This is a genomic window from Sphingomonas bacterium, assembly GCF_028289855.1.
Lineage (GTDB): Bacteria > Pseudomonadota > Alphaproteobacteria > Sphingomonadales > Sphingomonadaceae > Sphingomonas.
This window is the reverse complement of the sequence record NZ_JAQGKZ010000101.1, coordinates 1-50,521: the sequence shown is the minus strand read 5'-3', so window position 1 is coordinate 50,521 and position 50,521 is coordinate 1. Positions and strand designations below refer to the sequence as shown.

Here is a 50,521-nt window from a genome sequence, read left to right as displayed (position 1 = left end):
GTCGGGTGGGGGTGCGGGCCGGTGCCGCAGCGATTGGGCGGAGGCCCAATCGCCTCAATCAAAGGCGTGATTCGCCGCTGGGCGGTGACGAGATAGGTCAGCAAACCAGACCATTCAGGGCACTCATCGGCGACGAAACACCGTTCGTCGTGAAAGGTTCCATTCACCGCGCGGTGAGGGTTTTCATGTCGGATTTGTCCACCTAACCCACCATCAACAGTTCACGACGACCTTCGGGGGGTCCATGAAATTCGGTAATCTTGCAGCGCGTTTTGCGCTGGTGGCGGTGTGCGCCCTGATGACGGTGGCACCCGCGCAAGCGCGCTTCTGGCAGTGCGCGCCTTATGCCCGCGAAGTGTCGGGCATCCAGATTTTCGGCAACGCCAACACGTGGTGGAGCCAGGCCGCCGGCAAGTATGAGCGCGGCAACACGCCCAAGGTCGGCGCGGTTCTCTCGTTTCGCTCGACCGGCCATATGCGGCTCGGCCATGTCGCCACCGTCGCAGCGATCGTCAGCGACCGCGAATTGCTGCTCAATCATGCCAATTGGTCGCGCCGCGGCGGGATCGAATATACCGCACGCGTCGTCGATGTGTCGGCGGCGGGCGATTGGAGCCAGGTCAAGGTCTGGTACGGCCCGCAGGGCGGTTTGGGCACCTCCACCTATCCGACCAATGGGTTCATTTACGGCAATGGCGCGCCGAAGGGCGACGATCAGTTCGACGAGCCAAAATTGCCGCAACTTCAGATGGCCAGTGCCACCGCCGGCGGCGGGCGCATGATCGGCGTGCGCGACTAAACGAGCTTTTTTACGAACGCAGTTTCCAAAAGCCCGTCGCGGATCGCCGCGGCGGGCTTTTGCTTGCGCAGTTACGCCTTGCCCGGCGTGAAGGTCATCGCCAGCCCGTTCATGCAATAGCGTTTGCCGGTCGGCTTCGGCCCGTCGTCGAACACATGCCCCAGATGCCCGCCGCAGCGGCGGCAATGCACTTCGGTGCGCGACATGCCGAGCGACCCATCATTGCGCGTGCGGATGGCGTTGGGCAGCGGCTGCCAGAAGCTCGGCCAGCCGGTGCCGCTGTCGAACTTGGTCGTCGACGAATAGAGCGGCAACGCGCAACCCTTGCACGCGAAGATGCCCGCGCGGTGCTCGTTGTTGAGCGGGCTGGTGAACGGCGTCTCGGTGTTTTCGTGGCGCAGCACTTCGTAGGATGCCGGGCCGAGCTTCTTGCGCCACGCGGCGTCACTCATCACGATTTCGAACTTCTCGGGCGGTTGCGCGGGCGAGGCGCGGCAGCCGAACAGGATGATGCTCGCGGCGCTCGCGCCGGTCAGGGTCAGGAACTGGCGTCGGTCGGTCATGTCTGGTCTCCGTCGGCAACTACGAACGACGGCCGCATTCGGATGCGGATCAGTATTTGCTGATTTCGACCGGCAGCTTGCGATAGCCGTGGACGAAGCAGGCTGAGACGCGCTCCGGCTCGCCAACCACGTTCACGCGCATCCGCCGCTTGGCCATTTCCTCGAGCAGCACGCTGATCTGCATTTCCGCCAGCCGTGCGCCGACACAGCGGTGGATGCCGTGCCCGAACGCCAAGTGACGCCGCGCATTGGGGCGATCGACCTGGATATCGTCGGCATTGTCGCCGAACACGGTCTCATCCCGGTTGGCCGAGAGATACCAGAGCGCGAGCTTGTCGCCTTCCTTGATCTTCTGCCCGCCGAGTTCGTGATCCTGCGTCGCGGTGCGGCGCATGTGCGCGAGCGGGGTCTGCCAGCGGATGATTTCCTGCACCGTGTTGCCGATCAAGCCGGGGTCGCCCTCCACCTTGGCGCGCTGGTCGGGGAACAGGTCGAGGCCATAGGCGACGGCGCTCATCGAATTGCGTGTCGTATCGTTGCCGCCGACGATCAGCAGGATCAAATTCCCCAGGAACTCGAACTGGTCCATTTCCGCCATCGCTTCGGAATGGATCATCATCGAAATGAGGTCGGGCGTCGGCTCCTTGCCGAGCTTGTCGTTCCACAGCTTCCCGAAATACGCGCCGCATTCGTACATGTGCGTCAGCCGCTCGGCGCGCAGTTCGGGGGTCTTGACCAGTTCGATATCGCCCGCCCAATCGGACCAGAAGGTCAGCTTGCGGCGGTCCTCCCACGGGAAATCGAACAGGATCGCCAGCATTTGGGTGGTCAGCTCGATCGCGACGGTATCTACCCAGTCGAAGGTCTTGCCGTATTCGAGCGTGTCGAGCACTTCGGCGGTGCGGCGGACGATGTCCTCCTTCATCCGCACCATCTCGCTCGGCGTGAAGGCGGGGGCGACGGTGCGGCGCTGGCCGGTATGCTTGGGCCGGTCCATCGCGATGAACATCGGCATCTTCACGTCGCTGTCGGGCAGGAAGTCGGCGAGCGTGATCCCGCCGGCTTCGGACGAGAAGATTTCGGGGAGCGATTCGGCCTCGACGATCGGCTTGTAGGTCGACACCGACCAATAGGGGCCGAAGTCCGATCCCTCCACCTTGTGAACGGGCGCGTTGGCGCGCAGTTCCTTGAACGGCGCTTGCCACGTGTCGTCGCGATAGAGCTCGGCGCGGCTGACGTCGAGCGGGTCGACAGGACCATCGTATTTGTAGGTCGGACCGTTCTTGACCATATCCATGATGGACTCTTGTGTCGTTTGAGTCGCCATGCCCACTCTCCCTTAATCGCTCCAAACAACCCGATACTTACACGAATGTCAATAGTGGGGCGCTCAAGCGGTCTTCTTGCGCTTGGGCCCGCTGCCCGATTTGAGCACGCCGCGCCGGAACCAGCGCGCGCCCAGCGTGATGACGACCGATACCCAGAACAATTGCCACGCGATCGCGACGACATGCGGCCACAGTGCCGGGGAGTTGGCCGCCGCCGCCGCCATCGCCATTGGCGAACTGAACGGAAAGACCTCGGCGATCAGCGCGACCGTGCCGCCGGGACTGGCCGCCGCGGTGCCCGCGAGCCCGACCATCCCCATCTGGACGAAGGTCATCGGCAGCGACATCATCTGCAATTCGCGCTGAGTAGATGCCTGCGCGCCGAGGATCAAATACGCCGCGCCGATCAACAGATACGACATCACGAAATAGATCAGGAACAGGAGTGCGAACATCGGCTTGCCGACCGCCGGCGCGACCTGCGTCAGCCCCGTAACCGCCCATGCCGGCAACACGCTGGTGATCTGTGACGCCACCGTTCCCCAGAACCCGACGAACAGGATCGCCACACCGAACATGCCGATCAGCTTGCCGACGAACACCGATTCGAGCGGGACCGCGGCGGCGAGCACCTCGATCACCTTGTTGTTGCGCTCCTCCGCCATCGTGCCGATCGTGAGGCCGGCGAGGAACAAGGTCAGCAGGAAGATCGCCATCACCGCGAAGAGCGCGGCCTGGCTGTGGCCGCTGGCGGTGACCTGGGTCTGCACAATCGCTACCTTGACCGGCTTGCTGAGGGACGCGGTCGATCCGATCCGGTCGCTGCGCAACACCTGGTCGGCCAGCGCGGCGAGATAGTTCGCTTCGCTGGCGGCATTGTTGCCGTAGAGGATATGCGGTGCGGCGAGCGGGCCATAGAGAACTGCGTCTATGTCGCCCTCGCGGCTGCCGATCATCGTGCGTGCCTGGCGTTCGGGATCGGCGTCGGGCGCGCGATAGTCCAGCGGGGGCGGCACGTCGCTGCGGTGGAACACCTGACGCAATTGCGCGTCGGCCTCGCGAATCGCCGAAATGTGATCGGGCGCGATCAGCACGACCAGTCTGCTGCGGTCGATCACGCTCTGCGTCATTTTGGACGCGCCGACCCCGCCCGCCGCGCCGAACGCGATCGTCAACAGCGGCGACAGCAGGAAGATCAGGAACGTGGGGGTGAACACCGTCGCAATGAAATCGCGCCGCGCCACGGTCATTGCCTGGCGGATCGAGCGGCGGAGCGAGCCGGGGGCCATTACGCGGCCTCCGCTTCGGCTTGCGCCAGCGCATCGGCGCCGACGATCTTGACGAAGGCATCGTGCAACCCCGGCCGCTCGATCGATAGCCCGGTCACGCCATATCCGGACTGGGTCAGCCGGGTCAGCATCGCCTCGATCCCGCCATCGGGCACCGAAAATATCCATTCACGGCCGTTGTTTCGCGCGTCGGCGGGTAGCATCGCGGCGATTGCCGGGTCGTCGCGTTCGGGCGTGTAATGCGCCTGCATCGGCAATTTGCCGCGCGCCTCGCTCACCGTCCCCTCGAACCGACGCTTGCCGCCCGCGATGATCGCGAGCCGGTCGCACAGCCGCTCGGCATGCGCCATGACGTGCGTCGAAAACAGGACCGTTGCGCCGCGCGCCTGCTCGCCGCGGATAAGTTTCTCCAGATTTTCCTGATTGACCGGGTCGAGTCCCGAAAACGGCTCGTCGAGCACCAGCAGATCGGGCTGGTGCACCACCGACCCGAGCAGCTGAACGAGCTGCGCCATGCCCTTGGACAGCTTGCGGATCTTTGTATCGACGGCATAACCGAGCCCGGCATTTTCCATCAGTTCGACCGCGCGCTTGCGCCCGGTGCTCCATGGTAGGCCGCGCAGCGCGCCCATGAACGCGATCGCCTCGCGGGCCTTCATCGCCGGATACAGCCCGCGCTCATCGGGCAGATAGCCGAGCTGGTCGCTCGCCTCGCGCGGGCGGTCGTGGCCGAGCAGGCTGCGGTGGCCCTCGTCCGGCTCGATGATCCCGAGCAGCATGCGCAGCGTCGTCGTCTTGCCCGCGCCGTTGGGGCCGAGCACGCCGTAGATCGTCCCCGCCGGCACCGCGAGATCGACGCCATCGACGACGCGCCGCCCGCCGAATTTCTTGACGAGCCCGGTGGCGCTGACCGCCAGAGTTTGTGACACGCAACCTATCCCTTTGTTCTGGCCAATCGTGGTAGCGGGGCGGGGTGGATCACGAAAGACCATTCGAGGAGCGGTTGCGGGCGGAGGCGTTAACGCTGGGTTTCGCCGCCGTCGGCGTGGCGCGCGCCGATGCCGCGCCGCTGGCCGGCGAGCGGTTGCGCCAATGGCTGGGCGAGGGCGCGCATGGTGAGATGATCTGGATGGAGGAGCGTGCGGGCGAGCGCGCCACGCCCGCCGGACTATGGCCCGACGTGAGGAGCGTGATTGCGTTGGGGATGAGCTACGCGCCGGGCCGCGATCCGCTCGCGCCCGCCGGGGACGGGGATCGCGGGCGGATTTCGGTTTATGCACAAGGCGGCGACTATCACGACGTGGTCAAGCGCACGCTCAAGGCACTGGCACGGTGGATCGTCGCCGAAGCCCCAGGCAGCGACCTCAAAGTGTTCGTCGATACCGCGCCGGTGATGGAAAAACCGCTGGCCGAGGCGGCTGGGCTGGGCTGGCAGGGCAAGCACACCAATCTGGTCAGCCGCGACCATGGCAGCTGGCTGTTCCTCGGCGCTATCTACACTACGCTCGATCTGGCGCCGTCGGTCGCGGGGAGCGATGCCTGCGGATCGTGCGACGCATGCCAACGTGCCTGCCCGACCGATGCGTTTCCCGAACCCTATCGGCTCGATGCGCGGCGCTGCATTTCGTACCTGACGATCGAACATAAGGGGCCGGTGCCCGAAGAATTCCGCGCGGCGCTCGGTAATCGAATCTATGGTTGTGACGATTGCCTCGCGGTGTGCCCGTGGAACAAGTTCGCTGAAGCCGCCGCCGCCAATCGCGCCTTCCTGCCGCGCGCCGAACTGACCGCACCGCGGCTGGCGGACCTGCTCGCGCTCGACGATGCTGCATTTCGCCAAGTGTTCGCGGGATCGCCGATCAAACGGATCGGCCGCGACCGGATGGTCAGGAACGCGGCCTACGCGGCGGGGAACAGTGGGGACGAGGGACTGGCGCCGCTGCTCGACGCGTTGCGTAACGATCCGTCGCAAGTCGTACGCGATGCCGCCGGCTGGGCGCTCGCCCGCCTATTTCCCGCCACCGCGCCGCGCTAGCGCCGCGACGCAGCTCGCGCGGTCGATCGGGCTGCCGTCGGGCTGGCGCGTATCGACATAGGTTACGGTCGGCTCGCCGCCGCCCTTGCCGGGGTAGAGATAGGTGTCGAGCACGCAGATCGGCCCCTTGAACTGGAGCTTGCGCGCGCTGCCCTCGCGGACATCGGCGTCGGGGTTGCCGAATGTGCGGGTCAGCTCGGCCGCATTCTGCCCCGTAACGCGGTCGAGCCCCGTGGTCGAGATCGGGCGGGCGGGGGCGGCGCTCGGTGTCGCCGGGCGCGCCATCGTTTCGCCGCAGCCGGCAAGCAGCAATCCCACGCCGAGAACTATCGCCTGTTTCATCGCCGTCTCCCATGAAACTGATGCGTCGCCATCGCCGCGCCGAGCACCGGTGCGATCAAATTGACGACCGGCACACTCATCAACGCGGCGACCACCACGCCCAGATCCCAGCGCGTCCATCGCGTGTCGCGCGCCCAGGCCTTCATCTCGCCGCTCGTCATATGCCGCGCCGCGACCATCTCGCCAAGATCGGCACCGAGCAGCCAGCCGTTGGCGGCGTAGAATAACAGCGGCGTGCCAAACCCCGTCACCAGCAAGACGACGTAGAGGGGCATCAGCAGCACATTGACCAGCAACGCCCGGCCCGCCGACCGCAACCCGAGCGCCATCGACCGCGTCACCGGCACATGATGCGCGCTCGCCAGCGCGTCGGGATAATGCCGCCGCTCGACCGCCACCACGATCTCGTCGCCGAATAGCCAGATCGCCGCGACGGCAATGGCGCGAAACAGCACCCAGCCAAACAGCAGCATCGCGAGAAATCCGCTGATCGCGGCGAGATTGCCGGCGGCCTCGTCCCAGCCAAGCCGATCGATCACCAACCAGCGCGTGGAGAACCACAGGCCCGCGCCGAGCAACAGGAATATTGCCAGCGTCAGCGCGATCGACTTGGCGAACACGCGCAGGATCGCGGGGTCGGTGAGGTCGCCCAGCGACAGGAAGAATGCGCGGAACATCGTTGCGTGCGTGTAGCCGCGCGGTTAGGGCGCGGCCAACCTTTTTCCCGGAGACCCACCTTGACCAGCCCGACCTACGACGTCGTCGCGATCGGCAATGCGATCGTCGACATCCTTTCCCAGGCGACCGACGAATTCATCGTCGCCGAGGGGATGACCAAGGGCTCGATGCAACTGATTTTCGATTCGGCGGCCGCGGACGCGCTCTATTCGCGCATGGGGCCGGGGCGCGAAGTGTCGGGCGGGTCGGCGGCGAACACGATCGCCGGGCTCGCCGCTCTGGGCCACGCAACGGGGTTCATCGGCCAAGTTGCCGACGATCAGCTAGGCAAGGTGTTCGCGCACGACGTTCAGGCGCTTGGCGTGCATTTCGCGACTCCGGCGGCGACCGGCGGCGACCCCACCGGGCGCTGCCTCGTGCTGATCACGCCCGACGGTCAGCGAACGATGAACACCTTTCTCGGCGCGGCGCAGTTCCTGCCCGAAGCCGCCGTCGATGCCGCGACGATCGAGGCGGGGGCGATGCTCTACCTCGAAGGCTATCTGTGGAACGCCGAGCAGTCGCGCGACGCGATGAAGCGCGCGATCGCGATGGCGCGCGGGGCGGGGCGCAAGGTCGCGCTGACCTTGTCCGATGTGTTCGTTGTCGAGGGCCATCGCGATGAATTCTTCGCATTGATCGATGCAGGCCAGATCGACCTGCTGTTCGCCAACGACAACGAAGTCCGCGCGATGATGCAGGACGAGGATATCGCCGCGGCGGTCGCGGCGCTGTCGGTGCGCGTGCCGCTGTTGGTCTGCACGCACGGCGCCGCGGGGGCGGAGGCGCACAAAGGCGGCGAACATGCCCGCATCCCCGCCGAGCCGGTCGACGACGTGATCGACACGACCGGCGCGGGTGACCTGTTCGCCGCCGGGTTCCTGGCCGGACAGGCGCAGGGCCGCGATCTCGAAACGAGCCTTCGCATGGGCGCGATCTGCGCCGCCGAATGCATCTCGCACATCGGCCCGCGGCCGGTCGCCGACCTGACGGCGCTGGTTGCCGCAACGCTCGGCTAAACAATCTTACCAAAAGAAAGGGCCGGGGATCGCTCCCCGGCCCTTCTTGTTTTTGCGCTACCCGCTCAGTCGAGCGGCTTCGCAGTCTCCGGCAACATCGACGGATCGTCGACTACATCGACAATGCCTCGGCCGACATGACTGCGGCTGCGGCTGTAGAGGAAATAGATCAGCAGCCCGATCGCGCCCCAGCCCGGCAGGACCAGGATCGCGGTCAATGGCAGCGAAACATACAGGCCGACGCAGCCGACGATCGCAAGCGGTGCCACGATCCACACGCCCGGCGTGCGGAACGGCCGGGTCCGGCCCGGATCGGTCTTGCGCAAAACCATCACCGACACCGCCACCATGAAGAACGCGAACAGCGTGCCGGCGTTGGAATAGTCGGCCAGTTTGCCGACCGGCAGCATCGCCGCCGCGAACGCCGCCGCGATGCCGGTCACGATCGTGACGACGTGCGGGGTGCGGAACTTCGGATGGATCGAGGCGAGCTTCTCGGGAAGCAAACCGTCGCGTGCCATCGTGAAGAACACGCGGGTCTGGCCGAACATCATCATCAGCACGACCGACGGCAGTGCGATCACTGCGGCAAGCCCGACCAGGCGGCCGATGACCGGCCAGTTGATCACCGTCAGGACGTGGACCAAGGCTTCCTTCGAGCAGACGATGGGCTCCATGGCACCGCTCGCGATGATGCTGGCGCAACGTCCGGCGAGCTCGGGCGAACCCGGATTTAACGGGAGGCCGTTAAGCCCCATCACCGGTTGTGCGCCGATCGCGCCAATCGCGCCCGAAGCAACGAGAAGGTAGAAAATCGTGCAGATGGCGAGCGACCCGATCAGACCGATCGGCACGTTGCGCTGCGGGTTCTTGGTCTCTTCCGCTGCGGTAGAAACCGCATCGAAGCCGACATAGGCGAAGAAGATCGAGGCGGCGGCGCCCAGCACGCCAGTCGTGCCGGTGGGCAGGAACGGCTCGTTCGGCCCGCCGAAATGCGCGCCGTTGAGGACGGGGATCGTGAGTGCGACGAACACCGTCAGGGCAAGGATTTTAACCGCCACCAGCACGGCGTTCACCCGCGCGCTTTCGGTCGTGCCGATCACCAGCAACCAGGTGACGAACCCCACCACGACAATAGCGGGAACGTTAATATATCCGCCCGTGTTCATCGCGGTCTGAAGGTCGGCGCTCGGCGTAGCGCCGAACGCGAGATACATGTGCGCCATCAACGCGTCGGCGTTTCTGAACGCGGCGGGTATGTGAAATCCGATGCCGTCCAACAGCCCGACCAGATGGTTCGACCAGCCCACCGCGACCGCGCTCGCGCCGACCGCATATTCGAGGATCAGCGCCCATCCGACCATCCAGGCGAGCAATTCGCCCGTCACCGCATAGGTGTAGGTATAGGCCGAGCCCGACACCGGGACCATCGAGGCGAGTTCGGAATAGCAGAGCGCGGCGACCGCGCAGACGAAGCCCGCTACGACGAAGCTGAGCAACATGCCCGGCCCGGCTTTTTGGGCGGCCTCGGACGTGAGCACGAAGATACCCGTACCGATCACCGCGCCGATGCCCAGCATGGTCAGCTGGAACGCGCCGAGCGATCGGTGCAGCCCCTTCTTCTCGGCGGTCGCCAAGATCGCGTCGAGCGATTTAATGCGGTCGAAAATCATCAAACAGGACCCCTCGAATTTTGATTGGAGCGGAGCCTAACCACAATCGACGGAGGTGCAATCCCCTTAACGCGCGAGCATCGGGCCAAGCGGTTTGCCGCCGAACAGGTGGACGTGGAGGTGCGGCACTTCCTGCCCGCTCTCGATTCCGACATTGGCGAGCAGGCGGTATCCCGGCGCGACCAGACCGAGATCGCGTGCGACGACGCCGACGGCGCGGACAAAGCCGGTGATTTCCTCCGATGAGCCCCGCGAGCTGAAATCGTCCCACGATACGTATGGGCCGGTCGGGATCACCAGGATATGGATCGGCGCGGCGGGCGCGATGTCGTGGAACGCGACTGCCCACTCGTCCTCGTACACGCGCTTCGAGGGGATTTCACCGCGCAGAATCTTCGCGAAGATGTTCTGGTCGTCATAGGGCCGGGTCGCGTCGATCGGCATCAATCTCTCCGATTGGCTTTTTCGGCGAGCCCCGACTGACTGGTGCGCCGCGACAGTTCGGCGCGGACCGCATCGAGGCTGAGGTCGGCGTCGGCGAGCAGGACGAGCAAGTGATAGACCAGGTCGGCCGCCTCGCCCGTCAGCGCCTTCTTGTCCTTGCGCATCGCCGCGATGACGGTTTCGACGGCTTCCTCGCCGACCTTTTGGGCGATCTTGGCGCGGCCATCCGCGAACAGCTTGGCGGTATAGGAACTCGCCGCAGATTGCCCTTTGCGGGAATGGATCAGCGCGTCGAGCGCGTCGAGCGGGTCGTTGGCCATGGGTCAAGCGCTGCCCCTGGCGAGCGCTCGCGTCAATCCTCGGCGTTGGTCCCGGGCTGTTTGAAGCGCTTGCGTAACGCGCGGCGCACGAGCCAGACGCCGGCAACCGCCATCACGAACAAGGCGATATCGGACAATTCGGGCGTGCTGCGCGTGTGGATGACGCCGCTATGCGGCGGCACGCTGGCAAAGGCCGGGGTCGCGATCAGCAGCAGGAGCAGGGCGAAGCGCATGGCCACTCTATAACCCGCCGCTCTTAACAGTCAGGAAATAGGGTGCCGCACCGGGATGCCCGCATCGGCCAACGCGCGATGCGCATCGGCCATGCTCGCTTCGCCGAAATGGAAAATACTGGCGGCGAGCACCGCGCTGGCATGGCCTTCGCGGATACCGGCGACGAGATCGTCGAGCCCGCCGACCCCGCCCGACGCGACCACCGGGATGCTGACGCGATCGGCGATGGTCCGGATCAGCTCGAGATCGTAGCCGTCGCGCGTACCGTCGCGGGCCATGCTGGTGATCAGCAACTCGCCCGCGCCGAGTTCGGCGAGCCTGAGCGCATGCGCCACCGCGTCGATCCCGGTGGCTTCGCGCCCGCCATGCGTGAACACTTCCCAGCCGGCGCCGCGACGCCGCGCGTCTACCGAGGCGACGACGCACTGGCTGCCGAAGCGTTCGGCCATCTCGCCGACCAGTTCGGGCCGCGCTACCGCCGCCGAATTGACCGCAACCTTGTCCGCGCCGGCGAGCAGCAACGCGCGTGCATCCTCGACCGACCGCACCCCGCCGCCGACGGTCAGCGGCATGAAACACACCTCGGCGGTCCGCCGCACGACGTCCAGGATCGTCCCGCGCGCCTCGTGGCTGGCGGTGATGTCGAGGAAACACAGTTCGTCCGCCCCCGCCGCGTCATACGCCTGCGCCTGCTCGACCGGATCGCCGGCGTCGCGCAGATCGACGAAATTGACGCCCTTCACGACGCGTCCGTTGGCGACGTCGAGGCAGGGAATGATGCGGGCGCGTACGGTCATGCCGCTAGATGCCCGCCGCGACCGTCAACGCCGTCGCCAGGTCGAGGCGTCCGTCATAGAGCGCGCGTCCGGTAATGACGCCCTCTATCCCGTCCTTGGCATGCAACGCCAGCACGTGGATGTCGGCGATCCCGCTCACCCCGCCGCTGGCGATCACCGGGATGTTGACCGAGCGTGCGAGGTGGACCGTCGCCTGAACGTTGCAGCCCTTGAGCAGCCCGTCGCGCCCCACATCGGTAAACAAAAGCGCGGCGACCCCGGCATCCTCGAACCGCCGCGCCATGTCCCCGACTTCGACGTCCGATACGTCGGCCCAGCCGCGCGTCGCGACCAGACCGTCCTTGGCATCGACCGCGACGACGATCCCGCCGGGGAAGTCGCGCGCGGCGTCGCGGACCAGATCGGGGTTTTCGAGCGCTGCTGTGCCAATCACCAGCCGTGCGACACCCGCATCGAACCAGCCCTCGATCGCCGCGCGATCGCGCACGCCGCCGCCGAGTTGAACGTGGCCGGGGAATGCCGAGACCACCGCGCGGACGACGTCACCATTGACCGATTGCCCGGCGAACGCGCCGTCGAGGTCGACCATGTGAAGGTATTGTGCGCCCGCTTCGGCGAACGCCAAGGCCTGCGCGACCGGATCGTTGCCGTAGATCGTCGCTGAATCCATATCGCCTTCGGACAGGCGGACGACATTGCCACCCTTCAGGTCGATCGCGGGGAAGACGATGAGCGTCATGGTCGCCACTCGAGGAAGCGCGCGAGCAGGTCGAGCCCGTAACGCTGGCTCTTTTCCGGGTGGAACTGCACCCCCGCCAGATTATCGCGGGCGATCGCCGCGACGATAGGGCCGGCATGATCGGTGGTCGCGACAACGTCGTCGCCTTCGAATGCGTAGGAGTGGAGAAAATAGGCCTCGCCCGGCTCGATCAGCGAGTGCGGGGAGGAGGGGCGGACGTCGTTCCAGCCCATGTGCGGCACCTTGGCGGTCGGATCGCTCGGCGTCAGGTGGCGCACGCGGCCCTTGATCCAGCCGAGCCCGGGATGTTCGCCCATCTCCTCGCCGATATCGGCCATCAACTGCATCCCGACACAGATGCCGAGGAAGGGTGCGCCCTCGCGCCGCACGCGCTGGTCGAGCGCTTCGACCATCCCGTCCACACCGCGCAGCGCCGTCGCGCACGCGCCGAATGCCCCAACGCCGGGCAGGACGATACGGTCGGCCTTCGCCACTATCTTGGGATCGGCGGTCACCGCGACGTCGCTAGCGCCAGCCGCCTTCAGCGCGTTGGCTACCGAATGAAGATTGCCCGCGCCGTAATCGATCAGCGCGACGGTCAAAGCGTGCCTTTGGTCGACGGAATCGCATCGGCCTTGCGCGGATCGACCTCGACCGCCTCGCGTAGCGCGCGCGCCAGCCCCTTGAACGCCGCTTCGGCAATGTGGTGGTTGTTCGAGCCGTACAAAGTCTCGATGTGCAGCGTGATCCCCGCGGTCTGCGCGAACGAGTGGAAGAAATGCTCGAACATCTCGGTATCCATCTCACCGAGCCGCTTTTGGGAGAATTCGGTCTTCCACACGAGGAACGGCCGCCCGGAGATGTCGAGCGCCACCCGAGTCAACGTTTCGTCCATCGGGCTCAGCGCATCGGCGTAGCGCCGGATGCCGCGCTTTTCGCCCAGCGCCTCAAGCACCGCCGCGCCGATCGCGAGGCCGGTATCCTCGACGGTGTGGTGCTGGTCGATATGCAGGTCGCCGACCGTCTTGACGCTCAGGTCGATCAGCGAATGGCGGCTGAGTTGCTCAAGCATGTGATCGAAAAAGCCGATCCCGGTCGACACCTCATACGCGCCGGTGCCGTCGAGATTGACGGTGACGTCGATGCTGGTCTCGCTCGTCTTGCGGCTGATCGTCGCGGTACGCATGCTGCCCCCAATAGCGGCATGCGGCACGCATGCAATCTTGACCCCGCCCAAGCATCGGCTACCCAAGGCGCATGAGCGATAGCCTGCCCGATAGCCTGATTCCCTATGACGAGATCGTCCAGGAGGCGTTGCGTGCCGTGGTCGGCCGCGTGCTCGGCTCGGTCGCGGCCGGCGGCGGGTTGCCCGGCGAGCATCATTTCTACATCACGTTCAAGACCCAGGCGCCCGGCGTGGATATCCCGCAACGGCTGATTGAGCGGTTTCCCGACGAGATGACGATCGTCCTCCAGAACCGCTATTGGGACTTGACGGTGGACGACGAGCGTTTCTCGGTGGGGCTGAGCTTCAATCAGGTGCCGTCGAAGCTCGACATTCCCTATTCGGCGATCACCGGCTTCCACGATCCCGCGGTCAATTTCGAGCTCCGCTTTCAGGCGCAGGAAGGCCCGGATGGACCGGAGCCGCATGAAGAGGCCGAGAATGACGGAGTCGAGCGCGTCGATGACGGATCGAACGTGGTGAGCGTGGACTTCAAGAGAAAGAAATAGCTCGTGCCGTCATCCTGAACTTGTTTCAGGATCCACTCTTCCACTCGCAATGTCCGTCGCGGCGGCGCAGTGGATGCTGAAACGAGTTCAGCATGACGGAGTAGGCTGATGGCGAACACCCGCATCGAAACCGACTCGCTCGGTCCTATTGACGTCCCGGTCGCGGCCTATTGGGGCGCGCAGACGCAGCGTTCGATCGAGAATTTCCCGTTCCCCGCGAGCGAGCGCATGCCGATCGCGATCGTCCACGCGCTCGCGCTGGTGAAGCAGGCGGCGGCACGGGTGAACCGGCGGCATGGCCTTTCTACCGAACTGGCTGCCGCAATCGAAGCGGCGGCGGAGGAGGTCGCGGAGGGCAAGCTCGACGACCAATTCCCGCTCGTCATCTGGCAGACCGGCAGCGGCACCCAGACCAACATGAACGTCAACGAGGTGATCGCCGGCCGCGCCAACGAGATGCTGTCGGGTACGCGTGGTGGCAAGGTGCCGGTGCATCCCAACGATCACGTCAACATGAGCCAGTCGTCGAACGACAGCTTCCCGACCGCGCTGCATATCGCGGCGTCGCTGGCGGTGACCAAGAGCCTGTTCCCGGCGCTGGGCCGACTAAAGGACGCGCTCCAGGCCAAAGCCAACGCATGGGATGGCATCGTGAAGATCGGCCGCACGCATTTGCAGGATGCGACCCCGCTGACGCTGGGCCAGGAGTTTTCGGGCTACGCCAACCAGGTCTATCGCGCGGGGCGGCGGATCGAGCCGGGGATCGTCAACGGCACCAATCGGTTGGCACAGGGCGGGACTGCAGTAGGGACGGGGCTTAATGCGCCGAAAGGGTTTGCAGACGAATTCTGCGCCGCGCTGGCCGAGATTGCCGGCCATCCGTTCATGCCAGCCGAAAACGCGTTCGAGGCGCTCGCGTCGAACGATCCGCTGGTGCACCTGTCGGGCACGCTGAGTACGCTCGCGGTCGCCCTGACCAAGATCGCCAACGACATCCGCTTGCTCGGCTCTGGCCCGCGCTCGGGGATCGGCGAGCTGATGCTGCCGGCGAACGAACCGGGTAGCTCGATCATGCCGGGCAAGGTCAACCCGACCCAGTGCGAAATGCTGACGATGGTCGCCGCGCAAGTGATCGGCAACCATCAAGCGGTGACCGTCGGCGGGATGCAGGGGCATCTCGAGCTCAACGTGTTCAAGCCGATGATCGGCGCGGCGGTGCTGCGTTCGATCGACTTGCTGAGCGTCGGCATGGAAAGCTTCGCGGAACGCTGCGTCGAGGGGCTCGAGCCCGACCGCCGTCGAATCGCCGAGCTGGTCGACCGATCGCTGATGCTCGTCACCGCACTCGCGCCAGAGATCGGCTACGACAACGCCGCAAAGATCGCCAAGCACGCTCATGAAATGGGCATGACGCTCAAGGAGGCGGGGCTCGACCTCGGGCTGGTCGACGAGGCGACCTTCGATCGCCTCGTGCGTCCGGAGGATATGGTGGGCCGCTGACGTTTGCGGAACCTTCGCGCGTGCGCCTTGTTGAGCGCGGCGAAACGAAGGAACGACATGAAATTCAGCACGATGTTGGGCGCGGCGATCGGCAGCGCGATCGACGGCCGCGACGGCGACGATTCGACCGTGGACGGCGCGATCGCGGGCGCGGGGGCGGCGACCGTCGTCCGCGCCGTGGTGCCGCTCGCCATCACCTTCGCGACCGGCTGGCTGGTGCTGCGCGGGGTCGGCAAGCTCAAGGATCGCATGTTCGCGACCAAAGCCTCGGCCGAATAGCGGCGTTCGACTCGCCTTGACGCGGGGCGGTCCCCCACGCCAAAGGCGCGCATGGCCGATCACCGCTCGTCGCAACCCAAGAGCTTCAAGCGCCGCGGCTTGATGTTCGTGCTGTCGTCGCCTTCGGGCGCGGGCAAATCGACGATCGCCAACCGGCTGCTCAAGGAAGAGCGCAACAAACTCAAGATGTCGGTGTCGTACACGACGCGCCCGATCCGCGCGGGCGAAGTCGACGGCAAGGACTATCATTTCGTCACCAAGGACGTGTTCCGCCAGATGGTCGAGGACGACCAGTTCCTCGAATGGGCACGCGTATTCGAGGAACGCTATGGCACCCCGCGCGAGACGGTGTTCAAGGATCTCGAAAACGGCCGGGACATATTGTTCGACATCGATTGGCAGGGCGCGCAGCAATTGTTCCAGCTCGCCGGTGGCGACGTCGTCCGCGTTTTCATTCTTCCGCCGGGGCTCAAGACATTGCGCGCGCGGCTCGACAAGCGTGCCACCGACAGCCAGGAAATCATCGACCGCCGCATGGACCGGGCCTTGTCGGAGGTCAGCCACTGGGACGGCTACGACTATGTGCTGGTCAACGACGATCTCGACGATTGCTACGAGTGCGTCCAGACGATCCTGACGGCAGAGCGGCTCAAGCGCTCACGCCAGCGCGGAATGATCGGCTTCATCCGCCGCTTGCCGGAGATGTAGGAAGCGCACCGCAGCGTCGAACTCGGCCCGCCGGACTTCGCGCGCCTGAACCGCCAGCGGATCGATACCCCATTGCTCGGCCTGCCAGTCCTCGTCGAGATTGGCGGCCGCCCACACCGTTTCCGCCTCCATCGCACCCTCCATCAGCGCGAGGCCGAGCACCAGCGACCCGGTGATCGTCACGATCGGCGACAGGCCGGCAAGCTCGAACGGATCGCGCACCGCGACCGCGACCGCCAGCCGCTCGATAGTTGCGTCCGGCTGGGGCTGGTGGATGATCCCGGCAATGATGGCGAAATGCACGTCGTAGCGCTGGCTCGCCCAGGCGAGGGGGGGATTCCATAATTCCGCCTGACGCTCGACCAGCGGCACGGGCTGTTCGGCGCGGTAGCAGAGCAAGTCGCTTTCGGCATAAGCGGCGATGGTCGCGGCGAACAGCGCCGGGTCGGCCGTGACGCGCTCGATCGCGGCGTTGGCGAGGCCGGTCAGCGGCATTGCGCGCGGGTCGATCTCACCAACGATGCGGCGCCATTCGTCGGCCACCGCTTCTGCGAGCGCATCGGTCGGCAACACCAGCGGCAAGCGTCCGGGCGTGCGCACCGGCTTGCCGTCGAGCCGTATGCCGCGCTCAGCGTCGATACCGACGTCCTGCCAGAATCGCTTCATTTGGGGAGCTTGGGGGGCCGCCGCCGATTGGTCCGGACGTTGCCCGGCGTCGCCCAGCGGTGTGCCAGCGCCGCGGGGATGGTCCACGACATGTAGATCGACGACAGCACGATCGCCGCGCCGAGCAACTTGAGCGGCATTTGCTCGAACCGCCCGATCAGGACAATGCCCAGCACCGCGCCGGCAATCCCGGCCAGCCGCGCGGCGTTGATGATGAGGAAGCGGTTGCGCACAATTGCGGGGGTGGGATTGTCGGTCATCGGGCCTCCAGATGGTGCGGCAGATCGGCGACGGCAAGCGCCACGGCGTGCGCGCCCGCCGCGGTCAGCTCCTCCGGCGGGTGATAGCCCCAGCCGACGCCAACCGCACGCACGCCGGCGTTGGTCGCCATTATCATGTCATAACTGGTGTCGCCGATCATCGCGGTCGTCGCCGGGTCGGCCCCAGCCTCGGCGATCGCCGCCTCGATCATCGAGGGATGCGGCTTGGACGGGTGGCGGTCGGCGGTCTGCAGCGTGACGAAATGGTGCGCGAGGTTATGCGCGGCGAGCACGTGCGCGAGACCGCGGTTGGACTTGCCGGTCGCTACGCCGAGCAACCAGCCGTCGGACGCAAGCGTCGCGACCAGCTCGGCGATGCCGTTGAATAATGGCTCGTCGTCCAGCGCGCCGCTCGCCCGCATCGCGACGAACTTGTCCTTATAGCCTTGCGCCAGCGTGCGATGATCCGCGTCGCCGGCGTCGGGCACCAGCGCCTGCATCGCTTCGACCAGGCTCAGCCCAACGATCCGCCGGATCGCGTCGCGCGGCGGCACCGCGACGCGCGCCTCGGTAAAGGCATCCTCCACCGCGCGGCAGATGTTCGCCTGGCTGTCGACCAATGTTCCGTCACAGTCGAAGATCGCGAGACGCGTCACGCGTTGCGCATCCAATGCGCGATGCCGCGTCGCCCCGACGCCTCCGCGCCATCGGCGGCGGCGAGCCGCGCGGCTTCAGGCTTGTTCTGGCCCAGCTTGATCGTCCCGCGCCACGCGGCGATCTCCAGCCGGAAACCGACGATCGCGGTCGTCATCTTATCGACCAGCTTGGGGTCCATCTTGCCGCGCGTCCATGGCGGCTTGTCGAGTTTGGCTTCCTGTTCGGCGGACAGCCGATCGATCTGCGCAACCAGCGCGTCATGATTCATCTTGCGCATCGTGCCTTCCAGCTCGACCGCGACATAATTCCAGGTCGGCACCTGGTCGTTGCCGAGACCGTACCAATCGGGGCTGATATAGCCGTCGGGGCCGAGTGCCGAGAACAACGCGGTCGCCCCGTCGAGATGCCGCAGGATGCCGTTGCCGCGCGCCAGGTGCAGCCCGAGCGTGTCGTCGTCGAGCCACACCGCCGGCACCTGCGCGACGCGCGGCCCATCGGGCGTCGCTGCGAACAGCTGGCCGAACCCGAGCTCGCTCACCAACGCGCGCATCGCGGCGCGGTCTTCCCAGCGAAAGGCGGAATTGGGATGCATCAGTCGGACGACAGCCGACGCGCGAGCCATTCCCAGCCGAGGAACGTCACGCCCCAGAATGGATAGATGCCGTACAGCGTGTCGGTATTAGAATGCGATCGCGCATCGATCGCCAGAAACACCTGCACCATGAACGCGATCGCGGCGATCGTGATGACCCAGCCGATCACGCTGACCGGGCGATGGATCAATCCCCATTTGCGAAAAGCGATCATGGGCGTTTTTTGGGGCTTGGCTTCTTCACACCTGGCTTTTTCGCACCCGGCTTTGTCCCGCGCGACGCCCCGCGGCCCGGCGCCTCCACCGCGCCGCGGTTGCGGCGTTCGCCCTTGCGGTCCTTGCGAATGTTTTTGGCGTGCTGCTTGGCGCGGGTCTTTTGCTCGGCTCGGGTCGGCGGTTGCGGATCGTCGATCGGCATCATGTTGCCGAGCATCTGGTCGAACCCGAGTTGCGCCAGGCTGTCGGCGAAATGCTGCGGCAGTTCGGCCTCGACGTCGATCTTGCCGCCATCGGGATGATCGACTGCGATCCGCCTCGAATGAAGGTGCATTTTGCGGCTGATTCCGCCGGTCAGAAACGCCGCCGGACCCCCATATTTCCCGTCGCCGACGATCGGGTGGCCGATCGCCGCCATGTGGACGCGGAGTTGGTGCGTGCGGCCGGTATAGGGGGTCAGCTCGACCCACGCAGTCGAATTGCCGGCACGTTCGATCACGCGATAGCGGCTGCGCGAGGGCATCCCCTCGGCCTCGTCGACGTGCATCTTCTCGCCGCCGGTGCCGGGCTGCTTGGCCAGCGGCAAGTCGATCATCCCGTCCTCGATCGACGGCACGCCGACGATCAGTGCCCAATAGACCTTCTTCGCGCTGCGTCCGGAAAAAGTCTTGGCGAAGAAGGCGGCAGCCCGGCTGGTGCGCGCGACGAGCAGCGCGCCCGACGTGTCCTTGTCGAGCCGGTGGACAAGCTTTGGCCGGCCTTCATTGTCATATTGCAGCGCGTCGAGCAGGCCATCGACATGCTGCGTCGTCTTGGTCCCGCCCTGCGTCGCGAGCCCCGGGGGTTTGTTGAGCACGAACGCCTGTGCGTCCTGATGGATCACGATATCGCGCGCAAACGCGACCTCCTCGTCCGACAGCGGCGGACGCTCGCGCTTGGGCTTGGCGTCTTGGCGTTCGGGCTCGACCGGCGGGACACGCAACACCTGACCCAGCGCGACATGATCGCCCGGCTTGGCGCGCGCGCCATCGACGCGCAGTTGCCCGGTGCGCGCCCATTTGGCGACCGTGGTGAAGCTGGTGTCGGGCAAATGCCGCTTGAACCAGCGGTCGAGCCGGATGCCGTCGTCATCGGGCGCGACGGTGAAGGTACGGATGTCGCTCATGCTACGGCCCTAACCAGATACAGCCCGCCGAACAGCGCGAGTACCGACCCGATCACCGAAATCAGGGCATAGGTCATCGCGACCCCCCATTGCCCGCGCTCGATCATCAGCGCGGCGTCGAGCGAGAAAGCGGAGAAGGTCGTGAACCCGCCGAGCAGGCCGACCCCGATCAGCAGACGGCTATGCTCGCTGCCGCCGGTGCGCGCGAGCATCCCCGCGAGCAGCCCCATCAGGAACCCGCCGATCAGGTTCACGGCCAGCGTTCCCCACGGGTAATTCGGGCCGAGCGTGTCGAGCGTCAGCTTGCCGACCGCATAGCGGCCCGCGCTGCCCACGGCACCGCCGATCATAACGAGAAGGAAGTTCATTGCGCGCCTGTAGCGGGCGGGGGGGTGGGACACAAACCGGCGTGTTTTCAATCCTGCCGTTCCCCCGCGAAGGCGGGGGTTCAGGATCACAAACGCTGACCCTGGTGGCTCCGGGCTCCCGCCTCCGCGGGAGTGAGGGCCGCGCTTGCGCGTGGCCCTCATTTTCAGCACCCACGCGAACTGCGCTGCCTATGCTGTCCGTTATCGGGTAGGCGGCCTCGCGTGGGTGCTGAAGCGGTTAGAAGCGATGACGGGGCATTCAGTTCCCGTTATTTGCGACCAAGTCCACCTCTGTTCGCCCATCGCCGCGCGTTTCGAGATAAATAACGTACGCTGCGCCATCTCGGCCACGGGTGCCGCCCAGCACGTGCTGGCCGTCATCGGCCTGATGCTCGGCCGAATAGCCGGCGGCGGTGAGGCGGCCGTAATAATAGTCGAGCACGGTCTGGATCGAGGCGCCGGTCGAGAAACTGACAACCCGCAAGCGACAGCCGTTGGCCGCCGCGCCGGCGGCCTCATCCACGCGCGCGTCGGGATAAAGCGGCAGATCGGCTGGCAGGCGCTGCACCCAGCCGGTCGAATATTGCAGGCTGCGCGCACACTTCGCGGTGTTTCTGTCGGCTTGGCGGCTGGCGAGCGCGCTCAGCGTGACCGAATCGTCCTTGATCTTGCACTGCGGGCAATCGCCCGAGGGGGCAGGGGTGGATCTGCCGCCGCCCGATGACGACGATCCGCTCGCGGTCATCGTCCCGTCGGTCTTGCCGCCGGCGACCGAATCGGGCGGGATCGCGCCCGAATAGGGCTGGCGCGGTGGGCGAATGGTGTCGGCGTTCGATTGGCCGGCGAGCGCGGGATCGACCATGATCTGGTCCTGCAGCGCGCTGCGCATGGCCGGGTCGCTGGTGTTCGCGGTATTGCCGGCGAGTTCGGCATCGAGCGAGTCCAGGTTGCTCTCGGGCGCAGGCTTGGTCCCGCATGCGGCGAGCGCAAGCGGGATAAGGCAGGCGAGAAAACCAAGGCGGATGGTCACGCGACGAAACTCCGATCGATCGGGCTCGTCATGCCCGCGAAGTGGTTAAGAACGGCCTACGGCGGCGGGCGGTCGATTGCCCAAAGGCGGTCGCAAGGTTCCTTCTTGCCGCCCGCCCCCCGAATCCGATAGACTGTCCGCGCGCGCCCGTCCGCACTCCGGCGGGAGCCACGGGGGGACGTACGATGCGCTATGCAATGGCGGTCGCAGTCGCGATGTTGGGGTTTGCCACTCCGGCTTGGGCCGATGCCTGGAACTTCATCCTGACCAACAGCACCGGCAAGGAGATCAAGTTGATCGAAGTGTCGCCGGCCGGCGCCAGCCAATGGCAGCCCAACAAGGTCGAGGAGGGCGAAAAGCCCAAGCCGATCAAGGTAGCCGGTCGGACCACGATCCATTTCGACAAGACCGGTACGCAGTGCAAATGGGAAGTGAAGGCGACGTTCGCTGATGACAGTTCGGCGGTATTCCCGGCGGTGAACATGTGCGACGCGTCGTTCGTGACGATCAAATACGTCAATGGCGCGCCCGCCGCGACCGGCAGCTGACATAAGGCGAGGCCCGGCTCGCACCGGGCCTTGCGACCGCGTCAGGCGGTCAGTGTGTGATCGAGCGTGATCTCGGCATTGAGCAGCTTCGACACCGGGCAATTGGCCTTGGCATCGGCGGCGATCCGCGCGAACTGGTCGGCGTCGATCCCGGCGACGGTCGCGTTCAACGTCAGCGCCGACCGCGTGATCGCAAAGCCCTCGCCTTGCTTGTCGAGCGTTACCTTGGCGGTTGTCTCCAGCGTGCCCTCGCTGAACCCTTCACGCGCGAGTGCGAAACTCAGCGCCATCGTGAAGCAACTGGCGTGCGCGGCGGCGATCAATTCCTCGGGATTGGTCCCCGGCTCGTCGCCGAACCGCGTGTCGAACCCGTATTTCTGGTCGGAAAGCACCCCCGACTGCGTCGAGACGTGACCGACGCCCTCCTTGCCCAATCCGTCGTATCGGGCCGAACCGCTGCGTGTCGTCATCTCATCTCTCCCAAAAAGCGAAAAGGGGCGCGATCGGCCGACCGCGCCCCTTCCGGTATTCCGCCATCAGACGGCGTAGATCTTAACGGCGGCAGCGGCGCTTTGCGGTGATCGTGCGGTCGATCGCCCGCCCGCCGAACGCGCCGGCAACGCCGCCGACAACCGTACCGAGCAGCTTGTCTCCACGGCCGGCGATGCCGTTGCCGAGTACCGCGCCGCCGACGCCGCCGACGACTGCGCCCGTCGTGCCGCCCGACCGCGTGCAATAGGTGCGGCCGTTATTGCCGCGATAGGTCTTGTAATAATGCTTGCGCGCTTGCGCGGACGAAACCGGCAGCACCATCGTCGAGACCGCCATGGTGGCGGCGCCGATCGTGAGCATGAGTTTACGCATGTCGAAATTCCCTTTGCTTTGTATCAATGCCGGGAGCGTAACGTCCTTGCGCGCCGCAAAGTTGCATCGCCGGCGAATTTAGCCGGAAACGCGGGTGCCGAGGGAGGCGGGATCGCTGTGCACGATATCCACGTTATCCACAGGGGCAGGACGGCGTTTCGTGCTTGGCGCGACTCGGTTTAGGTGACAGCTTGATGACATCGAGACTGAGGGTGACTCGCCGAGAAATCGGATGGTTGTTCAAGGACTTGATCTTCGAGAATGTCAGCCGAGCCGCAAGGCGAAGATGATGCTTTCGAGGTTGGGACATCGGCCCCCGCTAGGTCCGGTCCGGAGCGCGCAAGCGAGCCGGTCGGGCATTGCAAACCGATGGCCCGCACACGATCGACGAGTCTTCGGACAAAGCGGTCGTGAGTTGCAGCGGAAAGCCGCTGGGGACGCCCGTCAAACGGCGAAGCCGGAAGGAGCCGAGGCGACGACGCAAGGAGGAGATGCTTCGGCATCGAGACTTTGTGAGGCCGCCGGTGGCCGGGAATGCTGAGACTCTTCGGATGATCGCGCCCGGCCCCGACGACCGAACCGGAAAGCTTGGTGGATCTTCGGATCAAACTGGTGGACCGGCGCGAGATTCGGATCGCTTTCGGGTGATTGGGGTGGAGCAAATCGTGACGCTGGAAGCGCCTTCGGGCGGTGAGAGCGGAGCGAGCGGCGGAAGGGGAGCCTTCGGGCGAACCGACCAAAGCGACCGCGAAGCGGAAAAGGCTCTCGGGCCGTTTCTTGTGGAGCGGGCGAAGCGAGGATGGTTTTCGGATCGTCCGGACGGAGCGAAACCGCAGAGTTGCGTGGGCCTTCGGGCCGACGCAACCGAGCAACCCGCGAAACCTGGCGCCGCTCTTCGGAGCAGCACGGATGTAGCGAGCCGCCGAAACCAGATGGCGCGGGCCGACCTTCGGGAAAGCCAAGCGGATCGAAGTCCGGCGACAGGGGAGTCGGTCGCAAGACCGGCTCCCCAATTGCGTTTTAGATGCTGAGCGCGGCTTTGTAGGCTTCGAAAGCTCGGGCGAACTCGGCTGCAGCCTCGGCATTCGAAAATTGATACTCCTCTTTCACCCCGCCGGAGCTGGTGAAGAGTATTTTTCCATACACGACGATCGGAATGACATAATTGCCGTTGAAGCGGCGATCGGGCGATCCGTCCTTGTTTACCTTAGCCCATGTCTGACCGACAACCTTGCTGTCCGGCGGCACCGGCTCTTCTTCGATGAAGTTTTGAAACTGGAAATCTAACTGAACTTCACGAAGATCAATTATCGCAAATGCGCCATCGGCGCGCGGCATCAACACGATGCCCGGAAAAATGAGTATATCCTCGCCATTGACGTTGCCGAAACGTAGTGCGCGTCCCTCGAATTGGATCAGGTCGGAAGACGCGAAATCGACATCGACAGGGCGTCGGTCCAAGGTTCGCGAAGCGGACGATCTTTCGATGACGCGATGAACGTCGCGATCAAAGGTGACGTCCCAGATCCTGTTGCTGCCTCTCAGGGTGTCGAATGCTCGAACCATACTACCGTAAGCGCGTTTGGCGTCGTCGGACGTTTCGAAGCTGAGCGGGATGTGCGTGCTCGCCTTCCATTCTTCCAGCCTGGCAATTTCCGCTTCTGTTTCGGGAACGCTTTCCTGGAGCTCCGCGATTCGGCGCTTGTAAAACATGCGGAACAGGCTGCGGCTCCGGCGATCCAGATCGGCCGTGTCGCGATCCAACAGGCCACCTGCCTCTTTTAGGTCGTTTTCCACCTCCTGCCTTTGCGCGCGCGCCTGAGCGATTAATTCATGCAGTTCGACAAGGCTGTGGCTGGTCAAGTCTTCTACCGCGGCGCTGTTGATTTCGCGCATCTGGAACATCTGTTGATAGGCGAAAGCAGGCGTGTAGCCCGGCGCAGGCGGCGATACGCCGCCCGGTCCTGCACCGTCCGGCGACCCCGGCTCACTATGGCCCGGCTTCCAATGTTGATGACTGTATGACAGGCCCGAACCCGGAATGCCCAAAGTGCTGCGAACGCCACCCTTGCCGAAGTTGATCATCGCGCCGGGAACACCAAAGCTGGCGCTCACGCCGCCGCCGCTGACATTTAGCCGAACGCCGGGAAAAAGCTGAAAGGAGTGCCTGAATCTCAAGGTCATATCCGCCCCCCTGGGTGAAATAGACTGCGGGCAAACGATATCGCGATCAAGCTGTCAAAGGTCGGAGAATGGTTCGACATGGCGTCTTTTCGGATGGTACGCTAACCGACACTCATGCTTCCCCACACCCCTGACTGGCTCCCGGCGATCGCGCCGTGGCTCGACCTCGCGGGCCTGGTGGTGTTCGCCGCCTCGGGCGCACTGGCGGCGGCGAAGCGCGGGCAGACGATCGTCACGCTGACCTTCTTTGCGCTCGTCACCGGCGTCGGCGGGGGGACGGTGCGTGACTTGCTGATCGGCGCGCCGGTGTTCTGGATTCATGACAGCCGCGCCGCTGCGGCGTGCCTGATCGTCGCGTTCGCGGTGTGGCTGACCCCGGCGGCGTGGTGGCGAGGGCAGGCGCTCGACTGGTTCGATGCGGTGGGGCTCGCGGCGTACGCCGTGTTCGGCGCGGCCAAGGCGATCGGCTACGGCGTGCCGCCGGTCCCCGCCGCGCTGATGGGCGTGGTGACGGCGTGCGTCGGCGGGATCATCCGCGACGTGCTGGCGGGCGAGCCGTCGATCCTGCTCAGGCCGGAAATCTACGTCACGGCGGCGGCGCTAGCGGCTGGATTGTATGTCGGGCTGGGGCAGATCGGGGTGCCGTTGCCCGTCGCAGCGACGGTCGGCACTCTCGCCGGGTTCGCGCTCCGCGCGGTGGCGATCCGCTGGAAGCTCGCGCTGCCGGCCTATCGCGGCGGACGGACATGATCGGGCTCAGCTTCGCACTGGTGGCCGCAGCCGCGCCGGCGCCCGCGCTCACCCCGCAGCTCCAGCCGCTCGGTTTCCTCGTCGGGCATTGCTGGCAGGGGCAAGTGTCGCCCGGGCGGATCGACCGCCATTGCTTCGTGGCGCTGACCGACGGCTCGATCCGCGACCGCCACGTCGTCGTTGAAGGCGGCAAGCGCGTGATGGGCGGGGAGAGCGTGTACCGCTGGGACGGACGGCTCGGTGCGATCGCGTTCAGCTATCGCGATACGTTCGGCGGACACCTGGGCGGCACGGTGCAATCGCGCGGCAATCTGCTCGGGTTCGACGGCCGCTACGTCGCGAGCGGCGGGCAGCGGTTTCGCATCACCTCGCGCTGGGCGCGGATCGGCGACACTGCCTATCGCGCCGAAATCCGCTCGGCCGAACTGCCGCAAGTCAACGGGACGACGGTGTACCGGCGGCTCGATTAGCCCCGCTGGACGAGTCCGACGTCGCTGAACTTCTTCGGCTCGGCGGGCGGGATGGTTGCGTCGGTCAACTCGCATTGCCAGAAGCCGACATCGACCCAGCGGCCCTGCTTGAAGCCCATTTCGCGCAACACGCCGGCGCGGCGGAAGCCGGTCGTTTCGTGGAGCGTGATCGAATAATCGTTGGGCAGCGCCAGCACGCTCACCGCCTGGACGAAGCCCTGCGCGCGGAGCGTATCGATCAGCGAGCGATAGAGCAGCCGCCCGACCCCCTGACCCTGCACCGCGCCCGCGACGTAGATCGACGTCTCGACGACATAGCGGTACGCCGGCCGCTCGCGGAATTTGGTGGCGTAGGCGTACCCCAGCACGCCATCGCCGTCCGCCTCGCCGTTGGTCGCGACGATCCACGGATACAGCCCGTCCGATGCCGCCATCCGGTTGCGCATCGTCCGCGCGTCGGGCGCTTCGGTCTCGAAGCTGACGGTGCCGGTGACGACATAGGGTGCATAGATCGCGGCGATCGCGGCGGCATCGTCGGGCCGCGCGGGCCGAAGAGCGATCACGGCCAGATCGCCTTAATCAGCATCTGCGCGAGGCTGAGGTCGGCGCGGCTCGCGCGCGCATCGCTGAACCCGGCGCATTCGAGGCAGCGCGCCTGGACCGATGCCGCCCCGGCCAGCCTTTTGGCGTCGCCGACCGCGCGCGCCAGCACGTCGCGGCGCTCGCCGGCGATCACGCCGAACACGTCGCGCGCCTGCATGTCGGCATTGTCGTCATCGTCCTTGCCCCATGCCGCCAGCAATTGCGCGAACCAGCCGGGCTTCTTTTCGAGATAGACACGCGACACGTTCTTGGGGTCGAGCCCCGCGCGCTTGGCGGCTTCGGCCACCGCGTCGTCGAGCGTACCGAAGCGGTCGACCAGCCCGATCTGCCGCGCGGTGCCGCCGTCCCATACGCGGCCCTGACCGATCTCGTCGACGCGCTGCGGGGTCAGCTTGCGCGCCGCCGCGACGCGGCCGAGGAACTGGGCATAGCCATGTTCGATCGCCGATTGCAGGATCGTGTCGACTTGCGGGTTGGTGCCGCCATAGACGTCGGGCTGGCCCGAGAGCGGCGTGGTCTTGACCCCGTCCGCCGTAACCCCAAGCTTGGCGAGCGAGTTCTCGAATGTCGGGATGATCCCGAAAATGCCGATTGATCCGGTGATCGTGTTGGGCTCGGCGAAGATCACGTCGCCCGCGGTCGACACCCAATAGCCGCCCGACGCGGCGAGCCCGCCCATCGACACGACGATCGGCAGGTTCTGCTTCTTGGCCTCGAGCACCGCGAGGCGGATCGTTTCGGATGCCAACGCCGAGCCGCCGGGCGAGTCCACGCGGACGACCAGCGCCTTCAAATCCTTGCGTTCCAGCGCGTCGAGTACCGCCTTGGCGATCGTGTCGCCGCCGGCCGTGCCGGGGCCAGCCTTGCCATCGACGATCTCGCCGGCAACCGTCACGATGCCGATCTTGTCGCCGCCGGTCGGCATCGGATTGGCCGCGACCCAATTGTCATAGTCGATCGTCGCATAGGCGCCCGCGACCTTCTTCGGCGCCTCGCCCGCGAGTTCGGCCACATGGCGGCCGAACGCGACGCGGTCGCCGAGCTTGTCGACCAGCCCGGCGGCGAGTCCCGCTTGGGCGAGGTCGCCCTTCGCCGCGGTGACGGGTACCTCGGGCGTGGTCAGGAACTGGTCGATCTGCGCCTTGGGCCGCGCCTTGTGGATCAATTCCTTCCACTGGCCGAAGATCGAGCCGTAGAGCGCGGTCAGCGCCTCCTTCGCCTCGGGCGACTGGTCCGACCGCGTGTACGGCTCGACATACGACTTGAACTTACCGACGCGATAGACGTGGACGTTGACGCCCAGCTTGTCGATCAACCCCTTGTAGTAAAGCTGGTTGCCGCCCGGCCCCGCGAAGATCGCGCCGCCCATCGGGTTGACCCAGATCTCGTTCGCATTGGCGGCGAGCAGATAGGACCCGTCCATATAGGCGGTGGCATAGGCCAGCACCTTCTTGCCCGATGTCTTGAACCGCCCGATCGCGTTGGCGACCTCGGTCACCGCGGCGGGATAGCCGCCGCCATAGCCGTCGAGGTCGAGCACCAGCACCTTGACCCGCGCATCGTCCTTCGCGGTGTCGATCGCGCGGACCAGGTCGCGAAGGCGGAACTGGTGGTCGGGGCTCTCGCCCTGCGCCGCGGCCAGCGCGGTCGGCGTCGTCGGCTGCTCGACGATCGCGCCGTCGAGCTTGAGCACCAGCGCACCATCACGGATCGCGCCGCCATTGGGTTTCGCCGACAGCGCCGCGAACAGCGCCCCGAAGAAAAGCAGCATGAACAGGAGGACGAGTCCGTCCTTGATTCCGACCAGGATTTTCCAGGCGCCCCGAACCAGTTTCACTGTGCGTCTCCTCGAGCGGCCGCATGTCGGCGCCGCGTCACGCCCGCGATAGCCGCAAGTGTGGTGGGGGAGCAATACGGCATACGCGGCGATGTGCATGACAATGATCGTCACCCCGGCCTTGTGCCGGGGTCCACCGGGCGGCGAGCGCCGAACTGGAGGGTCGAGCAACGGCGTAAGCGGCTTAGTGGACCCCGGCACGAGGCCGGGGTGACGACGGGGGGTTGTGGCACGGGTTGGCCCTTTCCTCCTTCTTCCGCTATCCGCCCCCGCCATGGACGCGCCAGCCGCCCTCATGCCGCTGGCCGGCCCGCCGCCGCAGACGATGCGCGACGAATTGCGCGCGCTTGCGCGGTTGGCGGCGCCCTTGGTCGGCGCGAACCTGCTCCAGATGGCGGTCTATGCGGTCGATGTGATCTTCGTCGCGCGATTGGGCGCTGTAGATTTCGCCGCGGCGACGCTCGGCGTGTTCCTGTTCAGCCTGATCCTGTGGGCGCTGATCGGCTTCACCGGCGCATGCGCGCCGATCATCGCCGCCGAGCTCGGCGCGCGGGCGCATGCCGTGCGCGAGGTGCGGCGATCGTTCCGCATGGCGATGTGGTTGGGTGCGATCGCCAGCGCCTTCTTCATGCTCGTCCTCGCGCATGGCGAGACGATCTTGCACTGGCTCGGTCAGGATCCGCGTGTCGCGGCGCGGACCGGGGTGTTTCTCGACATCCTGCTGTTCGTCATGCTGCCCAACGTCTGGGCCGGCGTGATGCGCACCGCCGCCGCGGCGCTCGGTCGGCCGGGCTGGGCACTGGTCGTGACGCTGATGGCGCTCGGGCTCGGCATCCTCGGCAATTGGCTGTTGGTGTTCGGACACGCCGGTTTCCCCGCGCTCGGACTCGAAGGATCGGCCATCGCCAGCGTGGTGACGGCATGCGCGATGATGCTGGCTTATGCCGCGATCCTCCAGTTCGACGGCAAGCTGCGCCGCTATCGCCTGTTCGGGCGCTGGTGGCGGCCCGAATGGCCGCGCCTGATCGAGATCGCCAAATTGGGCGCGCCGATCGCGCTGACCTTCACGCTGGAGGGCGCGCTGTTCGGCGGGGCGGCGTTCCTGATGGGGCTGATCGGCGTGGTCGAGGTCGCGGCGCATGCGATCGCGCTCAACATCGCGGCGATCGCGTTCCAGGTGCCGTTCGGCATCGCCCAGGCGGCGACGATCCGTGTCGGCATGGCGTACGGCGCGGCCGACCGCGAATGGATCGGCCGCGCGGGCTGGGCGGCGATCGTCACGGGGACGGGGTTCATGGCGTTGACCGCGACCGCGATCTGGCTGGCGCCGCGCTTGTTCGTCAGCATCTATGTCGATGTCAGCGAGCCGGCGCATGCGCGCGAAGTGGCGCTGGCGATCCAGTACCTCGCGGTGTGCGCGATGTTCCAATTGTTCGACGGGGCGCAGGCAGTCGCGGCGGGCAGCCTGCGCGGATTGCAGGATACGCGCATGCCGATGCTGATCGCCGGATTCGGGTACTGGGTGGCGGGGTTCGGCACAGCGATCTTCCTCGGCTTCCATGCACATTGGGAAGGTGTCGGCATTTGGGTCGGCCTCGCGGTCGGGTTGGCGGTCGTATCGGGGATGCTCGTCACGCGCTGGTCGATGCGCGAGCGGCTCGGCCTGCTACCGGCACACCCCACCAAATTAAACTAGATCAGGCCATTGACGCGACCCGTCGCGCTCCACATATGCGCCTTGCTGGCACTCGGCTGAGTCGAGTGCCAAACTCATGCAATCCATCTAGAGAGGGTTACTAGCAATGAACTTTCGTCCGTTGCACGACCGCGTCCTCGTCCGCCGTATCGAGGCTGAAGAGAAGACCGCGGGCGGGATCATCATCCCCGATACCGCCAAGGAAAAGCCGCAGGAGGGCGAAGTGATCGCCGCCGGCACCGGCGCCCGTAACGAAGCCGGTGAAATCCACCCGCTCGAAGTCAAGGCCGGCGACAAGGTGCTGTTCGGCAAATGGTCGGGCACCGAGGTCAAGATCGACGGCGAAGACCTGTTGATCATGAAGGAATCGGACATCCTCGGGATCATCTCGAACAACGGCGGCAGCAAGGATGGCGTTGTTTCCAGCGATGGTGCTGGCTGACGCGACCGGTCGGGCGTCGCCCGAACCTCTTTCCGTTTATCATTCCCATATGCGCGATGTTTGTGAAGTTTCGCGCCAGATTTGAGGATCAGCCATCATGGCAGCCAAGGACGTAAAATTCAGCCGCGACGCGCGCGAGCGCATCCTGCGCGGCGTCGATATTCTCGCCGACGCGGTGAAGGTCACGCTGGGGCCGAAGGGCCGCAACGTCGTGATCGACAAGAGCTATGGCGCACCGCGCATCACCAAGGACGGCGTCACCGTCGCCAAGGAAATCGAGCTCAAGGACAAGTTCGAGAACATGGGCGCGCAGATGCTGCGCGAAGTCGCCTCGAAGACCAACGACATCGCCGGTGACGGCACGACCACTGCGACCGTGCTGGCGCAGGCGATCGTCCGCGAAGGCATGAAGTCGGTCGCCGCCGGGATGAACCCGATGGACCTGAAGCGCGGCATCGATCTCGCTGTCGTCAAGGTCGTCGAGGACCTCAAGGGCCGTTCGAAGCCCGTGTCGGGGACCAAGGAAATCGCCCAGGTCGGCATCATTTCGGCCAACGGCGACACCGTCGTCGGCGAGAAGATCGCCGAAGCGATGGAAAAGGTCGGCAAGGAAGGCGTGATCACCGTCGAGGAAGCCAAGGGTCTCGAATTCGAGCTCGACGTCGTCGAGGGTATGCAGTTCGACCGCGGCTATTTGTCGCCGTACTTCATCACCAACCCGGAAAAGATGTCGGTCGAACTCAACGACCCGTACATCCTGATCCACGAAAAGAAGCTGTCGAACCTGCAGGCGATGCTCCCGATCCTGGAAGCCGTCGTCCAGTCGGGCCGTCCGCTGTTGATCATCGCCGAGGACATCGAGGGCGAGGCTCTGGCCACGCTCGTCGTCAACAAGCTGCGCGGCGGCCTCAAGGTCGCAGCGGTCAAGGCGCCGGGCTTCGGCGATCGCCGCAAGGCGATGCTCGAGGATATCGCGATCCTGACCAAGGGCGAGATGATCTCCGAGGATCTCGGCATCAAGCTCGAGACCGTCACCGTCGGCATGCTCGGCACCGCCAAGCGCGTGACGATCGACAAGGATAACACCACCATCGTCGACGGTGCGGGTGATTCCGATGCGATCAAGGGCCGCACCGAAGCGATCCGCCAGCAGATCGAGAACACCACCAGCGATTACGACCGTGAGAAGCTCCAGGAGCGTCTCGCCAAGCTCGCCGGCGGCGTTGCCGTGATCAAGGTCGGCGGTTCGACCGAAGTCGAGGTCAAGGAGCGCAAGGATCGCGTCGACGACGCGCTGCACGCGACTCGCGCTGCGGTCGAAGAGGGCATCGTCCCCGGCGGCGGTACCGCGCTGCTCTATGCCACCAAGGCGTTGGCCGGCATGAAGGGCGCGAACGACGACCAGACCCGCGGCATCGACATCATCCGCAAGGCGCTCGAGACGCCGCTGCGCCAGATCGCCCAGAATGCGGGCGTCGACGGTGCGGTGGTCGCGGGCAATTTGCTCCGCGAAAATGACGAGACGCGCGGCTTCAACGCGCAGACCGACACGTACGAGAACCTCGTCGAGAGCGGCGTGATCGACCCGACCAAGGTCGTCCGCACCGCACTCCAGGACGCGGCCTCGGTCGCCGGCCTGCTGATCACGACCGAAGCGGCCGTGTCCGAACTGCCCGAAGACAAGCCGGCAATGCCGATGGGCGGCGGCGGCATGGGCGGCATGGGCGGCATGGACTTCTGATTTCGGACGGGAGCAGCGAATGCTGCTCCCGACACGAAATCGGAACGGCCGGCGGATTTCGGCCCTAGGGCAGAATCCCGTCCGACAATAGCGTGGGCTCTGCCCACGCGGCGCAGACAAAAGAACGGCCGGCGGAGCATTCCGCTGGCCGTTCTTGTTTCTGGCCATTTTGATTGTTTTCCCGCTTGATCTGCCCGGTCGCCCGGCGAATGTCATGTCGAGGGGGGACGACGATGCTACGCTTGGGGCTGCTAGCGATACTAAGCATGCTGGTCACGGCGTGCACGACCACCTCGATCGCCGACTATTATGCGAACGCCGTGCCGCTCAAGCATCGCAAGCTGGTGGTGGTGATCGATGGCACGGGAAACGAGCCGCGCGACCACACCAATGCGTTCCGTCTTCATGAACTGATCGCCAACCAGAACCGCGACGATATCGCGACTTTCTATACCGAGGGCGTCGGCAGCGACAGCCGGGCGATCGGGCTCGCGACCGGGTGGGGGATGGGAAAGGATGTCCGCGACGCCTACCGCTTTCTCGCCGAACGTTGGCAGCCGGGCGACGAAATCTACGTCATCGGTTTCAGTCGCGGTGCGTTTGGGGGACGTATCCTGCAGGGGATGATCTACAGCGCCGGCCTCGTCGATTTTGTGGCGCGACGCTATACGCTCGATCAGCGCGAGAAGATCGTTGACCGGCTTTACGACGCGAACAAAATGTTCCGCCGCCTCCGCGAGCGGGAGCCTTCCGCCCAGATACGGCGCATGGGGCAGGTCGACGGCGTGCTGAGAGCTTTTGATCTCGCGAGGCGGCCCGCCCGCGTCTCGGCGGTCGCATATTGGGACACGGTCGCGGCGATGGGGCTGCCCGACGGTACGCCAGACCCCGACAAAGAAGACCGGTCGATGCCGTACCTCGATCAATTCTGTAACGTCGACTACGTCTTCCACGCGCTGTCGCTCGACGACAACCGTCCCAAGGACTTCACCCCCATTTCCGCCAGCGGGTACGATCGCCAGTCGATGTGCAGCAGCGACGATCCGCCGCCCATCATCGACGAAGTGTGGTTCAGCGGGGCACATGCCGACCTTGGCGGAACGTATACCGCCGCCGATGGCGTCACCTTCGATGGCTATCTGTCCGGTGTGTCGCTCAACTGGATGATCTCGCGGTTGGCGGGTTTCGAACTGACCCCGCCGGGCGCGTCGGTCTACGCCAATTGGCGAGACGTGATCCATGATGCGCGCCGCAACAAGGCCTTTTACCGGCGATACGACGACGACAGTCGAGACGTGTTCCGGCTCGCTCGGCAAAGCGGCTATAACTGGGGTGTTCCGCGCGTCCATTTCACGGTGCAGGACAGGCTGGCCGAACTCTACGTTCTGCCCGCGCTGAACGCCCAGTGCGCCGGGGCGGCGCGCAAGCCGCCGATCCTGTGCAGCGACTGGCTCGATCGGTCGAGATTCATGAGGTATTTGAAGAACAACGGGTGCCTCGACCCGGTATACGAACCCGGTCCGTATCGACGTCAGCGCGGCTGGCGATTTGCCGACTCGCGCCGGAGCGCGAACGACCTTGAAGTCGTGACCAAGTGTGTTGTGCTGGTCTACGATACGCCCGAGCAACGCGACGCCGCGTTGCCGTAGTTGCGATCATGGCCCGCGATAGCGCATGGCCACATTGGTCCGCGCATAACGGCGGCCGAATTGCTCCATGATCCCGGCGTCATGGACGAACCCGGCTTTCTCGTAGAGGTGTACGCCCGCCGCGCCCTTGGCGTTGCTGAGCAGATACAGCCGATCGCAGCCCAGCGCGAAGGCGCGGTCGATCATCGCGTGGAGCAGGAATTCGCCTGCCTTGCGCCCACGCGCTTCGGGCAGGACGCCCATCTTGGTCAGCTCGAACTGGCGCTCACCCGTCTTCTGCAGCCCGCACGTGCCGACGATGCCGAGTTCGGGATCCTCGACGAACAATATGTCGCCGCCGGGATCGATGATCCGCTCGCGCGGATTTTCCAGCACGTCGAGATCGGTCGGCTCAAGCGAGTACATTTCGGCGATCCATTGCGCGTTGATGCGGTGGAAATGATGCGCGAGATCATCGCTGAATCGCAGGATGCGTAGCCCGCCGCGCGGCCGCTGGTCGAGCGGCCGCGCGGCGAGCGCGGTTTCGATCGCATCGATCTGGGCGAGCAGGGCGTCGATGTCGCACAGCTCGGCGACAGCGGCGCGCAGGCGCGGCCACAGCATGGTCGTCGCTTGTTCCATCACCGCACGCCCCTGCGCGGTCAGCGCGATCGTTCTGGTGCGTTGGTCGCGGTCGTCGCGGCTCGTCTCGGCCAAGCCGATCTCCACCAGTCGCGCCAGAATGCGGGTGACCGCCGGCTGGCTGATCCCGAGCAGGTCGACCGCCTCGCCGACGCCCAGCGGACCGTGACGATGGAGCGCGGTCAGCAGCGGCATCTGGCTCGGTTGGGTCGGCAGGCCGCAATCGGCGGCGATCCGCTCGGCGCCCGCCTGAAGCCGTTCGGCAAGACGTTTCAACCGACTGCCGAGCATCACTGCACCCTCGGCCTTGACCACATCCTGCATAACCGACCTCCAATGCGTATAACGTGATATATAACACGTTATCGAGTCAAGTGCCTTGCCGATGCAAAACACTCTTTTCTTTCGCGTGGATGCGCGACAAGGTGCCGGTCACCCCGCAACCGATCTTCCGGAGTCCGCCATGCCCAACCTCTCCCGCCGCGAAGCTTTGGCCGCGACTGCGCTCGCCGGGCTCGTCGCCACACTGCCCGCTTGGGCGCAAGCGGCGGGCGGCGCGCAATGGGATCTGACCGACCTGTTCGTGAACGACGCGGCATGGGACGCGGCGCGCAAAAAGGCGCTCGCCGACGTGCCGAGCCTGACCAAATATAAGGGACGCTTGGGCGAAAGCGCCGACACGCTCGCCGCGTTCATGTCCGCCCAGTCGGACCTCAACCGCACGATCAGCCGCGTTTACACCTATGCCAGCCTCAATGCCGACGCCGATCTGCGCGTATCTGCCAATCAGGAGCGCCAGGCCCAGGCGATCGACCTGTACACCGCGTTCGGCGAGGCTGTGTCGTGGGCCAGCCCCGAATTGCTGACGATCGGCAAGGCGAAGATCGACGGCTTCATCGCGTCGAACGCCACGCTCAAGAAACGCTTCGACTTCGCATTGGCCGATACGCTGCGCCAGGCCGATCATACGCTGAGTCCCGAGAGCGAGAATTTGCTCGCTGGCGTCGGGGCGCCGTTCTCCGGGCCGAGCGACATCCGCGAGCAACTCGTCGCGTCCGACATTCCCTGGCCGACCGTCACGCTATCGACCGGCAAGCAGGTCCGGCTCGACGACCAGGCCTATACGCTCAACCGCGACGCGCCCAACCGTGCCGACCGCAAGCTGGTGTTCGACACGTTCTGGGCCGAATACGGCAAGTTCCAGAACTCGCTCGGCGCCGCCTATCTCAGCCACGTCAAGGCGGACATCTACCGCAAGAAGGCGCGCAAATACCCCACCTCGCTCGCCGCCGCACTGTCGGGCAACAACGTTCCCGAGGCGGTGTACCGATCGCTGGTGGCGGAAACCAATAGCGGCCTGCCGCAACTCCACCGCTATTTCGAGCTACGCCGCAAGATGCTCGGGCTGCCCGACATGGCCTATTACGACATCTATCCGCCGCTGGTCGCGCTCGACAAGAAGGTGACAGTGCCAGAGATGCGCGGGATCGTGATCGAGGCGGTCAAGCCGCTCGGGCCCGAATATGCCGACATTTTCGCCAAGGCGACCGCGGGCAAGTGGATGGACCCGCTGCCGCGTCCGGGCAAGAAATCAGGCGCATACATGAACCCCGGCGCGGCGTACGACGTCCACCCGTACCTGCTACTCAATCTCGGCGAGAATTATTCGGGCCTGACGACCTACGCGCACGAATGGGGCCATGCGATGCACACATTGCTCGCCAACAAGAACCAGGTCTACGAAAAGGCCGATTATTCGATCTTCACCGCGGAGATCGCCTCGACCTGCAACGAAGTGCTGCTGGCCGATTATATGGTCGCGAAGGCCACCTCAAAGCAGGAGAAGCTCTTCTATCTCGGCCAACAGCTCGAAAGCATCCGTGGCACCTTCTACCGGCAGGCGATGTTTGCCGAGTTCGAACTCGCCGCGCACGACAAGGCGGAAGCGGGTGAGGGGCTGTCTGGTGAGAAGTTCAGCGCGATGTATCTCGACCTGCTCAAGCGCTATCACGGGCCGAAGGTCGCGGTGTCCGACATCTACGCGTCGGAATGGGCCTATATCCCGCACTTCTACAACAGCTTCTACGTCTATCAATATGCAACGTGCATTTCGGCGGCGTCGTATTTCGCGCGATCGATCCTGAAAGGCGGCGCGAAGGAGCGCGACAATTATCTGAGCGTGCTCAAGGCGGGCGGTTCGGATTATCCGTACGACGTGCTCAAGCGCGCGGGCCTCGATATGGCGTCGGCGGCGCCGTACCAGGCGGTGGTCGCGGCGTTCAAGGACACGCTCGACCAAGTCGAGGCGTTGATTGGGTAGCCGCGCCGATCGAGATAGCCGTTCCCCGGCGAAGGCCGGGGTTCTGTCGGGAAGGTCGAAATAATGGAGCGCGACGTGCTGCCATTATCGTTCGCGCACCTGGGCCCCGGCCTTCGCCGGGGAACCAAGAAGGTATGGAATGCGCTCCCCTTCTTCGCGCTTGCCGTCGCGATGTTCGTCGCGTGGATGCACCCCGCGATCCTCGATCCGCGCAACGTCGGCTGGCTGCTAGACGGCAGCGATCGCGGGCAGAACAGCATGGGGCTGATCGCGTATCTGCGCGGCGGGACGTGGCCAGGGCTGCATGACCCGATGCTGATGGCACCCGAAGGATTGCCGCTGGCGCTGACCGATAGCAATCCGCTGCTCGGGTTGTTGCTCGGGCTGTTCGGGTTGCCGGTCGGCTGGCAAGTCACGGGCCTGTGGCTGTTCGCTTGCATCGCATTGCAGGTGATATTCGCCCGAGCGCTTGTGACACGCTATGTCGCCGATCCGCTCGCGGCTTTCCTCGGCACCGCGTTGCTCGCGGTCAGCCCGGCGCTGATAGCGCGGTACGGCCATGTGAACCTGTGCGCGCATTGGCTGATCCTGTGGGCGTTATGGGTGTTCGTCGATCCCGACCGCGCGCGTCGCCCGGGCTGGTGGGCGGCGGTGCTCGGCGTCGCACTGCTGGTCCATCCCTATCTCACGGTGATGGCGGCGGCGATCTGGGCGAGCGCGGTGTTGCGGTTGCTGGTGGTCGAGCCTGAAAGCTGGCGGCGCACAGTTGTCGGGGCGGGCGCGGTGACGGTCCTGCTTGTCGGCATCGCCTGGTGGCTCGGCTTCATCGGCTTGGATGCGCTGCCGACCGGTAGCTACGGCCAGTTTGGCATGGCGCTCGATGCGCTATGGAACCCTGGCAATTCCGATTATTCGGCGCTGCTGCCGGGGCTGACCACGACATCGGCGCAAGGGTTCGAGGGGCTCAATTATCTCGGCGCTGGCCTGCTGGCGCTGGCAGTCGTCGCTTGCGTGGCGGCGGTCGCGCGGCGCGAGCGATTGGCCGATCTGCCGCTCTTCTGGCTCGTGCCCGCTTTCCTCGTGCTGACGCTGGTCGCGATCGGACCGCATTGGGTGTGGCGCGGTCAGACACTGATGGCGTGGCCGCTGCCCGACATCGTGCGCGACGCACTCGACCCGGTGCGCGCAGGCGGGCGGCTGTTCTGGCCAGTCGGCTATGTAATCGCGCTTGCCGCGATCGTCGTCGCCAGCAGATTGCCGCGCGCCAGCCTGATCCTCGGCGCGGCGCTTGCGCTGCAATTGTTCGACCTCGCGCCGATGGTGTCTGCGGTGCGCGCGACCAGCGCGTCGGCCGGCGACCAGATCTATCGCTGCACCCGCGACCCGGCTTGGGCTGCGATGGTCGCTCGCGCCTCCGCGATCGAGTTCGAGCCTGCGACGCCCTATCTGGAGGAGGCGGTGCGCGACGAATTGACCTGGCGTGCAATCACCGCGCCGCGTCCCGTCCCGCTGCGCTATTTCTACGCGTCGCGCGAACCTGCCGCCGTACGCAAGCGCCTCGATGCCGATACCGCAGCATTCCAGGCCGGGCGGATCGATCCGACGCGGCTCTACGTCATTCTCGACAACCGCATCCCGCTCGCGGTGATGAACCGCATCCAGCTGATCGACGGTATCGCGGTCATTCCCCCGGTCAGTCCTTCATCGCCTCGATAAGCTTCTTCACTTCCTGACTGCGCCCGCGGGGCATGACGAGGACGTCCTTGCCGTTCGCCACCACGATCAAGTCGGTCACGCCGACCAGCGCGATGCGGACGCCATCGGCCCGAACCAGGCAGTTCTCGGTCTCGATCGCGACGACATCGCCCTTGCAGGCGTTGCCGTTCGCGTCGCAATGGCTGATCTCGTGGAGCGCGTCCCAGCTGCCGAGGTCGCTCCACCCCATGCTGACCGGCACCACCGCGACTCGTTCGGCCTTTTCCATAACCGCATAGTCGACCGATTCCGACGGCGAGGCGGCGAAGGCGTCGGCGTCGGGATGGAGGCGCGAACCCTCGGTCCGGCCCTTGAGCAGCGCCTGTTGCGCGGCATGCAGCATGTCGGGGGCATGGACCGCCAGCGCGCCGAGGAACGCGTCGGCGCGGAACAGAAATATCCCGCCGTTCCAGACATGGTCGCCGGCCGCGAGCATCGCCTCGGCGCGATCCCTGGGCGGTTTCTCGACGAAGCTCGCGACACGGTGGACGCGCGGGGCGATGCCGTCGCCGACATGGATCCAGCCATAGCCGGTCTCCGCCGCATGCGGATCGATCCCGAAGGTCACCAGCCAGCCTTGCTCGACCATCGGCAGCGCCGCTTGCACCGCGGCGTGGAAAGCGTCGACATCGGCGATGACATGGTCCGACGGCATGACCAGCAACGCCGCATCGCTGTTCGCCGCCAGCGCGGCGAGCGCGATCGCCGGCGCGGTGTTGCGCGCGACCGGTTCGAGGATCAGCGTCCAGTCGCTGGCGCCGATATCGCCTAGTTGCGCCTCGATCTCGTCGGCATGCCGCGCATTGGCGACGACGATCGGCGCACCGAACGCCTCGCCCGCGGTGCGCCGCGCGGTCAGTTGCAGCATCGTCTCGTCGGCGGTCAGCGCGAGCAATTGCTTGGGCTTTTCGGGCGTCGATATCGGCCACAACCGCGTGCCCGACCCGCCCGACAGGATGACAGGAATGATCGTCGTCGGCTCGGCCATGCACGGTCCTCGATTGCTTCTGCGTCTATGTAGGGGCGTTCTCCGGATTTGCCCAAACGCGAAAGCGTGCTGACGGTTTCGCGGCTCAGATAGTTCCGGTATGGACACAATGCGTTGACCGAGAAAAGGCCACGCCATAGCCTGTCTGACATGCAGGAGAGCTTTATGAAGACTGCACTGATTGTTGGAGCGGCTGCTGCGATACTTTTGGCCGCGAGCGGCGCGTTGGCACAAAAGAAGCCGCCGGTTTTTAAACCTCCGCCGCTCCCCAGCCCGCCGATGAATACGGCGGGAACCACGCCGGCCACACTTCCGGCGCCGCCGCCTCGTCGGCCCCGCCCGCCCGTTCATCATTAGGGTGCGTCGAACTTCGCATTCAGCCTTTATTTGTCAATTTCTGCGACACCGCGCCTGACCCTGTCGGAAAAGCTTACACGCCGCAGCGGTCACGAGGCGCAAGACGATGATCAGGCTGTTCAAGCACTATGTGCCGCACGCCGTTCTGTTTCTGGGGTTGCTCGACGTCGCGCTGCTGATCGCGGCGATGGAGGTCGGCTATTCGTTGCGCCTGCACCAGCTCGGCAGCCTGGTCGAGCCGATGCGCACGCGGTTGCCGCAACTGGCGGTCTATGCCGGCGCGCTCGAAGTCGCGATGGTCGCGGTCGGGGTGTACGGCGCCGACGCACTGCAATCGTTGCGCCGCGCGACGGCGCGGATCCTGGTGGCGATTTCGCTCGGGGTGATCTTCCTGTCGGTGGTGTTCTTCGTGTCACCGGGGCTCAGTTTCTGGCGCTCCAACCTGCTCTACGCGATGGGACTGTCGGCGGTCGCGCTGATCGTTTTGCGCGTGCTGCTCGGCAAGTTGCTCGGCGGGCATGTGTTCAAGCGCCGGATCGTGGTGATGGGCGCCGGGCCGCGCGCGGCGCGGCTCAAGGCGCTGGCCGCGCAGCCGGGGTCGGCGTTCGTCGTCGTCGGCTATCTGTCGATGAGCGAGACCAACCGCGTCATTCCCGAAGCGATCGCGCGCGACGCGATCTATAATCTGGCCGACCATGTCGTGCTGCTCAACGCCAGCGAAGTCGTGCTCGCGCTCGAGGAACGGCGCAACGCATTGCCGCTCAAGGATTTGCTGCGGATCAAGACCACCGGGGTCCACGTCAACGAAATCTCGACCTTTCTCGAACGCGAGACCGGCCGCGTCGACTTGCAATCGGTCAATCCAAGCTGGCTGATCTTTTCCGACGGATTTTCCTCGGGACGGATGCTGTCGAGCGTGTTCAAGCGGCTGTTCGATATCACCGCCAGCGTGCTGTTGCTCTTGCTCACCGGCCCGATCATCATCGCGACGGCAATCGCGGTGAAGCTGGAAAGCAAGGGCCCGGCTTTCTATCGCCAGCGCCGCGTCGGGCTGTACGGCGTCGGGTTCGATTGCATCAAATTGCGATCGATGCGGGTCGATGCCGAGGTCAACGGCCAGGCGGTGTGGGCGGAGAAGGACGATCCGCGGATCACGCGCGTCGGGCGCTTCATCCGCAAGGTGCGGCTCGACGAGCTGCCGCAATGTTGGAGCGTGCTCAAGGGCGAGATGAGCTTCGTCGGCCCGCGCCCCGAGCGCCCGCAGTTCGTCGAGGATCTCGAGCAGCAGCTCAATTATTACGCCGAGCGCCACATGGTGAAGCCGGGGATCACCGGCTGGGCGCAGATCAACTATCCGTACGGCGCGTCGATCGAGGACAGCCGGCAGAAGCTCGAATACGATTTGTATTACGCCAAAAATTACTCGCCGTTCCTCGACCTGCTGATCATCCTCCAGACGATCCGCGTCGTGCTGTGGCCCGAGGGCGCGCGCTGATGACGGCAACCGTCATCCTGTGGGGGCATGCGCTCGCTGCGTTGCTGTTCGCCGGACTCGCGCTGTCGCAGCTGCGCGCCGGGACGGTCAGCGTGCCGCGCACCGCATTCCTCGTCGCGCTCGGGCTGACCGCGCTGTGGGCGCTGGCGGTGGCCGGAATCGGCGCGGGCGATGTCGTCACCAAGGTTGCCGAAAGCGTCCGTAACTTGGGCTGGCTCGGCTTCATGTTCGCGCTGTTGCGGCGCGACGCCGGGGCGCGGCGCGACCGGGCGGTCAAGACGATCTACGGCGTGATCGCGCTGGTGGCGGCGGCAGGAATCGTGCTGGCCATCGTTCCGGCGTCGAGTGCCGTGCAGGGCGTTTCCGCGGTCCGCGTATTGTTGCGGATGATGGTCGCGGTCGGCGCGCTGGTGCTGGTCAACCATCTCTATTCGCTGGTCGCGCCCGCCGCGCGCGGCGGGATCCGCATGGCCGTTATCGCGCTGGCGACGATGTGGCTGGCCGATTTGGCGCTCTACACCGCCGCGTATCTGGGCGGCGACTGGCCGGAGGTGCTGATCGCCGCGCGCGGGGTCGTCATGGCGGCGATCGTGCCGGTGCTGGCGATCGCGGTGCACCGCAACGGTGACTGGACGCTCAACATCTCGCGCACCGTGACGTGGCAGTCGCTGACGCTAGTCGCGCTGACGATCTACGCGATGACCACGGTGCTGGTGATCAGCGCGATCGAGGCGTTCGGCGGCGGCTATGCGCGCCTCGCGCAGACCGCGTTCGTGTTCGGATCGGCCGCCGCGCTGCTGACGTTGCTATCGTCGCCGACGATCAAGGCGTGGCTGCGCGTGATGGTCGCCAAGCATTTGTTCCGCCACCGTTACGATTACCGCGCCGAATGGGTGCGGTTCACCGAAACGCTGGGCACCCCGGGCGAGAGCGCGCCGCCGCTCGAGGAACGCATCGTCAAGGCGGTCGCCGACTTGACCGATTCGCCCGCCGGGCTGTTGCTCGTCGCCGATGGCGCGGCACTGGCGCTCGGGACCGGATGGCAGTGGCCGGGCGATCCGCCGTCGCATGTCGCGACCGACGAACTCACCGTCTTCTTCGCCGACGGGGCGCATATTGTCGAGCTCGACAGTGTCCGCACGGGCCGCGCGACGCGCGAGGAACTCGCCGCGGTGCCGCAATGGATGCTCGATCATCACGCCGCCTGGGCGGTGGTGCCGCTGGTTCACGTCAAGACGCTGATCGGCGCGATCCTGCTCGCGCGGCCGCCGATCGACCGCAGCCTCGATTGGGAGGACTTCGACTTGCTCCGCATCGCCGGGCGGCAGGTCGCGAGCTATCTGGCGGAGGCGCGCGCGCACGAACAACTCGCCGACGCGCGCCGCTTCGACGAATTCAACCGCCGCTTCGCGTTCATCCTGCATGATGTGAAAAATCTGGTCAGCCAGCTGACACTGGTCGCGCGCAACGCCGAGCGACATGCCGACAATCCCGACTTCCGCGCGGACATGATCGCGACATTGCAGGATTCGGCGGGGCGGATGAACGACTTGCTCGCGCGGCTGTCGCAGCACCATTCGGGCCGCGCCGACGATCCGCAAGCGGTCGAATTGATGCCGCTCGCCGAACGTGTCGCACGGCGGCGCGGGGGTAGCCATGCGGTGATCGTGTCGGGCAGCCGCGATGCGCTCGCGCTGGCCGATCCGGGCCGGCTCGAACAGGCGCTCGGGCATCTGATCCAGAACGCGGTCGAAGCGAGCAGCGGCGGCGATCCAGTGACCGTGACGGTCGGGCATGCCTCGATCGAAATCGCCGATACGGGCAGGGGGATGAACGCGGCGTTCGTTCGCGATCATTTGTTCCGCCCGTTCGTGTCGACCAAGCCGGGCGGCTTCGGGATCGGCGCGTTCGAGGCGCGGCAAGTCATTCAGACAATGGGAGGAACGCTCGATGTGATCAGCCGCGAAGGGGAGGGCACGCGCTTCACGATTTCGCTGCCGACCGCGATAGCGCCCAGCCGAATGGAACGCGCGGCATGACGACGCCCAAGCCGAAGCTATTGATCGTCGAGGACGATGCCGGGCTGCAGCGCCAGTTGCGCTGGGCGTATGAGGGCTATGAGGTGATCGTCGCGAGCGACCGCCGCGAGGCGATCGACGCGGTACGCGCCGAGGAGCCCGCGGTCGTGACGCTCGACCTCGGCCTGCCGCCCGATCCCGACGGGGTGAGCGAAGGGTTCGCGACGCTCGGCGAAATCCTGCGGCTCAAGCCCGATACAAAGGTCATCGTCGCCTCCGGCCACGGCGCGCGCGAAAGTGCACTCCGCGCGATCGGCGAAGGGGCGTGGGATTTCTACCAGAAACCGATCGACATCGACGCGCTCGGGCTGATCGTCGCGCGGGCATTCCACGTCCATGCGCTCGAGGCGGAGAATCGCCGGCTCGCGGCATCCCCGACCGCAGCGCTCGGCGGGCTGATTACCGCCGCGCCCGAAATGCTCAAGGTCACGAGCATGATCGAGCGCGTCGCCTCCGCCGATGTGTCGGTGATGCTGCTCGGTGCGAGCGGGACGGGCAAGGAAGTGCTCGCGCGCGGGCTGCACAATGCCAGCGGGCGCAAGGGCCAGTTCGTCGCGATCAACTGTGCCGCGATCCCCGAGACCTTGCTCGAAAGCGAGTTGTTCGGGCACGAAAAGGGTGCCTTCACCGGCGCGGTCAAGACCACCGAGGGCAAGATCGAGCTGGCCGACGGCGGCACCTTGTTTCTCGACGAAATCGGCGACGTGCCGCTGCCGTTGCAGGTCAAGTTGCTGCGGTTTTTGCAGGAGCGTGTGATCGAACGGATCGGTGGGCGGAAAGCCATCGCGGTCGACGTGCGGATCGTGTGCGCGACTCATCAGGACGTCGATGCGATGGTCGCGGGCGGCACCTTCCGCGAAGACCTCTATTACCGCCTCGCCGAGATCGTCGTGCGCATTCCCAGCCTTGCCGAGCGCGCGGGCGACGCCGTGCTGCTCGCCAGGCATTTCCTGCATCAATACGCCAAGGCGATGAACCGGCCGGTGTCGGGGCTCGCGCCCGATGCGCTGTCGGCGATCGACGCCTGGGGTTGGGCGGGCAATGTCCGCGAGCTCGAAAACCGTATCAAGCGCGCGGTGATAATGGCCGACGGCAAGTACGTATCCGCCGCCGACCTCGACCTCGGCGGCAAGGACGAGCCCGAGCCGATCAACCTGAAATCGGTGCGCGAAACCGCCGACCGCAAGGCGATCCGCCATGCGCTGGCGCGCGCCGAGGGCAACATCTCGAACACCGCCAAGCTGCTCGGGATCAGCCGCCCGACGCTCTACGATTTGCTCAAGAGCTATGACCTCCATGCCTAGGACTTGCCCATGAAGACCTTCGCCAAAACTGCTCTGGCCGGCACCGCCGCTTTCGCAGCGATCGCCGGCGTTACGCTGACGCTCGTCGCGCCGGCGCGCGCCGACAATGCGGCAGCGAAACAGGATCTGGTCCTTAGCCTGGGTTTGCTGAAAGACGGCAATTTCAACGCCGCGCGGTCCTACGCGCAAAAGGCGATCCAGGCCGATCCCAAATGGGGGCTGGCGCACGCCGTGCTGGCGCGGACTTTCCTGGCGCTTGGCGACGGCGTGGGGGCGGAGTCCGAACTCGGTCGCGCCGCCGCGAACGGTTTCGACATGACGCGCGGGCACCAGCTGCTGGCCGATGCGTGGTTGATCCAGGGCGACGCAAAGCGCGCGCTGGCAGAAGCCGACAAGGCCGATCCGCGCTTCGGCGGCTATGCCACGCGCGTGACCGCCAAGGCGTTGGCGCTGCAAGGCAAGTCGCCCGAGGCGATCGCCTTGCTTGGCGAATTGCTCGATGCCGATCCGTCCAATTCCTACGCTTGGTCCGACCTCGCCCGGATTCGCTACAATGCCGGCGATATCGCCGGTGCGTCGAGCAATGCGCAACGCGCGGTGGCGCTCGACCGAGCCAACCTCCAGGCGCTGACCTTGCGTGGCGAGCTGGTGCGCGAGCAATTCGGTCTCGCCGCGGCGGTGCCGTGGTTCGAGGCGGCGTTGCGGCGCGACGCCTATTTCCACGCCGCGCTGATCGAATATGCCGCCACGCTCGGCGATATGGGCCGCTACACCGACATGCTGGCGGCGACGCGGCGCGCGCTGGCAGCACGGCCGGGCAGCCCGCAGGCGCTTTACCTCCAGGCGGTGCTCGCCGCGCGCGCGCAGAATTACGATCTCGCGCGCGCGCTGATGCAGCGCACCGGCGGCGCGATCGACGATTTGCCCGGCGCGCTGCTGCTCGGCGGCACGCTCGATTATCAGGCCGGGTCGTACGAACAGGCGATCGGCAAGTGGCGCGAACTAATCGGCCGCCAGCCGATGAACATCACCGCGCGCCGGCTGCTCGGCGCGGCGTTGCTGCGCTCGGGCGATGCCAAGGGTGCGCTCGACGTGCTGCGCCCGGTCGCGCTGCGCGGCGATGCCGACAGCTACACGCTGGCGCTGGTCGGGCGCGCGTTCGAGGCCAATGGCGAGCGCGACTGGGCGGCCAAGTACCTCGATCGCTCGGCATGGCCGACGACCGACGGCACCGCCCCGTTCGGCACCGATGACGGCCTCGCCGTGCTGGCGAGCGCGGCCAGCAACGACCCGGGCAACCCGGTGGCGGCGGTGGGGATGATCCGCGGGCTGATCGATGCCGGGCAGTCGGGCGACGCGCTCGACCGTGCCAAGGCGCTGGCGGCGGCCAATCCCGGCGCGCCCGCCGCGCATCTGCTGGTTGGCGACACGCTGATGACGATGGGCCGGTTCGGCGAGGCGGCGGATTCGTATCGCCGCGCCGCCGACATCAAGTTCGACGAAGCGACGATGCTGCGCGTGGTCGATGCACTCGACCATGCTGGACGCCGTCCCGAAGCCTCGAGCGTGCTAGCGCTGTTCCTCGGCCAGCATCCGGAGAACGTGGCAGCGTTGCGCATCGCCGCGCATTGGCAGATCGCGGCGCGCGACTGGGACGGCGCGATCGGCACGCTGGAGGATTTGCGCTCGCGGGTCGGGTCGCGCGACGCCGGGCTGCTCGCGGAATTGACCTACGCCAATATCGGTGCGGAGGATTTCGATGACGCGCTGGGCTATGGCGCCGCCGCGTACGAGATCGCGCCGATGAGCCCCGCGGCGACCGACGCTTATGGCTGGGCGTTCTACGCGGCGGGCGATGCCGACAAGGCGAAGGACTTGCTGGAAAAAGCGGTGTTGCTCGCCCCGGGTCAGGCCGGCATCCGCTGGCATCTGGCGCAGGCTTATGCCGATCTCGGGCGAAACGCCGACGCCAAGGGGCAGATCGCGCTAGCGCTCGGCGATCCGGCCTTCGCCGATCGCGCGCCGGCGCAAGCGTTGCTCAAGACGCTGGGCTGAGTGTAACGCGGGTTTGTGACCGACCCGATCGACCGCATCGCCGCCGCGCTGGAGCGGATCGCGCCGCCAGTGCCCGCCGATGTCGATCCGCTGGCCTATGCCGCGTATGTCTGGCGCGACGGCGGGCTGTCGGCGGTGCGCGCGTTCGACCCGTTGCCGCTCGATATGCTGCTCGGCATCGACGCGCAGAAGGCGGCGTTGGTCGAGGATTTTCGCCGGCTGGCGGCGGGACATGCAGCGCAGGACGTCCTGCTGTGGGGCGCGCGCGGCAGCGGCAAGTCGGCGTTGGTCAAGAGCGCGGTCGCCGCGATTCAGGCCGATGGCGGGAAGCTGGCGCTGATCGAAGTGGCGGATATGGCCGGGTTGCGCGCGTTGTTCGATCGCATCGACCGCGTGCCGCGCGCGTTCGTCCTGTTTCTCGACGATCTGGGCTTCGACGCCGCGCATGACGCCCGGGCGCTACGCTCGTTGCTCCAGGGCGGCGCAGAGGCGCGACCGGCCAATGCCCGGCTGGTGGTGACGTCCAACCGGCGCCATGTGATCCCGCGCGACATCGCCGAGCAGGACAGCGCGATCAACCCGCGCGACAGCGTGGACGATCACCTCGCGCTGGCCGACCGGTTCGGGCTGAGCCTGGGGTTTCACGTGCTCGATCAGCAAGGGTATCTGGCGATCGTGCGCAACTATGCCGCGCGGTTCGATCTGGCGTTCGACGCCGAGGAAGCGGTCGGCTGGGCGACGCGCCGCGGCGGGCGGTCGGGGCGCGTCGCGTGGCATTACGTCACCGATCTTGCCGGACGGTCGGGGCGGAAACTACCTTTTTGATTGATCGGGATTAATTTCGGGCCGGATCGGCTTGACATTCAGGGGCGTAACGATGCCGAAGTCGGTCATGGCAAGGCTGGGCGAACTCGACCTTCCCGATCGGCTCGCGCCGACGGTTCCGCGCTGGGCGACGCAGCTTGGCGTGGCGTTGTTGTGCGCCGCCGGGATTGAGATTACCCGTGCCATCGTCAACACGATCGCGCCCGGCTCGGCTGTGTTTGCGCTCGTCTTTCCCGCGATCATGATGGCGACGCTGTTCGCGCGCTGGCAGTCGGGCGCGATGACCGCGGCAATCTCGATCTGCTACACGTTCTTCGTCGTCTACTTGCCGACCGCTGGCGCGACGACCCGCGCGGTCGTCAATCCGCGGTTCGCGGTGTTCGCCGTGGCGGTCGCGGCGTTGCTGACGATCGTGCTGGCGGAGACGTTCCGCCGCGCGGTGCACCGCGCGACGTCCGAGCGCGATCGCCAGATCGCCGACCGCGACCTGATGCTGGCCTAGTTAGAACACCGCGTGAAGAATAAGTTCGCAATCGTCGCGAGCATGCTCGACATCCAGCGCCGGCGCGCGGGCGACACCCCCGCCGGCGAAGCACTGGGCGCGGCGATGATGCGCGTCGACAGTATCGCGCGGGCGCACCGCCATCTCTACCGCGACGGCGAGCGCAGCGAGGTCAACGTCCAGGATTATCTCGCCGATCTGTGCGCGACGCTATCGGATGCCTTGCTGCTGCGCGGCGGGGTGACGCTGCATTGCGAGGCCGATCCGGCGCCGATCCAGCGCGACCATGCGGTATCGATCGGGCTGGTCGTCAACGAACTCGTGACCAACGCCGCCAAGCATGCCTTTGCAGGGCGGGAAAGCGGCACCATCGACGTGTCGTGGAAACGCCGCGCGGAAGGGGGCTGGCGACTGACCGTCGCCGATGACGGCGTCGGCATGCCGCCAGGTCCCAAGCCGGCGCGCCGCGACGGCGGGCTCGGCCAGCGGTTGATCGAGGCGTTCGCGCATCAGGCGGGCGGATCGCTGAACACGGTCAGCGGCGAAACCGGCACGTGCGTCACGATGGACGTGCCCGATTGATCGAAAGCGCGCCCCGGCGCGTTGATCCGGGGCATGCAACGAATATGGTTCATCACCAATCCGAAGTCCGGATCGTCGAGCACGGCGCAGGCCGAGGAGATCGTCGCGGGCATTGCCGATCGCGGATTGACGCTGGCGGGGCGGACCGACTTTCCCGGCGATGCCTTGCCGACACTCGACGCGCTGGAGGCGGCGAAGGTCGATACCGTCGTGCTGCTGGCCGGTGACGGGACGATCAATGCGGCGGTGCGCGCGCTCGCCGATTGGGACGGCGCGATCCTGGTCCTGCCCGGCGGTACGATGAACATGCTGGCCAAATCGCTGCATACCGAGACCGATCCGGTCGCGATCCTCGCCGCGGCACAGGAGCGCGGGCGGCGAATCGCGTTGCCGTTCGTCGCGGCGGGCGAGCATCGCGCGATGGTCGGGCTGATCGTCGGCCCAGCCGCGAATTGGTACCACGCGCGCGAGCGCATCCGCGAGGGCAAGCTCGCCGATCTATGGCCGGCGGTGCGGTTGGCGTGGCGGCGGACATTCGGCAAGGGCATCCGGCTGGCGGGCGCGCCGGGCTTCGCGCGCGAGGCACAGGCGGCATATGTCCGGGCGCATGAGAACATGCTTGCCGTCGCCGCGATCAACGCGCGCGATTTCCGATCGCTCGCCGACCTCGGGTGGAACTTGATCACCGGCGACTGGGTTGCCGCCCATGCCGTGACCGAAATTCAGACCAACCGCCTGACCATCGCCGAACGCCGCCCGGTGCTCGCGCTGTTCGATGGCGAGCCGGTGACGCTCGATCCCGCGACGACGGTCATGGCGGGCCGCACCGGCGAGCAATTCGTCGCCACCGGTCCCGCGACATGATCCGGCTGTTCCACGTCAGTGACGTCCATTTCGGGCGCGAGGACAAAGCCGCAGTCGCCTGGTTCGACGCCTTGGTCGCTGCAGAGCAGCCCGACGCGATCATCATGACCGGCGACCTGACGATGCGCGCGCGGTCGAGCGAGTTTGCACGCGGGCTCGAATGGCTGCAGTCGCTCGGGCGGTCGGTAACGCTCGAGGTCGGCAACCACGATTTGCCGTATTGGAACATGATCGACCGGCTGTTCCGGCCTTATCACCGCTATCATGCGATTGAGCGAATGATCGAGAAGCCGCTCGATCTGCCCGGGGTGACGATCGTGCCGCTGGTGACGACGCGGCGCGCGCAGTGGCGGCTCAATTGGTCGAAGGGATATGTCAGCCGTCACGCACTGCAAAAGGCGCTGGCGCTGGTCGAGGCCGCGCCGAAGGACGGGCTCGTCTTCATCGCGTGCCACCACCCGCTGATCGAGCCGCACACCAAGGCATCGGCGAAGACGCATCGCGGCGCCGAGGCGCT

The 50,521-nt window shown here is 66.0% G+C and carries 55 protein-coding genes; 26 read left to right on the top strand and 29 right to left on the bottom strand.

Annotated features, from left to right (window positions below):
- Together JWM94_RS12080 and JWM94_RS12075 are read left to right on the top strand one after the other, a co-directional pair.
- Positions 1-206: hypothetical protein (locus JWM94_RS12080; RefSeq protein WP_299427114.1), on the top strand; the 206-nt coding region annotated here is incomplete at its 5' end.
- Between the two features lie 38 nt (positions 207-244).
- The gene (locus tag JWM94_RS12075; RefSeq protein ID WP_299427111.1) at positions 245-799 is read left to right on the top strand and encodes a CHAP domain-containing protein; all 555 of its coding nucleotides are present in this window, start codon (positions 245-247) and stop codon (positions 797-799) included.
- 71 nt (positions 800-870) lie between these two features.
- Here JWM94_RS12075 and msrB read toward each other — a convergent pair whose 3' ends face one another.
- The 4 genes from msrB to JWM94_RS12055 form a co-directional block, all read right to left on the bottom strand.
- Positions 871-1,362: a peptide-methionine (R)-S-oxide reductase MsrB gene (msrB, locus tag JWM94_RS12070; protein ID WP_299427108.1), complete on the bottom strand. Its 492-nt coding sequence runs from the start codon at positions 1,360-1,362 to the stop codon at positions 871-873.
- A gap of 49 nt (positions 1,363-1,411) precedes the next feature.
- On the bottom strand, positions 1,412-2,659 hold the full coding sequence (locus JWM94_RS12065) for a cytochrome P450 (RefSeq protein ID WP_299427105.1): 1,248 nt from the start codon (positions 2,657-2,659) through the stop codon (positions 1,412-1,414).
- Between the two features lie 93 nt (positions 2,660-2,752).
- Positions 2,753-3,979, bottom strand: coding sequence for an ABC transporter permease (locus JWM94_RS12060; RefSeq protein ID WP_299427102.1), 1,227 nt, complete (start codon positions 3,977-3,979; stop codon positions 2,753-2,755).
- Positions 3,979-4,908 (bottom strand): ABC transporter ATP-binding protein, encoded by a 930-nt coding sequence (locus JWM94_RS12055; RefSeq protein ID WP_299427099.1) that lies wholly within the window; start codon positions 4,906-4,908, stop codon positions 3,979-3,981. Before JWM94_RS12055 ends, JWM94_RS12060 begins: the two co-directional genes overlap by 1 nt.
- A gap of 44 nt (positions 4,909-4,952) precedes the next feature.
- Between JWM94_RS12055 and queG the strand changes: the two genes are divergently transcribed.
- A complete protein-coding gene (gene queG / locus JWM94_RS12050) occupies positions 4,953-6,014 on the top strand; it encodes a tRNA epoxyqueuosine(34) reductase QueG (RefSeq protein WP_299427096.1) in 1,062 nt (353 codons plus the stop codon).
- Here the strand turns inward: queG and JWM94_RS12045 are convergent.
- Together JWM94_RS12045 and JWM94_RS12040 are read right to left on the bottom strand one after the other, a co-directional pair.
- Positions 5,988-6,356, bottom strand: coding sequence for a hypothetical protein (locus JWM94_RS12045; protein WP_299427093.1), 369 nt, complete (start codon positions 6,354-6,356; stop codon positions 5,988-5,990). The genes queG and JWM94_RS12045 overlap by 27 nt on opposite strands.
- Positions 6,353-7,033, bottom strand: a complete 681-nt coding sequence (locus JWM94_RS12040) for an EI24 domain-containing protein (protein WP_299427090.1) — start codon at positions 7,031-7,033, stop codon at positions 6,353-6,355. The genes JWM94_RS12045 and JWM94_RS12040 overlap by 4 nt, the downstream gene beginning before the upstream one ends.
- A 60-nt stretch (positions 7,034-7,093) precedes the next feature.
- Here JWM94_RS12040 and JWM94_RS12035 point away from each other — a divergent pair, with 60 nt between their 5' ends.
- A complete protein-coding gene (locus JWM94_RS12035; protein WP_299427087.1) occupies positions 7,094-8,092 on the top strand; it encodes an adenosine kinase in 999 nt (332 codons plus the stop codon).
- Between the two features lie 65 nt (positions 8,093-8,157).
- Here JWM94_RS12035 and JWM94_RS12030 read toward each other — a convergent pair whose 3' ends face one another.
- From JWM94_RS12030 to hisB, 8 genes are all read right to left on the bottom strand, one after another.
- Positions 8,158-9,765, bottom strand: a complete 1,608-nt coding sequence (locus tag JWM94_RS12030; RefSeq protein ID WP_299427084.1) for an amino acid permease — start codon at positions 9,763-9,765, stop codon at positions 8,158-8,160.
- Between the two features lie 66 nt (positions 9,766-9,831).
- Positions 9,832-10,209: a histidine triad nucleotide-binding protein gene (locus JWM94_RS12025; RefSeq protein ID WP_299427081.1), complete on the bottom strand. Its 378-nt coding sequence runs from the start codon at positions 10,207-10,209 to the stop codon at positions 9,832-9,834.
- A complete protein-coding gene (locus tag JWM94_RS12020) occupies positions 10,209-10,529 on the bottom strand; it encodes a phosphoribosyl-ATP diphosphatase (RefSeq protein WP_299427078.1) in 321 nt (106 codons plus the stop codon). Before JWM94_RS12020 ends, JWM94_RS12025 begins: the two co-directional genes overlap by 1 nt.
- A gap of 32 nt (positions 10,530-10,561) precedes the next feature.
- Complete coding sequence (locus tag JWM94_RS12015) at positions 10,562-10,762, bottom strand: hypothetical protein (RefSeq protein WP_299427075.1); 201 nt, start codon at positions 10,760-10,762, stop codon at positions 10,562-10,564.
- Between the two features lie 30 nt (positions 10,763-10,792).
- On the bottom strand, positions 10,793-11,560 hold the full coding sequence (hisF, locus tag JWM94_RS12010; RefSeq protein WP_299427072.1) for an imidazole glycerol phosphate synthase subunit HisF: 768 nt from the start codon (positions 11,558-11,560) through the stop codon (positions 10,793-10,795).
- Between the two features lie 4 nt (positions 11,561-11,564).
- A complete protein-coding gene (gene hisA, locus JWM94_RS12005; protein ID WP_299427069.1) occupies positions 11,565-12,299 on the bottom strand; it encodes a 1-(5-phosphoribosyl)-5-[(5-phosphoribosylamino)methylideneamino]imidazole-4-carboxamide isomerase in 735 nt (244 codons plus the stop codon).
- Positions 12,296-12,901, bottom strand: coding sequence for an imidazole glycerol phosphate synthase subunit HisH (hisH, locus tag JWM94_RS12000; protein ID WP_299427066.1), 606 nt, complete (start codon positions 12,899-12,901; stop codon positions 12,296-12,298). Before hisH ends, hisA begins: the two co-directional genes overlap by 4 nt.
- Entirely contained in the window at positions 12,898-13,485 is a 588-nt protein-coding gene (hisB, locus tag JWM94_RS11995) for an imidazoleglycerol-phosphate dehydratase HisB (RefSeq protein WP_299427063.1), read from the bottom strand. Before hisB ends, hisH begins: the two co-directional genes overlap by 4 nt.
- Before the next feature lie 71 nt (positions 13,486-13,556).
- On the opposite strand from hisB, the gene JWM94_RS11990 reads away from it, so the two are divergent.
- From JWM94_RS11990 to gmk, 4 genes are all read left to right on the top strand, one after another.
- Positions 13,557-14,033, top strand: coding sequence for an SspB family protein (locus tag JWM94_RS11990; RefSeq protein ID WP_299427060.1), 477 nt, complete (start codon positions 13,557-13,559; stop codon positions 14,031-14,033).
- Positions 14,034-14,141: 108 nt separating this feature from the next.
- Positions 14,142-15,533, top strand: coding sequence for a class II fumarate hydratase (gene fumC, locus JWM94_RS11985; protein ID WP_299427057.1), 1,392 nt, complete (start codon positions 14,142-14,144; stop codon positions 15,531-15,533).
- Positions 15,534-15,590: 57 nt separating this feature from the next.
- The gene (locus JWM94_RS11980) at positions 15,591-15,812 is read left to right on the top strand and encodes a hypothetical protein (RefSeq protein WP_299427054.1); all 222 of its coding nucleotides are present in this window, start codon (positions 15,591-15,593) and stop codon (positions 15,810-15,812) included.
- A gap of 51 nt (positions 15,813-15,863) precedes the next feature.
- Positions 15,864-16,520, top strand: coding sequence for a guanylate kinase (gmk, locus tag JWM94_RS11975; RefSeq protein WP_299427051.1), 657 nt, complete (start codon positions 15,864-15,866; stop codon positions 16,518-16,520).
- Here gmk and JWM94_RS11970 read toward each other — a convergent pair.
- The 8 genes from JWM94_RS11970 to JWM94_RS11935 all read right to left on the bottom strand — a co-directional run bounded on the left by JWM94_RS11970 (position 16,470) and on the right by JWM94_RS11935 (position 21,474).
- Complete coding sequence (locus JWM94_RS11970; protein WP_299427049.1) at positions 16,470-17,186, bottom strand: ATP12 family chaperone protein; 717 nt, start codon at positions 17,184-17,186, stop codon at positions 16,470-16,472. The two genes, gmk and JWM94_RS11970, sit on opposite strands and share 51 nt — an antisense overlap.
- Positions 17,183-17,446 carry a hypothetical protein gene (locus JWM94_RS11965; protein ID WP_299427047.1) on the bottom strand — a complete coding sequence of 88 codons (264 nt, stop codon included), beginning with the start codon at positions 17,444-17,446 and terminating at the stop codon, positions 17,183-17,185. Before JWM94_RS11965 ends, JWM94_RS11970 begins: the two co-directional genes overlap by 4 nt.
- Positions 17,443-18,102: an HAD-IA family hydrolase gene (locus JWM94_RS11960; RefSeq protein WP_299427045.1), complete on the bottom strand. Its 660-nt coding sequence runs from the start codon at positions 18,100-18,102 to the stop codon at positions 17,443-17,445. Before JWM94_RS11960 ends, JWM94_RS11965 begins: the two co-directional genes overlap by 4 nt.
- Entirely contained in the window at positions 18,099-18,695 is a 597-nt protein-coding gene (locus JWM94_RS11955) for an FMN-binding negative transcriptional regulator (RefSeq protein ID WP_299427042.1), read from the bottom strand. Before JWM94_RS11955 ends, JWM94_RS11960 begins: the two co-directional genes overlap by 4 nt.
- On the bottom strand, positions 18,695-18,910 hold the full coding sequence (locus JWM94_RS11950; protein WP_299427039.1) for a hypothetical protein: 216 nt from the start codon (positions 18,908-18,910) through the stop codon (positions 18,695-18,697). The genes JWM94_RS11955 and JWM94_RS11950 overlap by 1 nt, the downstream gene beginning before the upstream one ends.
- The gene (locus JWM94_RS11945) at positions 18,907-20,076 is read right to left on the bottom strand and encodes an RluA family pseudouridine synthase (protein ID WP_299427036.1); all 1,170 of its coding nucleotides are present in this window, start codon (positions 20,074-20,076) and stop codon (positions 18,907-18,909) included. Before JWM94_RS11945 ends, JWM94_RS11950 begins: the two co-directional genes overlap by 4 nt.
- Entirely contained in the window at positions 20,073-20,444 is a 372-nt protein-coding gene (gene crcB, locus JWM94_RS11940) for a fluoride efflux transporter CrcB (RefSeq protein ID WP_299427033.1), read from the bottom strand. The genes JWM94_RS11945 and crcB overlap by 4 nt, the downstream gene beginning before the upstream one ends.
- 259 nt (positions 20,445-20,703) lie before the next feature.
- Positions 20,704-21,474: a hypothetical protein gene (locus tag JWM94_RS11935; RefSeq protein ID WP_299427030.1), complete on the bottom strand. Its 771-nt coding sequence runs from the start codon at positions 21,472-21,474 to the stop codon at positions 20,704-20,706.
- Between the two features lie 185 nt (positions 21,475-21,659).
- Between JWM94_RS11935 and JWM94_RS11930 the strand changes: the two genes are divergently transcribed.
- Positions 21,660-22,022, top strand: coding sequence for a hypothetical protein (locus JWM94_RS11930; protein WP_299427027.1), 363 nt, complete (start codon positions 21,660-21,662; stop codon positions 22,020-22,022).
- A gap of 41 nt (positions 22,023-22,063) precedes the next feature.
- Here JWM94_RS11930 and JWM94_RS11925 read toward each other — a convergent pair whose 3' ends face one another.
- The 3 genes from JWM94_RS11925 to JWM94_RS11915 form a co-directional block, all read right to left on the bottom strand.
- A complete protein-coding gene (locus JWM94_RS11925; protein WP_299427024.1) occupies positions 22,064-22,492 on the bottom strand; it encodes an OsmC family protein in 429 nt (142 codons plus the stop codon).
- An 82-nt stretch (positions 22,493-22,574) separates the two neighbouring features.
- Positions 22,575-22,886 (bottom strand): glycine zipper 2TM domain-containing protein, encoded by a 312-nt coding sequence (locus JWM94_RS11920; protein WP_299427021.1) that lies wholly within the window; start codon positions 22,884-22,886, stop codon positions 22,575-22,577.
- A 1,020-nt stretch (positions 22,887-23,906) separates the two neighbouring features.
- On the bottom strand, positions 23,907-25,070 hold the full coding sequence (locus JWM94_RS11915) for a DUF4236 domain-containing protein (protein WP_299427017.1): 1,164 nt from the start codon (positions 25,068-25,070) through the stop codon (positions 23,907-23,909).
- Positions 25,071-25,184: 114 nt separating this feature from the next.
- On the opposite strand from JWM94_RS11915, the gene JWM94_RS11910 reads away from it, so the two are divergent.
- Positions 25,185-25,820, top strand: a complete 636-nt coding sequence (locus JWM94_RS11910; protein ID WP_299427014.1) for a trimeric intracellular cation channel family protein — start codon at positions 25,185-25,187, stop codon at positions 25,818-25,820.
- The gene (locus JWM94_RS11905) at positions 25,817-26,290 is read left to right on the top strand and encodes a hypothetical protein (RefSeq protein WP_299427011.1); all 474 of its coding nucleotides are present in this window, start codon (positions 25,817-25,819) and stop codon (positions 26,288-26,290) included. The genes JWM94_RS11910 and JWM94_RS11905 overlap by 4 nt, the downstream gene beginning before the upstream one ends.
- On the opposite strand, the gene JWM94_RS11900 is transcribed toward JWM94_RS11905, so the two are convergent.
- Together JWM94_RS11900 and sppA are read right to left on the bottom strand one after the other, a co-directional pair.
- A complete protein-coding gene (locus JWM94_RS11900; protein ID WP_299427008.1) occupies positions 26,287-26,853 on the bottom strand; it encodes a GNAT family N-acetyltransferase in 567 nt (188 codons plus the stop codon). The genes JWM94_RS11905 and JWM94_RS11900 overlap by 4 nt on opposite strands.
- Positions 26,850-28,730 carry a signal peptide peptidase SppA gene (gene sppA / locus JWM94_RS11895; RefSeq protein WP_299427005.1) on the bottom strand — a complete coding sequence of 627 codons (1,881 nt, stop codon included), beginning with the start codon at positions 28,728-28,730 and terminating at the stop codon, positions 26,850-26,852. Before sppA ends, JWM94_RS11900 begins: the two co-directional genes overlap by 4 nt.
- A 295-nt stretch (positions 28,731-29,025) precedes the next feature.
- On the opposite strand from sppA, the gene JWM94_RS11890 reads away from it, so the two are divergent.
- From JWM94_RS11890 to JWM94_RS11875, 4 genes are all read left to right on the top strand, one after another.
- Positions 29,026-30,426: an MATE family efflux transporter gene (locus JWM94_RS11890; protein ID WP_299427002.1), complete on the top strand. Its 1,401-nt coding sequence runs from the start codon at positions 29,026-29,028 to the stop codon at positions 30,424-30,426.
- A 106-nt stretch (positions 30,427-30,532) separates the two neighbouring features.
- Positions 30,533-30,868 (top strand): co-chaperone GroES, encoded by a 336-nt coding sequence (groES, locus tag JWM94_RS11885; protein ID WP_299426999.1) that lies wholly within the window; start codon positions 30,533-30,535, stop codon positions 30,866-30,868.
- A 97-nt stretch (positions 30,869-30,965) separates the two neighbouring features.
- The gene (gene groL, locus JWM94_RS11880; protein WP_299426996.1) at positions 30,966-32,609 is read left to right on the top strand and encodes a chaperonin GroEL; all 1,644 of its coding nucleotides are present in this window, start codon (positions 30,966-30,968) and stop codon (positions 32,607-32,609) included.
- 266 nt (positions 32,610-32,875) lie between these two features.
- Positions 32,876-34,258, top strand: coding sequence for a DUF2235 domain-containing protein (locus JWM94_RS11875; RefSeq protein ID WP_299426993.1), 1,383 nt, complete (start codon positions 32,876-32,878; stop codon positions 34,256-34,258).
- Between the two features lie 6 nt (positions 34,259-34,264).
- Here JWM94_RS11875 and JWM94_RS11870 read toward each other — a convergent pair whose 3' ends face one another.
- A complete protein-coding gene (locus tag JWM94_RS11870; protein ID WP_299426990.1) occupies positions 34,265-35,203 on the bottom strand; it encodes a bifunctional helix-turn-helix transcriptional regulator/GNAT family N-acetyltransferase in 939 nt (312 codons plus the stop codon).
- A gap of 139 nt (positions 35,204-35,342) precedes the next feature.
- Between JWM94_RS11870 and pepF the strand changes: the two genes are divergently transcribed.
- Positions 35,343-37,199: an oligoendopeptidase F gene (pepF, locus tag JWM94_RS11865; RefSeq protein ID WP_299426987.1), complete on the top strand. Its 1,857-nt coding sequence runs from the start codon at positions 35,343-35,345 to the stop codon at positions 37,197-37,199.
- Positions 37,200-37,274: 75 nt separating this feature from the next.
- Positions 37,275-38,915, top strand: coding sequence for a DUF6311 domain-containing protein (locus tag JWM94_RS11860; RefSeq protein ID WP_299426984.1), 1,641 nt, complete (start codon positions 37,275-37,277; stop codon positions 38,913-38,915).
- On the opposite strand, the gene JWM94_RS11855 is transcribed toward JWM94_RS11860, so the two are convergent.
- Positions 38,893-39,942: a mannose-1-phosphate guanylyltransferase/mannose-6-phosphate isomerase gene (locus JWM94_RS11855; RefSeq protein WP_299426981.1), complete on the bottom strand. Its 1,050-nt coding sequence runs from the start codon at positions 39,940-39,942 to the stop codon at positions 38,893-38,895. The genes JWM94_RS11860 and JWM94_RS11855 overlap by 23 nt on opposite strands.
- 463 nt (positions 39,943-40,405) lie before the next feature.
- On the opposite strand from JWM94_RS11855, the gene JWM94_RS11850 reads away from it, so the two are divergent.
- From JWM94_RS11850 to JWM94_RS11810, 9 genes are all read left to right on the top strand, one after another.
- Positions 40,406-41,794: a TIGR03013 family XrtA/PEP-CTERM system glycosyltransferase gene (locus JWM94_RS11850; protein WP_299426978.1), complete on the top strand. Its 1,389-nt coding sequence runs from the start codon at positions 40,406-40,408 to the stop codon at positions 41,792-41,794.
- A complete protein-coding gene (gene prsK / locus JWM94_RS11845) occupies positions 41,794-43,833 on the top strand; it encodes an XrtA/PEP-CTERM system histidine kinase PrsK (protein WP_299426975.1) in 2,040 nt (679 codons plus the stop codon). Before JWM94_RS11850 ends, prsK begins: the two co-directional genes overlap by 1 nt.
- Complete coding sequence (gene prsR, locus JWM94_RS11840; RefSeq protein ID WP_299426972.1) at positions 43,830-45,176, top strand: PEP-CTERM-box response regulator transcription factor; 1,347 nt, start codon at positions 43,830-43,832, stop codon at positions 45,174-45,176. Before prsK ends, prsR begins: the two co-directional genes overlap by 4 nt.
- 9 nt (positions 45,177-45,185) lie before the next feature.
- Entirely contained in the window at positions 45,186-47,231 is a 2,046-nt protein-coding gene (locus JWM94_RS11835) for a tetratricopeptide repeat protein (RefSeq protein WP_299426969.1), read from the top strand.
- Positions 47,232-47,246: 15 nt separating this feature from the next.
- The gene (locus tag JWM94_RS11830; RefSeq protein WP_299426967.1) at positions 47,247-48,056 is read left to right on the top strand and encodes an ATP-binding protein; all 810 of its coding nucleotides are present in this window, start codon (positions 47,247-47,249) and stop codon (positions 48,054-48,056) included.
- A 52-nt stretch (positions 48,057-48,108) separates the two neighbouring features.
- On the top strand, positions 48,109-48,558 hold the full coding sequence (locus JWM94_RS11825; RefSeq protein ID WP_299426964.1) for a hypothetical protein: 450 nt from the start codon (positions 48,109-48,111) through the stop codon (positions 48,556-48,558).
- Positions 48,559-48,570: 12 nt separating this feature from the next.
- Entirely contained in the window at positions 48,571-49,140 is a 570-nt protein-coding gene (locus JWM94_RS11820) for a sensor histidine kinase (protein WP_299426961.1), read from the top strand.
- A gap of 33 nt (positions 49,141-49,173) precedes the next feature.
- On the top strand, positions 49,174-50,004 hold the full coding sequence (locus JWM94_RS11815) for a diacylglycerol kinase family protein (protein ID WP_299426958.1): 831 nt from the start codon (positions 49,174-49,176) through the stop codon (positions 50,002-50,004).
- A partial coding sequence (locus JWM94_RS11810) for a metallophosphoesterase (RefSeq protein ID WP_299426955.1) occupies positions 50,001-50,521 on the top strand: 521 nt, incomplete at its 3' end. The genes JWM94_RS11815 and JWM94_RS11810, both read left to right, overlap by 4 nt.

Bases quoted from the DNA above. Each gene is read 5' to 3' on its own strand.
- JWM94_RS12075 (WP_299427111.1), top strand. From the start codon at position 245: ATGAAATTCGGTAATCTTGCAGCGCGTTTTGCGCTGGTGGCGGTGTGC.
- msrB (WP_299427108.1), bottom strand. From the start codon at position 1,362: ATGACCGACCGACGCCAGTTCCTGACCCTGACCGGCGCGAGCGCCGCG.
- JWM94_RS12065 (WP_299427105.1), bottom strand. From the start codon at position 2,659: ATGGATATGGTCAAGAACGGTCCGACCTACAAATACGATGGTCCTGTC.
- JWM94_RS12060 (WP_299427102.1), bottom strand. From the start codon at position 3,979: ATGGCCCCCGGCTCGCTCCGCCGCTCGATCCGCCAGGCAATGACCGTG.
- JWM94_RS12045 (WP_299427093.1), bottom strand. From the start codon at position 6,356: ATGAAACAGGCGATAGTTCTCGGCGTGGGATTGCTGCTTGCCGGCTGC.
- JWM94_RS12040 (WP_299427090.1), bottom strand. From the start codon at position 7,033: ATGTTCCGCGCATTCTTCCTGTCGCTGGGCGACCTCACCGACCCCGCG.
- JWM94_RS12030 (WP_299427084.1), bottom strand. From the start codon at position 9,765: ATGATTTTCGACCGCATTAAATCGCTCGACGCGATCTTGGCGACCGCC.
- JWM94_RS12025 (WP_299427081.1), bottom strand. From the start codon at position 10,209: ATGCCGATCGACGCGACCCGGCCCTATGACGACCAGAACATCTTCGCG.
- JWM94_RS12020 (WP_299427078.1), bottom strand. From the start codon at position 10,529: ATGGCCAACGACCCGCTCGACGCGCTCGACGCGCTGATCCATTCCCGC.
- JWM94_RS12015 (WP_299427075.1), bottom strand. From the start codon at position 10,762: ATGCGCTTCGCCCTGCTCCTGCTGCTGATCGCGACCCCGGCCTTTGCC.
- hisF (WP_299427072.1), bottom strand. From the start codon at position 11,560: ATGACCGTACGCGCCCGCATCATTCCCTGCCTCGACGTCGCCAACGGA.
- hisA (WP_299427069.1), bottom strand. From the start codon at position 12,299: ATGACGCTCATCGTCTTCCCCGCGATCGACCTGAAGGGTGGCAATGTC.
- hisB (WP_299427063.1), bottom strand. From the start codon at position 13,485: ATGCGTACCGCGACGATCAGCCGCAAGACGAGCGAGACCAGCATCGAC.
- JWM94_RS11990 (WP_299427060.1), top strand. From the start codon at position 13,557: ATGAGCGATAGCCTGCCCGATAGCCTGATTCCCTATGACGAGATCGTC.
- fumC (WP_299427057.1), top strand. From the start codon at position 14,142: ATGGCGAACACCCGCATCGAAACCGACTCGCTCGGTCCTATTGACGTC.
- JWM94_RS11980 (WP_299427054.1), top strand. From the start codon at position 15,591: ATGAAATTCAGCACGATGTTGGGCGCGGCGATCGGCAGCGCGATCGAC.
- gmk (WP_299427051.1), top strand. From the start codon at position 15,864: ATGGCCGATCACCGCTCGTCGCAACCCAAGAGCTTCAAGCGCCGCGGC.
- JWM94_RS11970 (WP_299427049.1), bottom strand. From the start codon at position 17,186: ATGAAGCGATTCTGGCAGGACGTCGGTATCGACGCTGAGCGCGGCATA.
- JWM94_RS11965 (WP_299427047.1), bottom strand. From the start codon at position 17,446: ATGACCGACAATCCCACCCCCGCAATTGTGCGCAACCGCTTCCTCATC.
- JWM94_RS11955 (WP_299427042.1), bottom strand. From the start codon at position 18,695: ATGCATCCCAATTCCGCCTTTCGCTGGGAAGACCGCGCCGCGATGCGC.
- JWM94_RS11950 (WP_299427039.1), bottom strand. From the start codon at position 18,910: ATGATCGCTTTTCGCAAATGGGGATTGATCCATCGCCCGGTCAGCGTG.
- JWM94_RS11945 (WP_299427036.1), bottom strand. From the start codon at position 20,076: ATGAGCGACATCCGTACCTTCACCGTCGCGCCCGATGACGACGGCATC.
- crcB (WP_299427033.1), bottom strand. From the start codon at position 20,444: ATGAACTTCCTTCTCGTTATGATCGGCGGTGCCGTGGGCAGCGCGGGC.
- JWM94_RS11930 (WP_299427027.1), top strand. From the start codon at position 21,660: ATGCGCTATGCAATGGCGGTCGCAGTCGCGATGTTGGGGTTTGCCACT.
- JWM94_RS11925 (WP_299427024.1), bottom strand. From the start codon at position 22,492: ATGACGACACGCAGCGGTTCGGCCCGATACGACGGATTGGGCAAGGAG.
- JWM94_RS11920 (WP_299427021.1), bottom strand. From the start codon at position 22,886: ATGCGTAAACTCATGCTCACGATCGGCGCCGCCACCATGGCGGTCTCG.
- JWM94_RS11915 (WP_299427017.1), bottom strand. From the start codon at position 25,070: ATGACCTTGAGATTCAGGCACTCCTTTCAGCTTTTTCCCGGCGTTCGG.
- JWM94_RS11910 (WP_299427014.1), top strand. From the start codon at position 25,185: ATGCTTCCCCACACCCCTGACTGGCTCCCGGCGATCGCGCCGTGGCTC.
- JWM94_RS11905 (WP_299427011.1), top strand. From the start codon at position 25,817: ATGATCGGGCTCAGCTTCGCACTGGTGGCCGCAGCCGCGCCGGCGCCC.
- JWM94_RS11890 (WP_299427002.1), top strand. From the start codon at position 29,026: ATGCCGCTGGCCGGCCCGCCGCCGCAGACGATGCGCGACGAATTGCGC.
- groES (WP_299426999.1), top strand. From the start codon at position 30,533: ATGAACTTTCGTCCGTTGCACGACCGCGTCCTCGTCCGCCGTATCGAG.
- groL (WP_299426996.1), top strand. From the start codon at position 30,966: ATGGCAGCCAAGGACGTAAAATTCAGCCGCGACGCGCGCGAGCGCATC.
- JWM94_RS11875 (WP_299426993.1), top strand. From the start codon at position 32,876: ATGCTGGTCACGGCGTGCACGACCACCTCGATCGCCGACTATTATGCG.
- JWM94_RS11870 (WP_299426990.1), bottom strand. From the start codon at position 35,203: ATGCAGGATGTGGTCAAGGCCGAGGGTGCAGTGATGCTCGGCAGTCGG.
- pepF (WP_299426987.1), top strand. From the start codon at position 35,343: ATGCCCAACCTCTCCCGCCGCGAAGCTTTGGCCGCGACTGCGCTCGCC.
- JWM94_RS11855 (WP_299426981.1), bottom strand. From the start codon at position 39,942: ATGGCCGAGCCGACGACGATCATTCCTGTCATCCTGTCGGGCGGGTCG.
- JWM94_RS11850 (WP_299426978.1), top strand. From the start codon at position 40,406: ATGATCAGGCTGTTCAAGCACTATGTGCCGCACGCCGTTCTGTTTCTG.
- prsK (WP_299426975.1), top strand. From the start codon at position 41,794: ATGACGGCAACCGTCATCCTGTGGGGGCATGCGCTCGCTGCGTTGCTG.
- prsR (WP_299426972.1), top strand. From the start codon at position 43,830: ATGACGACGCCCAAGCCGAAGCTATTGATCGTCGAGGACGATGCCGGG.
- JWM94_RS11835 (WP_299426969.1), top strand. From the start codon at position 45,186: ATGAAGACCTTCGCCAAAACTGCTCTGGCCGGCACCGCCGCTTTCGCA.
- JWM94_RS11825 (WP_299426964.1), top strand. From the start codon at position 48,109: ATGCCGAAGTCGGTCATGGCAAGGCTGGGCGAACTCGACCTTCCCGAT.
- JWM94_RS11815 (WP_299426958.1), top strand. From the start codon at position 49,174: ATGCAACGAATATGGTTCATCACCAATCCGAAGTCCGGATCGTCGAGC.